Source organism: Amycolatopsis sp. NPDC048633 (genome assembly GCF_040650695.1).
Lineage (GTDB): Bacteria > Actinomycetota > Actinomycetes > Mycobacteriales > Pseudonocardiaceae > Amycolatopsis.
The window spans coordinates 112,899-157,880 of the sequence record NZ_JBEZHS010000023.1 but is presented as its reverse complement, the minus strand read 5'-3'; the positions used below and the strand labels follow the sequence as shown (position 1 = coordinate 157,880).

At 70.7% G+C, this 44,982-nt stretch carries 44 protein-coding genes and 1 pseudogene (1 of these 45 cut by a window edge); 26 read left to right on the top strand and 19 right to left on the bottom strand.

The window, feature by feature from the left end; genetic code table 11:
- Positions 1-130 precede the first annotated feature (130 nt).
- Positions 131-1,399, bottom strand: a complete 1,269-nt coding sequence (locus tag AB0C38_RS32975; RefSeq protein WP_360681074.1) for an aspartate aminotransferase family protein — start codon at positions 1,397-1,399, stop codon at positions 131-133.
- 195 nt (positions 1,400-1,594) lie between these two features.
- Here AB0C38_RS32975 and AB0C38_RS32970 point away from each other — a divergent pair, with 195 nt between their 5' ends.
- Entirely contained in the window at positions 1,595-1,729 is a 135-nt protein-coding gene (locus tag AB0C38_RS32970; RefSeq protein WP_360681072.1) for a hypothetical protein, read from the top strand.
- 76 nt (positions 1,730-1,805) lie between these two features.
- Here the strand turns inward: AB0C38_RS32970 and AB0C38_RS32965 are convergent, their stop codons facing one another.
- Positions 1,806-2,999: a CoA transferase gene (locus AB0C38_RS32965; protein WP_360681070.1), complete on the bottom strand. Its 1,194-nt coding sequence runs from the start codon at positions 2,997-2,999 to the stop codon at positions 1,806-1,808.
- Between the two features lie 137 nt (positions 3,000-3,136).
- Between AB0C38_RS32965 and AB0C38_RS32960 the strand changes: the two genes are divergently transcribed.
- Positions 3,137-5,095, top strand: a complete 1,959-nt coding sequence (locus AB0C38_RS32960; protein WP_360681068.1) for an NPCBM/NEW2 domain-containing protein — start codon at positions 3,137-3,139, stop codon at positions 5,093-5,095.
- Positions 5,096-5,207: 112 nt separating this feature from the next.
- On the top strand, positions 5,208-7,127 hold the full coding sequence (locus AB0C38_RS32955) for an NPCBM/NEW2 domain-containing protein (RefSeq protein WP_360681066.1): 1,920 nt from the start codon (positions 5,208-5,210) through the stop codon (positions 7,125-7,127).
- 4 nt (positions 7,128-7,131) lie between these two features.
- On the opposite strand, the gene AB0C38_RS32950 is transcribed toward AB0C38_RS32955, so the two are convergent.
- Positions 7,132-8,109: a helix-turn-helix domain-containing protein gene (locus tag AB0C38_RS32950; protein WP_360681065.1), complete on the bottom strand. Its 978-nt coding sequence runs from the start codon at positions 8,107-8,109 to the stop codon at positions 7,132-7,134.
- 86 nt (positions 8,110-8,195) lie between these two features.
- Here AB0C38_RS32950 and AB0C38_RS32945 point away from each other — a divergent pair, with 86 nt between their 5' ends.
- Positions 8,196-8,435, top strand: coding sequence for a hypothetical protein (locus AB0C38_RS32945; protein ID WP_360681064.1), 240 nt, complete (start codon positions 8,196-8,198; stop codon positions 8,433-8,435).
- On the opposite strand, the gene AB0C38_RS32940 is transcribed toward AB0C38_RS32945, so the two are convergent.
- Genes AB0C38_RS32940 through AB0C38_RS32915 form a run of 6 tightly spaced genes read right to left on the bottom strand, consistent with a single transcriptional unit; the run spans position 8,386 to position 16,424 of the window.
- Positions 8,386-9,102 (bottom strand): GntR family transcriptional regulator, encoded by a 717-nt coding sequence (locus AB0C38_RS32940; RefSeq protein ID WP_360681063.1) that lies wholly within the window; start codon positions 9,100-9,102, stop codon positions 8,386-8,388. The two genes, AB0C38_RS32945 and AB0C38_RS32940, sit on opposite strands and share 50 nt — an antisense overlap.
- Before the next feature lie 4 nt (positions 9,103-9,106).
- Positions 9,107-9,892, bottom strand: a complete 786-nt coding sequence (locus AB0C38_RS32935; protein WP_360681061.1) for an SDR family oxidoreductase — start codon at positions 9,890-9,892, stop codon at positions 9,107-9,109.
- A 1-nt stretch (position 9,893) separates the two neighbouring features.
- Entirely contained in the window at positions 9,894-11,594 is a 1,701-nt protein-coding gene (locus tag AB0C38_RS32930; RefSeq protein WP_360681059.1) for a hydantoinase B/oxoprolinase family protein, read from the bottom strand.
- Entirely contained in the window at positions 11,591-13,621 is a 2,031-nt protein-coding gene (locus AB0C38_RS32925) for a hydantoinase/oxoprolinase family protein (RefSeq protein WP_360681058.1), read from the bottom strand. Before AB0C38_RS32925 ends, AB0C38_RS32930 begins: the two co-directional genes overlap by 4 nt.
- Positions 13,618-15,240 (bottom strand): thiamine pyrophosphate-binding protein, encoded by a 1,623-nt coding sequence (locus AB0C38_RS32920; RefSeq protein ID WP_360681056.1) that lies wholly within the window; start codon positions 15,238-15,240, stop codon positions 13,618-13,620. The genes AB0C38_RS32925 and AB0C38_RS32920 overlap by 4 nt, the downstream gene beginning before the upstream one ends.
- A 44-nt stretch (positions 15,241-15,284) precedes the next feature.
- Complete coding sequence (locus AB0C38_RS32915; RefSeq protein WP_360681054.1) at positions 15,285-16,424, bottom strand: FAD-binding oxidoreductase; 1,140 nt, start codon at positions 16,422-16,424, stop codon at positions 15,285-15,287.
- Between the two features lie 119 nt (positions 16,425-16,543).
- Between AB0C38_RS32915 and AB0C38_RS32910 the strand changes: the two genes are divergently transcribed.
- The 8 genes from AB0C38_RS32910 to AB0C38_RS32875 all read left to right on the top strand — a co-directional run bounded on the left by AB0C38_RS32910 (position 16,544) and on the right by AB0C38_RS32875 (position 23,013).
- The gene (locus AB0C38_RS32910; RefSeq protein ID WP_360681052.1) at positions 16,544-17,908 is read left to right on the top strand and encodes a wax ester/triacylglycerol synthase family O-acyltransferase; all 1,365 of its coding nucleotides are present in this window, start codon (positions 16,544-16,546) and stop codon (positions 17,906-17,908) included.
- Between the two features lie 117 nt (positions 17,909-18,025).
- Complete coding sequence (pqqA, locus tag AB0C38_RS32905) at positions 18,026-18,121, top strand: pyrroloquinoline quinone precursor peptide PqqA (RefSeq protein ID WP_086670354.1); 96 nt, start codon at positions 18,026-18,028, stop codon at positions 18,119-18,121.
- 3 nt (positions 18,122-18,124) lie between these two features.
- On the top strand, positions 18,125-18,808 hold the full coding sequence (gene pqqC / locus AB0C38_RS32900) for a pyrroloquinoline-quinone synthase PqqC (protein ID WP_360681050.1): 684 nt from the start codon (positions 18,125-18,127) through the stop codon (positions 18,806-18,808).
- Entirely contained in the window at positions 18,805-19,071 is a 267-nt protein-coding gene (pqqD, locus tag AB0C38_RS32895) for a pyrroloquinoline quinone biosynthesis peptide chaperone PqqD (RefSeq protein WP_360681048.1), read from the top strand. Before pqqC ends, pqqD begins: the two co-directional genes overlap by 4 nt.
- On the top strand, positions 19,062-20,126 hold the full coding sequence (gene pqqE, locus AB0C38_RS32890; RefSeq protein WP_360681046.1) for a pyrroloquinoline quinone biosynthesis protein PqqE: 1,065 nt from the start codon (positions 19,062-19,064) through the stop codon (positions 20,124-20,126). The genes pqqD and pqqE overlap by 10 nt, the downstream gene beginning before the upstream one ends.
- Positions 20,123-20,950, top strand: a complete 828-nt coding sequence (gene pqqB / locus AB0C38_RS32885) for a pyrroloquinoline quinone biosynthesis protein PqqB (protein WP_360681044.1) — start codon at positions 20,123-20,125, stop codon at positions 20,948-20,950. Before pqqE ends, pqqB begins: the two co-directional genes overlap by 4 nt.
- A 128-nt stretch (positions 20,951-21,078) precedes the next feature.
- Positions 21,079-21,603, top strand: coding sequence for a helix-turn-helix domain-containing protein (locus AB0C38_RS32880; RefSeq protein ID WP_360681042.1), 525 nt, complete (start codon positions 21,079-21,081; stop codon positions 21,601-21,603).
- Between the two features lie 177 nt (positions 21,604-21,780).
- On the top strand, positions 21,781-23,013 hold the full coding sequence (locus AB0C38_RS32875; protein ID WP_360681040.1) for an MFS transporter: 1,233 nt from the start codon (positions 21,781-21,783) through the stop codon (positions 23,011-23,013).
- Here the strand turns inward: AB0C38_RS32875 and AB0C38_RS32870 are convergent.
- Positions 22,991-23,443, bottom strand: coding sequence for a MaoC family dehydratase (locus tag AB0C38_RS32870; RefSeq protein ID WP_360681038.1), 453 nt, complete (start codon positions 23,441-23,443; stop codon positions 22,991-22,993). The two genes, AB0C38_RS32875 and AB0C38_RS32870, sit on opposite strands and share 23 nt — an antisense overlap.
- Before the next feature lie 56 nt (positions 23,444-23,499).
- Between AB0C38_RS32870 and AB0C38_RS32865 the strand changes: the two genes are divergently transcribed.
- Positions 23,500-24,177 carry a helix-turn-helix transcriptional regulator gene (locus tag AB0C38_RS32865; RefSeq protein WP_360681036.1) on the top strand — a complete coding sequence of 226 codons (678 nt, stop codon included), beginning with the start codon at positions 23,500-23,502 and terminating at the stop codon, positions 24,175-24,177.
- 9 nt (positions 24,178-24,186) lie between these two features.
- Here the strand turns inward: AB0C38_RS32865 and AB0C38_RS32860 are convergent, their stop codons facing one another.
- Genes AB0C38_RS32860 through AB0C38_RS32850 form a run of 3 tightly spaced genes read right to left on the bottom strand, consistent with a single transcriptional unit; the run spans position 24,187 to position 26,879 of the window.
- On the bottom strand, positions 24,187-24,444 hold the full coding sequence (locus AB0C38_RS32860; protein ID WP_360681034.1) for a hypothetical protein: 258 nt from the start codon (positions 24,442-24,444) through the stop codon (positions 24,187-24,189).
- 57 nt (positions 24,445-24,501) lie between these two features.
- Positions 24,502-25,884 carry an amidase gene (locus tag AB0C38_RS32855; RefSeq protein WP_360681033.1) on the bottom strand — a complete coding sequence of 461 codons (1,383 nt, stop codon included), beginning with the start codon at positions 25,882-25,884 and terminating at the stop codon, positions 24,502-24,504.
- Complete coding sequence (locus AB0C38_RS32850; protein WP_360681031.1) at positions 25,881-26,879, bottom strand: D-2-hydroxyacid dehydrogenase; 999 nt, start codon at positions 26,877-26,879, stop codon at positions 25,881-25,883. Before AB0C38_RS32850 ends, AB0C38_RS32855 begins: the two co-directional genes overlap by 4 nt.
- Before the next feature lie 104 nt (positions 26,880-26,983).
- Between AB0C38_RS32850 and AB0C38_RS32845 the strand changes: the two genes are divergently transcribed.
- From AB0C38_RS32845 to AB0C38_RS32835, 3 genes are read left to right on the top strand one after another with little or no spacing between them, the layout of a single operon-like run.
- Complete coding sequence (locus AB0C38_RS32845) at positions 26,984-27,724, top strand: Asp/Glu/hydantoin racemase (RefSeq protein ID WP_360681029.1); 741 nt, start codon at positions 26,984-26,986, stop codon at positions 27,722-27,724.
- Positions 27,725-27,783: 59 nt separating this feature from the next.
- Positions 27,784-28,530 carry a maleate cis-trans isomerase gene (locus AB0C38_RS32840; protein WP_360681028.1) on the top strand — a complete coding sequence of 249 codons (747 nt, stop codon included), beginning with the start codon at positions 27,784-27,786 and terminating at the stop codon, positions 28,528-28,530.
- 1 nt (position 28,531) lies between these two features.
- Positions 28,532-29,251 (top strand): GntR family transcriptional regulator, encoded by a 720-nt coding sequence (locus tag AB0C38_RS32835; protein ID WP_360681026.1) that lies wholly within the window; start codon positions 28,532-28,534, stop codon positions 29,249-29,251.
- Positions 29,252-29,432: 181 nt separating this feature from the next.
- On the opposite strand, the gene AB0C38_RS32830 is transcribed toward AB0C38_RS32835, so the two are convergent.
- The 3 genes from AB0C38_RS32830 to AB0C38_RS32820 are packed head-to-tail and all read right to left on the bottom strand — an operon-like array spanning position 29,433 to position 32,476.
- Entirely contained in the window at positions 29,433-29,897 is a 465-nt protein-coding gene (locus AB0C38_RS32830; RefSeq protein WP_360681024.1) for a DUF4262 domain-containing protein, read from the bottom strand.
- Between the two features lie 60 nt (positions 29,898-29,957).
- On the bottom strand, positions 29,958-31,016 hold the full coding sequence (locus tag AB0C38_RS32825; protein WP_360681022.1) for a tartrate dehydrogenase: 1,059 nt from the start codon (positions 31,014-31,016) through the stop codon (positions 29,958-29,960).
- Complete coding sequence (locus AB0C38_RS32820; protein ID WP_360681020.1) at positions 31,013-32,476, bottom strand: NAD-dependent succinate-semialdehyde dehydrogenase; 1,464 nt, start codon at positions 32,474-32,476, stop codon at positions 31,013-31,015. Before AB0C38_RS32820 ends, AB0C38_RS32825 begins: the two co-directional genes overlap by 4 nt.
- Before the next feature lie 92 nt (positions 32,477-32,568).
- Here AB0C38_RS32820 and AB0C38_RS32815 point away from each other — a divergent pair, with 92 nt between their 5' ends.
- Entirely contained in the window at positions 32,569-33,825 is a 1,257-nt protein-coding gene (locus AB0C38_RS32815; RefSeq protein WP_360681018.1) for an aminotransferase class III-fold pyridoxal phosphate-dependent enzyme, read from the top strand.
- A gap of 2 nt (positions 33,826-33,827) precedes the next feature.
- Positions 33,828-34,325: a DUF3830 family protein gene (locus AB0C38_RS32810; RefSeq protein ID WP_360681016.1), complete on the top strand. Its 498-nt coding sequence runs from the start codon at positions 33,828-33,830 to the stop codon at positions 34,323-34,325.
- A 483-nt stretch (positions 34,326-34,808) separates the two neighbouring features.
- Here the strand turns inward: AB0C38_RS32810 and AB0C38_RS32805 are convergent, their stop codons facing one another.
- Positions 34,809-35,690 (bottom strand): aldo/keto reductase, encoded by an 882-nt coding sequence (locus AB0C38_RS32805; protein ID WP_360681014.1) that lies wholly within the window; start codon positions 35,688-35,690, stop codon positions 34,809-34,811.
- A 155-nt stretch (positions 35,691-35,845) separates the two neighbouring features.
- Between AB0C38_RS32805 and AB0C38_RS32800 the strand changes: the two genes are divergently transcribed.
- The 7 genes and pseudogenes from AB0C38_RS32800 to AB0C38_RS32770 all read left to right on the top strand — a co-directional run bounded on the left by AB0C38_RS32800 (position 35,846) and on the right by AB0C38_RS32770 (position 42,457).
- The gene (locus AB0C38_RS32800) at positions 35,846-36,604 is read left to right on the top strand and encodes a PE-PPE domain-containing protein (RefSeq protein WP_360681012.1); all 759 of its coding nucleotides are present in this window, start codon (positions 35,846-35,848) and stop codon (positions 36,602-36,604) included.
- A 71-nt stretch (positions 36,605-36,675) separates the two neighbouring features.
- Positions 36,676-36,897 (top strand): annotated as a pseudogene (locus AB0C38_RS32795) (multicopper oxidase domain-containing protein); the annotation flags it as partial.
- Positions 36,898-36,988: 91 nt separating this feature from the next.
- Positions 36,989-38,374: an FAD-binding oxidoreductase gene (locus AB0C38_RS32790; RefSeq protein ID WP_360681011.1), complete on the top strand. Its 1,386-nt coding sequence runs from the start codon at positions 36,989-36,991 to the stop codon at positions 38,372-38,374.
- Complete coding sequence (locus AB0C38_RS32785; protein ID WP_360681009.1) at positions 38,371-39,936, top strand: acetolactate synthase large subunit; 1,566 nt, start codon at positions 38,371-38,373, stop codon at positions 39,934-39,936. The genes AB0C38_RS32790 and AB0C38_RS32785 overlap by 4 nt, the downstream gene beginning before the upstream one ends.
- A 43-nt stretch (positions 39,937-39,979) precedes the next feature.
- Positions 39,980-40,780, top strand: coding sequence for an SAM-dependent methyltransferase (locus AB0C38_RS32780; RefSeq protein WP_360681007.1), 801 nt, complete (start codon positions 39,980-39,982; stop codon positions 40,778-40,780).
- Between the two features lie 5 nt (positions 40,781-40,785).
- Entirely contained in the window at positions 40,786-41,589 is an 804-nt protein-coding gene (locus AB0C38_RS32775; RefSeq protein WP_360681005.1) for an SAM-dependent methyltransferase, read from the top strand.
- Positions 41,590-41,656: 67 nt separating this feature from the next.
- Entirely contained in the window at positions 41,657-42,457 is an 801-nt protein-coding gene (locus AB0C38_RS32770) for an SAM-dependent methyltransferase (protein WP_360681003.1), read from the top strand.
- On the opposite strand, the gene AB0C38_RS32765 is transcribed toward AB0C38_RS32770, so the two are convergent.
- Together AB0C38_RS32765 and AB0C38_RS32760 are read right to left on the bottom strand one after the other, a co-directional pair.
- On the bottom strand, positions 42,454-43,869 hold the full coding sequence (locus AB0C38_RS32765; protein WP_360681001.1) for an MFS transporter: 1,416 nt from the start codon (positions 43,867-43,869) through the stop codon (positions 42,454-42,456). The genes AB0C38_RS32770 and AB0C38_RS32765 overlap by 4 nt on opposite strands.
- Positions 43,870-43,954: 85 nt before the next feature.
- On the bottom strand, positions 43,955-44,425 hold the full coding sequence (locus AB0C38_RS32760; RefSeq protein ID WP_360680999.1) for a DUF3761 domain-containing protein: 471 nt from the start codon (positions 44,423-44,425) through the stop codon (positions 43,955-43,957).
- Positions 44,426-44,621: 196 nt separating this feature from the next.
- Here AB0C38_RS32760 and AB0C38_RS32755 point away from each other — a divergent pair, with 196 nt between their 5' ends.
- Positions 44,622-44,982 carry the start of a sensor histidine kinase gene (locus AB0C38_RS32755; RefSeq protein ID WP_360680997.1) on the top strand. It continues 704 nt past the right edge of the window, so the window shows 361 of its 1,065 coding nt (coding positions 1-361); its start codon is at positions 44,622-44,624; its stop codon lies off the right edge, out of view.

The following is a 44,982-nucleotide window of genomic DNA, read 5'->3' as shown; positions in this document are numbered from 1 at the left end:
CTCTTCCCCTCGTCGCCCACCGTGTGGGCCCCCCACCCGCACCGTCGATAATGACTCATTCGGGGCTTCGGAGGTCCCGAATGAGTCATTCGCGACCTCGGCGTGAGCCGGCCGACTCGCGCCCGGACCCTCAGCTCTGCGCCGCCAGGCGGTCCAGGGCCTTCGGCAGCGCCGAGGCCAGCAAGTCCAGCTCCGCCTCCCCCGCGATCAGCGGCGGCGACACCGCGACACCCCGCCCGAGGTTTCGCACGATCACCCCCTCGTCCCGGCACGCGCGTTGCAGCTTCACCGGCGCGCCCGGGTCGGCGTCCATGACCTCCGCCGTCAGCTCCACCGCGGCCAGGAACCCCAGCCCCGCCCGGACTTCCGCGACCAGCGGGTGCCCGATCACCGCCGATACCGCGTCGGCCAAGGGTTTCTCCAGCTCGCGGCCGCGGGGAATCAGCCCGTCGCGCTCGTAGATGTCCAGCGTCGCCAGGCCCGCCGCGCACGCCACCGGGTGACCCGCGTACGTCGCGCCGTGGCGGAAGATCGGTGCGCCCGGTGCTCCCGTGAAGAACGGCTCCGCGACCCGCGGGGCCACCACCAGCGCGCCCAGCGGGATCGTGCCACCGGTGATGCCCTTCGCCGTCGTGATCATGTCCGGCCGCACCGCCCAGCGGTCGATGCCGAACCACGTTCCGAGCCGGCCCCACGCCGCGATCACGCAGTCCGCGACGAACAGCACGTCGTAGCGGCGGCAGATCGCCGCCACCTCCTCGAGGTAGCCGTCCGGGGGCAGCAGCACGCCGCCTGCGCCGATCACCGGTTCGCAGAAGAACGCCGCCACCCGCGAAGCGCCCACCCGCTCGATCTCGGCTTCCAGCGCCGGAGCGCTGTCGAACGGGACGTGCGAGAACTCCGGTGGCTGCGGCCCGACGCCGGCCGCGTTGGCCGGGATACCGCCGACGGCCGTGCCGAAGCCGTGAGTGCCGTGGTAACCCTGCGCCCGGCCGATGACGTGCGCCTTCTCCGGCCGCCCGGTCTGCGCGAAGTACGCCCGCGCGAGCTTCACGGCGGTGTCGATGACGTCCCCGCCGCCCGAGCCGAAGAAGACCTTCGACCCCGGCGTCGGCGCCAGCTCGGCGACGCGGTCGGCCAGCTCGATCGCCGGCTCGTTCGCGTTGTAGCCGAACAGGTTGTACGAGTCGAGCTTCCCGAGCTGTTTGGTGACGGCCTCGGTGATCTCGGGGCGCCCGTGGCCGAAGTTCGCGTACCAGAGCGACGCGGTGGCGTCGAAGTACCGGCGGCCGGCGTCGTCCCAGACGTAGGAGCCCTCACCGCGGGTGATGACCATCCGGTCGCCGTCGACCGCGCCCATGTCGGCGAACGGGTGCCAAAGGGCGTGCTGTGCTGACATCGGTCCTCCTCAGTCCTTCCCCCATCCCTACCAGGGCGAAGCCGGGAGCGCGAACACTCCATCGTGCACACCTCGCGGCGCCGGACTGGCCTGAACGGCACCGCAACCTGCAACAGCGACGCCGCCCGGCCGACCTCGTGGGGGTGCGCGTCCCACGCCGCTGGCGAACCGACGACCACCACTTCGGCGGGGCGGATGTCGTTGCTGCTGATCATCCCGTTCGGCAGCAACACCCTCGCCGCGCGATGGGTCCTGTGCCAGCGGCTCGTCGAGCGGGTCTCGCTGTACATCCGGACGGAGCTCGACCCGCACGTATCGGCGTCGTGCTGACCGGCTTCAGCCTGCGGCTGATCCGGCTGGCCGCGAAACGACGGACGGTCGCCGACTACCTCCACTCCCGCCGAGATCACCGGAACTCCGCGATCTCCTCCACCGAGTACCCCAGCTCCGCCAGCACCTCCGAAGTGTGCTGCCCCAACGTCGGCGGCGCGGACGTCGGCCGCGCCGGGGTGTCCGACGCCTTCACCGGGAAACCCGTCCCCACGTACGTCCCCACCGTCGGGTGCGGGAGCCGGACCACCTGGTCGCGCGCGGCGGTCCACGGGTCCGCGTACACGTCGTCGATCTCGTTGATCGGGGCCGCCGGGATGCCCGCCGCGTCGAAGGACTTCATCCAGTCCGCCGCCGTGCGCGTCAGCAGAACCGGTTCGAGCAAAGCGTTCAGCTCATCGCGGTGGGCGGCCCGGAGGGCGTTCGAAGAGAACCGCGGGTCCGACGCGACGTCCAGGCCGAGCACGCCACAGAACGCGTGCCACAGCTTTTCGCTGCCCACCGCGATGATCAGCCAGCCGTCCGAAACGTGGTACGCCTGGTACGGGACGATGCTCGGGTGCGCCGACCCCATCCGGCGCGGGCGCGGCGCGTCGTAGAACACCGCGCCCGCCGCATAAACGTGCCAGGCCAGCTGACTGTCCAAAAGGGACACGTCGAGGTACTGGCCGCGGCCGGTCGTGTGCCGGGCCTGCAGCGCCATCAGCACGGCGATGATCGCCCACGTCCCCGCGTTCAGGTCCGCCACCGGCAGCCCGACCTTCGCCGGCGCGCCGTCGGGCTCACCGGTCAGCGACATCACGCCGCCGAGGGCCTGGGCCACCAGGTCGTAGCCCGCGCGGTCGCGGTACGGGCCCGTCTGCCCGAACCCGGTGATCGACACGTGGATCAGCCGCGGGTTCAGCTCCGACAAGGCCGCGAACCCGAGCCCCCACTTCTCCAGCGTCCCCGGGCGGAAGTTCTCGACGAGCACGTCCGCGTCGGCCACCAGACGTCGGAGGGCTTCCTGGCCGCGATCGCTCTTGAGGTCGAGCACGATCCCGCGCTTGTTCCGGTTCGCCGCGAGGTAGTACACGGCTTCGCCGCTCTCGCCGACGAACGGCGGTCCCCAGCCGCGGGTGTCGTCGCCGTGACCGGGCGGCTCGACCTTCACGACGTCCGCGCCCATCTCGCCGAGGTACTGCGTGCAGTACGGCCCGGCGAGGATGCGGGACAGGTCGACGACCTTGATCCCGTCCAGCGGGCGGAATCCGGCGTGGTCAGCAGGCATCGAAGTCACGGCCCTTTCTCTCCCACGGCCCGGATTTCCGCAAGGTGTTCCTCCTAACGGCCGTAGACATCCGACCTCTCGATGGTGTTTGTTGTTGAGTGAGTTTGTGCAGAGTTGCGCACTCCTGGAGGGATCTCATGCGTCTTCTTGTCGGGCTCGCGGTCGCCGTCGTGGCCGCCGCGATCGCTTCCCCCGCCCCGGCCCAAGCGGCCGAACCGCCCCCGCCACCGCAGCTGGGCGACCGCCCGCCGATGGGCTGGAACAGCTGGAACAAGTTCCACTGCGACATCAACGAAGAGCTCATCCGCGAGACGGCGGACGCGATGGTCAGCTCGGGCCTGAAGGCCGCCGGCTACCAGTACGTCAACATCGACGACTGCTGGGCCGAACAGAACCGCACCGCCGACGGCAAGCTCGAAGCCAGCCACGCGCGCTTCCCGAGCGGCATCAAGGCACTGGCCGACTACGTCCACAACCTCGGGCTCAAGCTCGGCATCTACACCAGCGCCGGCACGCTGACCTGCCAGAAGACCATGCCCGGCGGCCTCGACCACGAAGACGTCGACGCGCAGACGTTCGCCGACTGGGGTGTCGACTACCTCAAGTACGACAACTGCAACAACCAGAGCCGCCCGGCGATCGAGCGCTACACGAAGATGGGCGAAGCGATCAAGAAGACCGGCCGCCCGATCCTCTACGCGCTCTGCGAGTGGGGCGAGAACCAGCCGTGGCTGTGGGGCAAGGACGCCGGCGCGCAGGTGTGGCGCACGACCGGCGACATCAGCGACAGCTGGAGCAGCATGACCGGGATCCTCGACAAGCAGGTCCCGCTCGCCGGCTACTCCGGCCCGGGCGGCTGGAACGACCCGGACATGCTCGAGGTCGGCAACGGCAAGATGACGACCACCGAGTACCAGGCGCACTTCTCGTTGTGGGCCTTGATGAACGCGCCGCTGCTCGCCGGCAACGACCTGCGTTCGATGTCCGACACCACGAAGAAGATCCTGGAGAACAAGGACATCGTCGCACTCGACCAGGACTGGGCGGGCAAGCAGGGCTACAAGCTCCGCGATGACGGCGACACCGAGGTCTGGACCAAGCCGATGTCCGACGGCTCGGCGGCGGTCGTGCTCTTCAACCGCGGCCTGACCGCGGCGCCGATGTCCGCCACCACGACCGAGCTCGGCCTCGGCAAGGCGCGCGACTACCGCGTCCGCGACCTGTGGACCGGCGCCGAAACCGAGTCCACCGGCACGCTCCGGGCGTCGGTGCCGAGCCACGGCGCCGCCGTGTTCCGCGTCTGGCCCGCGAAGTTCCCGAACGCGGCCCCGCTGTCGACGCTCTCCGTGGAGGCGCCGGACTTCGCCGACGCGGCCAAGCCGTTCACCACGACGCTGAAGCTCACCAACGACGGCAGCACCCCGCTCGCCGCCGCGCAGGTGAAGCTCACCGCGCCGGCCGGCTGGCAGCTCGACGGCCGCGGTGACGCGCTCGTCCCGGCAGTGGCGCCAGGACGGTCCTGGCAGAAATCCTGGACCGTGCAGCCGAACGCCCCCACCGGCGACCGCGTCACCCTGACCGCCACCGCGAACTACTGGACGGCCTGGGGTAAACGCTCGTTAACAGCCGACGGCGGCTCCTCGATCGTGTCCGCGCCAGCGAACGGCGTGACGCAGCTTTCGAAGGCGACTTGGCTATCCGCGGAGAACGGCTACGGCCCGGTCGAACGCGGCACGAGCAACGGCGAGTCCAAGGCGGGCGACGGGCACCAGATCACCATCGGCGGCGTGACCTACGACGACGGACTCGGCGTGCACGCGCCGTCCCGCGTCCGGTTCTACCTCGGCGGCGGCTGCACGGCGTTCGGCGCGTCCGTCGGCCACGACGACGAAAAGCCCAAGGGCAGCGTCGCGTTCCAGGTCCTCGGCGACGGCAAGGAGCTCGCCAAGACCGGCGTCATGACACCCGGGCTGCCAGCGCAGCAGCTCGCCGCGAACCTGAGCGGCGTGCGGGTGCTCGACCTGGTCGTCACCGACGGCGGCGACACCACCGACTCCGACCACGCCGACTGGGCGGACGCCACGATCACCTGCTGAGCGCGGGAATTCACGCACCACGCGCCGCCCCCGGTCACTCGTCTGGGGGCGGCGTTTTTTCCGTTATGGCGGTTTACCCTGGGGATCTTGTCCGCGGCCCCGGGGAGGGACCATGCGCCGGTTCGGCGTTCTGCTGCTCACCTTGCTCGGTCTCACCACCGCAGTCATCGCTCCCGCGGCCGCTGACGAGCCGGTCATCGCCGCGACCCCGCCGATGGGGATCTCGTGGTCGCGCGGCTGGAACCAGTGCCCGCGGATCGACGACGCGAAGGTCCGCGCGGCCGTCGACATGCTGGTGAACACGGGCCTGCGGGACGCGGGTTACACGTACGTCAACATCAGCAGCTGCTGGGCGGTGAAGACGCGCGCCGCCGACGGGAAGCTGCAATCGGACACCGCGAAGTACCCGGACCTGCCCGGCCTGATCGCCTACGTGCACGCCAACGGGCTGAAGTTCGGGCTGCACAGCGGCACCGGCGCGCTGATCTGCGGCAGCTCGATGCCCGGCTCGCGAGACCGCGAAGAACTCGACGCGCAAACGTTCGCGTCCTGGGGCGTCGACTACCTCGAGTACGACACGTGCGGTGGTGCGAACGACGCCGCCGTGCGGGTGAAGAAGATGAGCGACGCACTCAAGGCGACCGGCCGGCCGATCGCGCTCGCGACGCTCGACATGCTGCCGTCCGGCAACCGCCAGTGGGAGTGGGCGCCCGGCGCGGGCGCGCACACGTGGCAGCTCAACGCCGCCCTCAGCGAACCGCTCGCGATCGTGATGACCGAGGTCGACAAGCAGCCCGCGCTGGCCGGCCGCACCGGCCCGGGCGGCTGGAGCGACCCCGGGCAGCTGAACTTCAGCTTCCTCGACCTGGCACCCCGGCGCGCGGAGTTCTCGCTGTGGGCGCTGATGAACGCGCCGCTCATGCCGAACGAGTCGTTCCCGCTGGACACGATCGCCAACCGGGACGTCATCGCGGTCGACCAGGACTGGTCCGGGACGCCGGGACGCAAAGTCCGTGACCTGAGCGACGGCGAGATCTGGGCGAAGCCGATGTCCGACGGCTCGGTCGCCGTGCTGCTGCTCAACCGCGGCGCGTACGCGCGCACGATCCCCTTCGACCTCGCCGAGTCCGGCATCGCGGCGGCGCCGGCGTACCGCGTCCGCAACCTCTGGACCGCCGCCGAGCTGACCAGCACCGGGACGCTGCGCGCGTCCGTGCCCGCGCTGTCCGGGGTCTTCCTGCGCGTGTGGCCCGGGCAGCCTGCCCCCGCCGAACCGCTGGTGACGCTGGGCGTGCAGCTGCCGGAGGGCTTCCTCGCGGGCCAGCCGGTCGACGGGACGGTGACGCTGACCAACGACGGCGACACCCCGATCACCGACGCCCAGTACACGATCACCGTGCCGGCCGGCTGGCACCTGGACAGCCCGGCGCAGGTCACCATCCCGCGCGTCTCGCCGGGCAGCACGGTGACGCGGGACATCACGCTCCGGCCGCCAGCGGCACCGGCGGCGAAGACGCTGGTCGCGGCGAACGGCACGTACACCACCGAGCTCGGCCCCCGCACCGCCGCGGGTTCGGCCGAGGTGCCGCTGGTGGCCGCGCCGTCGACCGGCACGACCTTCGTGTCCACGCGGCCGTGGCTGTATTCGGAGAACGGGCTCGGCGTGGTCGAGCGCGGCAGCGTGAACAACGGGCGCGCGATGTCGGTCGGCGGTGTCGGGTACCAGCCGAACAGCGGGATCGGGGTGCACGCGCCGTCGGTGATCCGGCTGTACCTCGGCGGGAAGTGCAAGACGTTCACCACGCAGTACGGCGTCGACGACGCGGCGAGCCCGCAGGCCACGGTGATCTTCCGGGTTCTGGGCGACGGGCGGGAGCTGTTCGCGACGGGACTGTCCCGTCCCGGCGTCAAAGCGCAGAAGCTGACGGTTCCGGTCACCGGTGTCCAGCAGCTGGCGATCGCGGTGGACGACGGCGGTGACGGGGCGGCCGGCGAGTTCGCCGACTGGATCGCGCCGAACCTGAGCTGCTGACGGCTCAGGCCCCTTCCAGCAGGACGACGGCCTGCGGGGTCCGCCGGTACAGCACGTAGCGGCCGTCGCGGACCTTGCTGACGAGACCCGCGCGGTGCAGGGCGGCGAGGTGGTAGGAGACGGTGCCCGCGGCGTACCCGGTCCGGGTGGCGAGCTCGGCCGTCGACCGCGCGGCTTCGAGGTCCGTCAGCAGCGCCGCGCGGGCGGCGCCAACGACCGGCGCGATCCGGCCCGGCTCGTGCGCCCCGCCGGTACCGATCCCGTGCGCGGGGTAGCCGAGCACGACCTGACCGGGCACGTCGACCTGGATGCTGGTGCCGGGCCAGCTGAGCACGCCGGGGGCGAGCACCAGCTCCCGGCCGGCGACGTCGACCTCGCCGTCGAACGGCTTGGCGAGGGTGATCGCGTCGCCCGCCCAGCCGATCGAGGGGTGCAGGCTCCCCAGCACCGCTCCGACACCGTGGCCGGCGATGGCCCGCGCGCGGTGGGTGATTTCGCGGTCGAGGACCGATTGCAGTCCGACCCAGTCCTCGGCCAGCGCTTCGCGCCAGAACCGGGCGAGCCCGTTGGCGAGGCGCGCGGGCATCGACCCCGACTCCGCGACCCGGCGGGCCTTGACCGGCAGCGGCCGGCCCCAGTGGACCTGCGTGTGGGAAAGCACCTGCTCCTCGAGATCGTCCTGCGGGGTCGCCTCGATCCGCGCGAGCTGCTCGTCGAGCAGGTCGCGGTGCCGGGTGGCCGTGCCGGGCTGCGGGGTGAGCAGGTCGGGCGTGTAGACCTCGCCGGTGCGCGGCAGCAGGTCCAGCAGCAGGGCGACGTCCGGGTGGGTGAGGGACGCCCGGGCGAGCGGGCCGGGGTCCCCGAACACGGGGTGGCGCCCCGGACCGGCGGCGAGCTTCAGCCAGGCCAGGGACTCGGCCGCGAGCGACGGCGAAAACCGGGTCCTGGCCACTGTCTCCGCGTCGACGCGCAGCGTGAACACCCGACCGACGGTAACAGCAGCCGTGGTGGATTTGAACCGGCTCGAATCCTTTCCGGCCGGCGGCCGCCGCGGGGTTGACTGGTGCCGTGCCCCCAGGACGCGCGACCACCCTGGCCGCCGTGGCCGCCGTGCTCCTCGCCTCGGCACCGCCCGCCGCCGCCGAGTCCGCCCCCGCGTACGCCGAACTGTCCGTCGTCCGCACCATCGCCTGGCTCACCTGGTCGGCCGGCCCCGACGGGACGTACCGGGCCACCACCTACCACAAGCCGTACGCGATCAAGGTCGTGTTCCCGACGGTGTTGTCCCCTCCCTCGCGGGGCTACTGAGCGCCAGCAGGCGGGCTTCGGCGTCACGGAGGTAGCGGTCCAACGCGGCCTCCGCGACGTCGAACCGGCCGCACCGCAGGTCGCGCAGGATCTGCTCGTGGCAGTCCAGGAACGGCTCGTAGAACTCGCGCGTGTTCTCGTTGAGCACGAAGAACAACCGCGTCTCGGCGAGCACCTGGCGCATCGTCGCGGAGATGCGCTCGCTGCCGGCCAGGTCGGCCAGCGCCTGGTGGAAGTGGATGCTGGCGGTGCCGACCGCCGGCCAGTCCTCGGCCGCGGCCGCCGCGCGGCCGTCGCGCAGGGCCTGTCCGACCGGCGTCAAGTCCACAGTGGACAGTTCGGCCGCCCGCCGCAGGGCACCGCATTCGGTGGTGCGGCGGACGACGTAGAGGTCTTCGATGTCCTCTGTGGTCAGTTCGCGCACGAACACGCCGCGGTTCAGCTCGTGCACCGCCAGCCGCTCGTGGGCCAGCAGCTGGAACGACTCGCGCAGCGTGTTGCGCGAGACGCCGAGTGCCGAGCTGATCACCGGCTCGGACAGCCGCTCACCGGGGGCGAAGACGCCGTCGGTGATGTACTGGCGCAGGATCGTGGCAACCCGTTCGGCCGTGCCGCTGCGCTCGAGCAGGTGCCGCTCGCTCTCCAGCCCCGAGGGATCGACGGACACGGCGCTACCTGACGCCGAGTTCGAAGTCGAGGCTGTAGCGGTTGCCCGGCATCGCGCCCGCGGCCTTCGCGCCGTCGATCGGCAGCACGACACCGTTGATGAACCGCGACTCGTCGCTGGCCAGGAAGACCACGGCCTTCGCGACTTCCCACGCCTCACCGACGCGCGCCGCGGGCGTGCTCGCGACCAGCTGGTGCTGCTTGGTCTCGAACTCCTCGGGCGAGTTGAGCGTGCTGCGCAGCATGTCGGTGTCGATCGCGCCGGGGTTCACCGTGTTGGCGCGGATGCCCTGGTGCGCGTGCGCGACGGCGATCGACTTCGTCAGCCCGACCAGCGCGTGCTTGGTGGCGTTGTACACCGGGTCGCCGGGACGGCCCATCACGCCGCCGTTCGACGACGTCGTGATGATGCTGCCCGCCTTGCGTTCGATCATGTGCGGCAGCACGGCGCGGGTGCCGAGGAAGGCGGCGCGCACGTTGAGCGCGAAGATGTTGTCGAACTCGGCGAGCGTCGTGTCCGCGAGGGGCTTGCCGAGGTGGATGCCGACGTTGTTGACCAGCACGTCGACGTGGCCTGCTTCGGCGAGTACACCGTCGACGAACGCCGCCACGGCGTCCTCGTCGGTGGCGTCCACTATGGAGTGCTGGTATCCCTCGACGGATTCCGCGGGCTCGCGGATGTCGGAAGCGAACACCGTCGCGCCCTCGGTGAGGAACTCCTTCACCGTGGCGAGGCCGATGCCCCGCGCGCCGCCGAAGACGACCGCCACCTTGCCGGCCAACCGACCCATGTCACTTCCCCGCTCTCAGTCGTGCTGTCTGCTCTTCGTCCACCGCGTAGTCCCCGGGCAGCCGGACGAGCGCGGCCGGGTCGCCGAGGTACCGCACCTCGACGCCGTACACCGCGCGCGCCGCCGTCACCGAGACGTACCCCTCGACGACGTCGCCCAACACTGCTTCCACCGGCCGTTCGAACGGAGGTCCGTAGCCACCGCCGCCGGGCAGCGTGACGTCCACAACGGACTCAGGCACCAGCGTCACCCGGCTTTTCGCGGGCAGGTCTTCGCCTTCGTGGAGCCCGAAGCGGCCGGCCGCACCATCCCGGCCGCCGTCCACACCGGACGCCGCGGCGCGCACGCGGTCGACGTTCCCGTTGACACTCCAGGAGTCCTGGCCGCGCGCCGCCATCGTCGTCACCTGGCCGAGGCCGCCGCGCCACCGCCCGGCACCGCCGGAGTCCACGCGCAGCTCCCGCGTGTGCTGGACCAGCGGCGCCATGGTCTCGATCACCTCGGTCGGCGTCGAGCGCAGGCCGCTGGGGAACCCTGTAGTGGTCAGCCCGTCCTTGTCGGCCCGCGCGCCCATGCCGCCGGTCTGGAAGACGTTGAGCATGAACCCCGGGCCACGCCAGATGGTCATCCACAGCGCGTCCGCGCTCGGCGCGATCGCGACCCCGGGCAAGGCGCCGATCAGCAACGACGGCAGGAAGTGCCCGATCAGGTGCCGGGACGCGACCGGGGCGGGCGGCAGGCAGTTCAGCACCGAACCTTCCGGCGCGGTGACGTGCACCGGCCGGAACGACCCGGCGTTGTGCGGCACCTCCGGCGAGATTGCCGCCTTGACCGCGAACGACGCATACGCCCGCGTGTAGTTGAGCACGACGTTGATGCCTCGACGGCTCTGCGGCGACGAACCCGCGAAGTCGAGGTGGATCCCGTCACCGTCCACAGTGGCCGTCACGCGCAGGACGATCTCTTCGTCGTCGAAGCCGTCGGTGACGATCTCGTTGGTGTAGACCCCGTCCGGCAGCTCCCGCAGGGCGTCGCGCAGGGCCTTTTCGGAGCGGTTCATGATCTCGGCGGCGACGTCGTCGAGGGACTCGAGCCCGAACTCGTCCAGCAGCTTCAGCAGGCTGGCCGCGCCGACCTCGTTGCCGGTGACCTGCGCGTACAGGTCGCCGATGGTCTCCTCCGGCGTCCGCACGTTCGCGCGGATCAGCCGTTCCAGGTCGGTGTTGACCTCGCCCGCACGCAGGAACTTCAGGATCGGCAGGCGCAAGCCCTCTTCGAAGACCTCATGCGCCTCCGCCGAAACGAGCCGGCCGCCGATGTCCGGCGCGTGGCAGCAGGACGCGAACCACGCGACCAGCTTGCCGCGCAGGAACACCGGCGTCGCGACGGTGATGTCGTTGATCTGCCCGGCGGTCTGCCACGGGTCGTTGGTGAGCAGCACGTCACAGGGTTCGAGCTGCTCCGGCGGGTAAGCCGCGACGAAGTGGTGCATGCCGGTCGCCATCGCGTTGATGTGCCCCGGCGTGCCGCCGACGGACTGGCCGATCATCTCGCCGCGCGAGTCGAACACCGCGCAGGCCAGGTCGAGCGATTCACGCACTACCGCGGAGAAAGCCGTGTTGACCAAAGCGTTCTGCTGCTCGGCGAGGATCGAGTGCAGCCGGTTGCCGAACAGTCCGACCAGAATGGGGTCGACGCTCACACCGTCACCTCCAGTGCCGCGTCACCTCGGACGACGCAGTGCGCACCGGGCGGGACGACCACTGTGGACTCGCGTTCCTCCACGATGGCCGGTCCGTCCACCCGGGTGCCCGGCTGGAGGCGGTACCGGCCGAACACGGCCGTGTCGACAAATCCACCGGTCGAAGGGAAGTACGCCTCGCGGCTCCCCTTCCGTGCGTCGCCGCCGGTGACCTGCGCGTTCAGCCGCAATGTCACGTCCGGCGCGGGCCCGCTGGAGACGACCCGCCAGTTCAGCACCTCGACGCCGACCTCGGGCCCGCTGCGCCGGTACAACGCGCGGTAGGTGGCGGTGAACTCGTCGATCAGGGTCTCCGGCCAGCTGCCGCCGTGGACCGGGACGCGGATCTCGTAGCCCTGCCCGGCATAGCGCATCTCGGCGACACGGCGATTTGTCACGTCGTCCACACCGGACTTCGCGAGCAAGGCCGCACCCTCGGCTTCCATCTCGGCGAACAGCGCGTCGACCTGCTCCCACGCGAGGTCGTGCACGGCGGCGCGCGCCGACCGGACGAAGTCGAACGCCAGCGGCGCGGTGAGGAACCCGGCCGCACTGAGCACGCCGGCGGCGGGCGGCGCGACGACCGACGGCGCCCCGAGCGCGCGAGCGACACCGACACCGTGCACCGGGCCCGCCCCGCCGAACGTGTACATCGGCAGCTTCGCCGGATCCTGGCCACGCTCGACGGCGTGCACCCGGGCGGCGTTCGCCATGTCCTCGTTGACGCTCGTGTGGATGCCCCACGCGGCCTCTTCGACGCTCACGCCGAGCGGCCCGGCGATGCGGCCGATCGCTTCACGCGCCGCCGCGGCGTCGAGTTTCATGCCACCGCCGAGGAAGTAGGCCGGGTCGAGGTAGCCGAGGACCAGGTCGGCGTCGGTCACCGTCGGCTCGGTGCCACCGCGGCCGTAGCAGACCGGGCCGGGCTCGGAGCCGGCCGAGTCGGGCCCGACGGTCAGCAGGCCGAGCGCGTCGATCCGGGCGATCGAGCCGCCGCCGACGCCGATCTCGATCATGTCGGTGACCGGCACCTGCACGGGCAGCCCGGAACCGGGCAGCAGCCGGTACTTGCGGTCCACTTCGAACTGGTGCGTGACGAGCGGCGCGCCCCCGGCGATCAGGCACAGCTTCGCCGTGGTGCCGCCCATGTCGAAGGCCAGCAGGTCGTCCGGGCCCAGCGTGGCCGCCGCCAGCGCGCCGCCCGCCGGCCCGGACTCGAGGATCCGGATCGGGTGCCGGGCCGCGGTGTCCACAGTGGCCAGTCCGCCGTTGGACAGCATGATGTGCGGCGCCCCGGCGATCCCCAGCCGCCGCAGCCGGTGTTCGAGGTCGCGCAGGTAGCGCTCGGTCAGGTCCTGGACGTAGACGTTCGCGACCGTGGTCGACGCCCGCTCGAACTCGCGGATCTCGGGGACGACGTCCGAAGACAGCGCGACCCGCAGGCCGGGCGCCACCTCGGCCAGGATCGCGGCGACGCGCCGCTCGTGGGCGGGATTGGTGAACGCGTGCAGGAAGCAGACGGCGACCGCGTCGATCCCGCGTTCCGCCAGCTCACCGCCGAGCCGGGCGACGTACTCCTCGTCGAGTCCGATGTGGATGGACCCGTCAGCGAGGATCCGTTCCGGGACGTCGAACCGCAGGTGCCGCGGGACCAGCGGCGCGGGCAGCTCGAGGTGCAGGTCGTACAGCTCGTACCGGTGCTCGCGGCGCATCTCCAGGACGTCGCGGAAGCCCGCCGTGGCGAGCAGCGCCGTCGGCGAGCCCTTGCGCTCGATCAGCGCGTTCGTCACCAGCGTCGTCCCGTGCACGACCTGGTCGACGTCGGACGCGGCGATCCCCGACTCCGCGAGCAGCGCGGCCAGGCCTTCCTCGACCGCGCGCGCCGGCTCGTCGTGCGTGGTCAGCACCTTGCCGACGGCCGCGATCCCCGATCCGTCCACCGCGCAGAGGTCGGTGAAGGTGCCACCGATGTCGACGCCGATCCTCATGTGCGATACCACCGCGGCGAAGTGTTCAGCGGCGGCTTCAGCTTGGCCTTCACGACCAGCACGTTCGGTTCGTCCGACTCGACGAACTCGCCGAGCAGCCGCCGGAACGCGCGCCCGAACCCGGAGACGCGGTCCGCGTGCACCCCGAACGACCGGGCCAGGCCGACGAAGTCCGGGCTGTCCCAGTCGACCCCGCGGTGCGGCAGGCCCTCGCGGTCCTGGTCGTAGCGCAGCATTCCGTAGCCGCCGTCGTCGACCAGGACCACCGTGACCGGCAGCTGTTCCTGCGCAAGCGTCGCCAGATCACCGCAGGCGTAGAGGAAACCGCCGTCGCCGGTGATGCAGATGGCGCGGCCGACGCCCGCCGCGGCGGCGCCGAGCGACGCCGGGAAGCCGTAGCCGAGGGTGCCCCAGCCCATCGGGTAGGCGAGCTTGCGCGGCGCCCGCACCCGGTGGAAGCCGCCGACCCAGTAGCCGGCGACGCACATGTCGGACACGATCACGGCGTCCGACGGCAGCACCTCGTCCAAAGTGGACAGGAAGTCGTAGGCCTGCGGCTCTTCGTCGCGAATGCGCTGGCGCACCCGGCGGCCGATCCCGGCCAGCCGCAACGTGATGTCGTCCAGCCCCGGCCGTTCCTTCGGCAGCAACCGCTCGACGATCGCGCGCGCGTCGCCGACCAGCGTCAGGTCCGGCGGGTAGTTCTTGGCGGCGTCGTCGGCGTCGACGTTGATCGCGACCAGCTTGCGCGGCTTCGGCATCCGCCAGTTCTGCGTCATCAGGCCGTCGAAGTCGGTGCCGATGGCGAGCACGATGTCGGCCTCGTCCCACAGCTCGCCGACCTCCGGCGTGTGCACCGGGTTCGGCGCGAGGCACGGGTGGTCCAGCGGGAGCAGCCCGCGGGCGCCGAACGTCGTGATGACCGGCGCGGCGATCTTCTCGGCGAGCGCGCCGATGGCGTCCCCCGCCCCGGAACGCAGCGCGCCGCCGCCGGCCCAGATCAGCGGGTGCTCGGCGTCGGACAGCATCGCCTCGGCCCGCGCGAGGTCCGGGACGTCGCCGTCGGGCTTGCGGTGCGGCGCGGGCGGGCGCCGGTGCGGCACGGTCTCGCGCAGGTAGTCGGTGGGCACGCCGAGGTAGACCGGGCCGCTCTGCGGCTGCAGCGCGAGCCGGGCCGCGCGGTGCACGGTGGTCCCGATCTGGTCGGCCGCCCGCACGGTGAAGCCGCCCTTGGTGACCGGCGCGAACATCGCCTGCTGGTCGGACGTCTCGTGCAGCACGCCGCGGACGACGCCGGGGCGCCGCAGCGTCGAAGGGATGTCGGTGGCGATGACCAGCACCGGAGCCGCGGACGCCATCGCTTCGCCGACCGCGCCGAGGGTGTTCGCCGCACCCGGCCCGGTGGTGACGAGGGCGACGCCGAGCTTGCCGGTCGCCCGCGCGTAGCCGTCGGCCGCGTAGCCCGCGGTCTGCTCGTGGCGGACCCCGACGAGCTTGATGCGGGTCTCGGCGAGCGCCTCCCACAACGGCAGGTTGTGCACCCCCGGGAGGCCGAAAACGATCTCCGTCCCCAGCCCTTCGAGCGCGTCCACCAACTCCCGAGCACCACTCACAGCCACGGCGCGGATACTGCCAGATCGTTGAACGATCTGGCAATCAACCCCTAGACGATGTTGTGCTCGGCCGGTGCGGTACCGGCGCTCTCGAAGCGCCGGACGTCGAGCTCCGCGATGTCCACGGCCGTCGGCCGGCCCAGGTAGAGGTCCCGGACCAGCTCGCCGGTGGCTGGTCCCATCTGGAACCCGTGCCCGGAGAAGCCGGTCGCGTAGAAGAACCGCGACAGCAGGACGCTTTCCCCCACGATCTGGTTGCGGTCGGGCGTCACTTCGTACAACCCGGCCCAAGCCGTGCGGATGCCGGCGTCGAGGACGGCGGGGATCCGGCGGCCGGCCAGCTCGGCCAGCCGCGGCAGCCACTCGCCCGCTTCGTACTGCGTGAGGAAGCCCGGGAAGCCGTCGTCCTCGCAGAACGACATGGCCAGGCCGGGGCCCTCGCGGTGGAAGTAGAAGGCCGACGGCATCTCGATGGTCAGCGGCACCGATTCCGGCAATCCCGGCACCGGCCCGGTGAACACGACTTGGCGCCGGAACGGGCGCACCGGGAGATCGAGGCCGGCCAGTTCGCCGACCTGCCCCGACCAGGCGCCCGCCGCGCACACGACCGCGCCGGTCCGGACGAACCCGGCCGTCGTGTTAACGCCGGTTAACGTGTCGCCGTCGCGCTCGATCCTGGTGACCTCGACGCCGGTGCGCAGCTTCGCGCCGCAAGCCCGCGCTGCCCTCGCGTAGCCCTGCACGACCGCGTCCGGCGTCGCCTTCGCGTCGTCCGGCGACCACAGAGCGGCGATGATCCCGTCCGTCTCGAGCAGCGGGAGGACCCCCTTCGCCTCCGCGGGATCCAGCAGGTGACTGCGCACGCCGTACTCGCGCTGCAGCTCCGAACAATGTCCGATTGCGGACACGTCCGCCGGGTCGGTGAGCAGGTAGAGGTAGCCGTCGCGGCGGAAGTCGATCTCGACTCCGAAGTCGCGCGAGAAAGCGCTGTACGCGGCGAGCCCGCGCAGTCCCAGCTCAACGTTCACGCGGCTGGTGAACGACGACCGGATGCCGCCCGCGGCCTTCGCCGTCGAGCCCTCGCCGAGCCCGCCGCGCTCCAGCAGCAGGACGTCGACACCGGCTTCCGCCAAGCGGAACGCGCAGCTCACACCGATCACACCGCCGCCGATCACGACACACTCGGCCATCGGTGGCACCGACGTTTCCCGTGCGCCGCGGACGGTCATACTCGCCAGAGTAGAACGTGATCCACCCGCGGCAGCCGAGCGCGTAGAGTCGGCGTGCCGAGTGCGGAAGGTGATGTCCCATGCCGATGATGCCCGTGACCGACTCGATGTTCCTCCTGGTCGAAACGCGCGAGCATCCGATGCACGTGGGCGGTCTGCAGCTGTTCAAGAAACCCGACGGCGCCGGCCCGGACTACTTGCGCGACGTCCGCCGTTCGCTGCTCGAATCGGACAACATGCGGTCGGTGTTCCAGCGCCGGCCGGCCCGGCCGGTCAACACGATGGGACACGTGGCCTGGAAGGCCGAGACCGATCTCGAGCTGGACTACCACTTCCGGCACTCGGCGCTGCCCCAGCCGGGCCGCGTCCGCGAGCTGCTGGAGCTGACGTCGCGCTGGCACAGCACCCTGCTCGACCGGCACCGCCCACTGTGGGAGACGCACCTCATCGAGGGGCTCGCCGACGGCCGGTTCGCCGTCTACACCAAGGTCCACCACGCGCTGATGGACGGCGTCTCGGCGCTGCGTCAGCTGCAGGGCACGCTGTCGGACGATCCGACGGACCTGGATTGCCCGCCGTGGTGGGGCAGCCGGCGCAAACCGGGCGAAGGCCGCGTCAAGAGCCAGCGGTCGTTCCTGCAGACCGCGGGCAAGACCGCCAGTCAGCTCGCGGGGCTGGCGCCGGCCGCGATGAAGGTGGCGCGGGAGGCGTTCGGCGAGCACACAGTGACCCTGCCGGGGCAGGCGCCGCGGACGATGTTCAACGTGCCGATCGGCGGCGCGCGGCGGTTCGCGGCACAGTCTTGGTCGCTGGACCGCGTCCGGAAGGTCGCGACCGCGGGCGGGGTCTCGCGCAACGACGTCGTGCTCGCGATGTGCTCGGGCGCGCTGCGGGACTACCTCATCGAGCAGCGCGCGCTGCCGGACGCGCCGCTCGTCGCGATGGTGCCGGTGTCGCTGCGCCGCCAGAACGACCCGGGTGAGGCGGCGGGCAACAACATCGGCGCGCTGCTCTGCAACCTGGCCACCGACCTGCCGGACGCGGGCAAGCGGCTCGTCACGATCCACCAGTCCATGCGCAACGGCAAGCGGCTGTTCTCGGAGCTGACGCCGTTGCAGACGCTGTTGTTATCGGCCGTTAACGTCGCGCAGCTGGGCGTCTCGCCGATCCCGGGCATCGTGAACAACACGCGGCCGCCGTTCAACCTGGTGATCTCGAACGTGCCCGGGCCGCGCAAGCAGATGTACTGGAACGGGGCCCAGCTCGACGGCATCTACCCGGCGTCGGTGCTGCTCGACGGCCAGGCCGTGAACATCACGCTGACCAGCAACGGCGACAACCTCGACTTCGGCGTCACCGGCTGCCGCCGCAGCGTGCCGCACCTGCAGCGGATCCTGACGCACCTCGACACGGCGCTGGTGGAGCTGGAAGCCGCGGTCAAGTAAGCCCCGGTGATCGGCACTCCGCTGCGCCATCGGAAGGAAACTTTCCGAACTGCTCTGGCCAGCCCGCTCGTCCCGCTCTTACGGTGGCGGCGACCAGCCACGGGAGAGGAGCAGGAAATGACCGAATCCGTTGAGGTGTGGACGACCCCCGACTTCGTCGAGTACGAAACTCCCATGGAGGTGACCGCCTACGCGGCCCGCATGGCGGACTGACCGATGCCTGTCGAGCCGCTCGCGGAAAGCGCATTCATCGCGGCCCTGCGCGGTCTTTCGGACCGGTACTGGGGCACGCACCCGTTCCACCGCCGGCTGCACGCGGGCGAGCTCGACGAGCACGAACTGCGGATCTGGGCGGCCAACCGCTGGTACTACCAGTGTCAGCTGCCACAGAAGGACGCGGCGATCATCAGCAACTGCCCGCTGCCGGAGATCCGGCGCCAGTGGCTCGACCGGATCGTCTACCACGACGGCCCGCACGCCGGCACCGGCGGCATCGAGCGGTGGCTGCGGCTGTGCGAGGCCGTCGGCCTGGACCGGGACGAAGTTCTCGACGAGCGGCACGTCGCTCCCGGCGTCCGGTTCGCCGTCGACGCCTACGTGAACTTCGCCCGGACGAAGCCGTGGTGGGAGGCCGTCGCTTCGGGGCTCACCGAGATGTTCGCCGGGCACCTGATGCAGCAGCGCGTCGCGGACATGCTCGCGCACTACCCGTGGATCGCGCGCGAGGACCTCGGCTACTTCACCAACCGCATCGACAAGGTCTCCGGCGAGGGCAAGGACACGCTCGACATCGTGGTCCGTCACTGCGTCACGCGCGAACAGCAGGACCGCGCGATCGCCGCGCTGTCGTTCAAGTGCGACGTCCTGTGGTCGATGCTCGACGCGATCGAGCGCGCATGATCGCCGTCGACTCCGTTCCCGCGCTGCGCCGCGGCGTGCGGCTGTCCTTCGACCACGTCCGGGAGACGCACGTGCTGCTGTTCCCCGAGGGGGTGCTGGTGCCGAACACCACCGCGGCCGCGGTGCTCGAACTCTGCGACGGCGCCCGGACCGTCACCGACATCACCGCGGTGCTGGGAAAGCGCTTCACCGGCGTCCGGGAGCAAGACGTCCTCGACGTGCTGACGCGGCTGGGCGAACGGCGGGTCGTCGCATGGACGTGAGCCCGCCGCTCGGCCTGCTGGCCGAGCTGACCCACCGCTGTCCGCTGCACTGTCCTTATTGCTCGAACCCGGTTTCGCTGGTCTCACGGGACGCTGAACTGTCCACGGCGGACTGGATCTCGGTGCTCTCGCAAGCACGCGAGCTGGGCGTGCTGCAGGTACACATGTCCGGCGGCGAGCCGCTGGCCCGGCCGGACCTGGCTTTGCTGGTGGCGCACGCGAGTTCGCTCGGGTGCTACGTCAACCTCGTCACCTCCGGGCTCGGCCTGACTTCCGCGCGGCTCGACGACCTGGTCTCGCGCGGGCTCGCGCACGTCCAGCTGTCGGCGCAGGGCGCGACGCGGGAGCGTTCCGATCTGCTGGCCGGCGCGCGAGCGTTCGACCACAAGCTCGCCGCGGCCGCGCTGGTGAAGTCGTCCGGGCTGCCGTTGTCCTTGAACGTGGTGCTGCACCGGCGCAACCACGACCAGCTGGCCGGGATCATCGAGCTGGCCGAGCGGATGGGCGCGGACCGCCTGGAGCTGGCGAACACCCAGTACTACGGCTGGGCGCTGCGCAACCGCGAGGCGCTGATGCCGACTCCCGCGCAGCTCGCCGCCGCGGAGCCGGTGGTACGCGCGGCGGTCGAGCGGTTGCGCGGCACGATGGAGATCGTCTACGTCGTCGCCGACTACTACGAGCCGTATCCGAAGCCGTGCATGTACGGCTGGGGTGCGCGGCAGCTGACGGTGGCGCCGGACGGGACCGTGCTGCCGTGCCCGGCGGCGTCGGCGATTTCGACGCTTTCGCTTTCCAATGTCCGCGACACACCCCTCGCCGAGATCTGGTACGACTCGGAGTCGTTCAATGCCTACCGCGGCGAGGACTGGATGAGCGAGCCGTGCCGGACGTGCGACCGTCGCGGGCTCGACTTCGGCGGCTGCCGCTGCCAGGCGTTCCTGCTCACCGGCGACGCCGCGGCGACCGACCCGGTGTGTTCGCGGTCGCCGCAGCGCGAGGTCGTGGATCTCATCTTGGCCCGGCCTCCGGAGCCCGACCTGGTCATGCGCCGATGAAGGTGATCCTGCTCGGCACCGCGGCGGGTGGCGGATGTCCACAGTGGAACTGCGCGTGCCGCCTGTGCACGGCCGGGTTGCCCCCGCGCACCCAGGACTGCGTCGCGGTCAGCGCGGACGGTGCCGGCTGGTACCTGCTCAACTGCTCGCCGGACATCCGGGCCCAGATCCTTTCCACTCCGGCGTTGCGCGCGGGGCCGGGTCCGCGCGAGATCCCGTTGCGCGGAGTGCTGCTGACCGACGCGGAACTGGACCACTCGCTGGGCCTGCTCATGCTGCGCGAGGCCGGCGGGCTCCCGGTGTTCGCGTCGGACGCGGTGCTGAGCGCGCTGTCGCCCTTCCGCGGGATCATCGACGGCTACGGCGGCTGGACGTCTCTTGCGGACCTTCCCGGACTGCGAGTCGACGTGCTCCCGGTGAGCGACAAGAAGCCGAAGTACGTTTCGTCCACCGGGGATGGTCCGTGGGTGGTCGCCTATCGGATCTCGGACCTTTCGACCGGCGGCGTGCTCGTGTACGCGCCGTGCCTGAAGAGCTGGCCGTCCGGCTTCGATTCCTTTGTGGATGGCGCTTCGCTGGTGCTGCTGGACGGAACCTTCTACGCGCCGGACGAGATGGCCGGCGTCGGCGGGCCGGACCAGCTCGCGATGGGGCACCTGCCGATCACCGCGAGCCTGGCCCGGATCGCCGGGCGCCCCGGACGCTGGGCGTTCACGCACCTCAACAACACGAACCCGGTGCTGGACCCGGCATCGGCCGAGCACACCGCCGTGCTGTCCGCCGGCGCGCTGCTCCCAGCGGACGGCACCACGTACGTGCTCTAGGCGATCCCCTCCGGCGTAGCGCCGGCCTCGATGTGCTTCGGCCGCCGCGCGAGCGTCCAGGCGACGGCGAGCTGGCTGGCACAGCAGACCCCCAAATAACTCTTTGACGGTCGTGGCAGACTGGCGCCATGCCCCACGACAACCTGCGCGTCCTGGCGCACCCGCTCCGCATGCGCATCCTGTCGCTCCTGACGGGCACGGCGATGAGCGCGGCCGAGGCAGCGCGCGAGCTGGGCGACACGCAGGCGAACATCAGCTACCACCTGCGCCGCCTGCACGAGGCGGGCCTGCTGGAGGTGGCGGAGGAGGTGACGATCCGCGGCGGGAAGGCCAAGAGGTACCGCCACGACCCGGACTCAGGCCGCCGCTTGACGACCCGCAACCCGGCAGAGGACCAGCTCCTGACGAAGGCGATCGCAGGCGAACTCCTGCGACGGGCCTCCCAGCGAGCCCCGGGCCGCCGCGCCTCGTTGACGGACGCGGAGCTGTGGGTGGACCCCTCGATCTGGGCGCGCCTGCTCGAGCAAGCATCGGAGCTGAGCCAGCAGCTACACGCGGCGGCCCAGCCACCCCGGACGCCGGGGACGGTCCGGGTCAGCGCGAGCGTGGCGCTGTTCGAACTGGCCGAGGCAGGGTCGAAGGAAGTTCGGTGACCGCGCCACTGGGGGCCGGTTCGCGCTCGCCTGGTTGCACGAGCTTGCCTCCGCTGCCCCGCCGACCTTGCCGGGCCGCCAGCTAGCCCCACGAGACCAACTCGGCACCCGAACCGCGCCTGACCGCTGCCGCACCGCCCACTTTTCCCGCCATCCCGTCACCCCGCCGGAGCTGCCATGTCCACCCCGCTCCTCGCCCCGCTTCGCGAACCTCGCTTTCGCGCCCTCGTCACCGGGCGGACCTTCGCCGATTTCGCCAACGCCGTTGCTCCCTTCGCGCTGGCCTTCGCGGTCGTCGATCTGACCGGGTCAGCCGTGGACCTCGGGATCGTCGTCGGGGCGCGGTCGATCGCCAATGTGCTGCTCATCCTGTTCGGCGGGATGCTCGCCGACCGGTTGCCGCGGTCGGTGATCCTGCAGGGCACCGAGACCGCCGCCGCGCTCACGCAGGCCGCCATCGCCGCGAGCGTCCTCTGCGGGTTCGCCTCCATCCCGCTGCTGGTCGGGCTCAGCCTCGTCAACGGCGCCGTCTCGGCCATCTCGCTGCCCGCGGCCGCGTCGCTCACGCCGTTGACCGTGCCCGCGCCGCTGCTCGCCCAGGCGAACGCGCTGGTCCGGCTGCTGTCCAACGCCGGCCGCATCGCCGGCGCCGGCCTCGCCGGGATCCTCGTCGCGTTCGCCGGCTCCGGGTGGGCGCTCGCCGGGAACGCCGTCCTGTTCCTCGCCGCCGCACTTTCCTACCGCCGGGTCCGCCTCCCGCGTGGCGAACGGATCCCCGGCAGCCGCCCCCTCAGTGAGCTCGCGGAAGGCTGGCGGGAGTTCCGCGCCCGGTCGTGGGTGTGGCTGGTGGTGTTGCAGTTCATGATCGTCAACGCGGTGAACGCGGGCGCGCTTCGGGTGATCGGCCCGCTGGTCGCCGACGACACGTTCGGCCGCACCGGCTGGGGCCTCGCGCTGGCGGTGCAGACCGCCGGGGCGCTGCTCGGCGGCTTCGTCGCCGCGCGGTGGCAGCCTCGGCGGATGCTTCTGATCGGCGTCGCGCTGGTCGTGGTCGACGCGCTGCCGATGCTCGCGCTCGGTCAGACGCCGTACCTGCTGCCGCTGCTGCTCACGATGTTCCTCGCGGGCGTCGCGATCGAACAGTTCGGGGTGGCGTGGGATGTCTCGCTGCAGGAGAACGTGCCGCCCGAGAAACTCGCCCGCGTCTACTCCTACGACATGCTCGGCTCGTTCATCGCGATGCCGCTCGGCCAGATCGCCGCCGGTCCGCTGGCCGAGCACGCCGGCCGTTCGGCGACGCTCTTCGGCGGCGCGGCCCTGGTCGTCGGCGCGACGGCGATCGTGCTGCTCAACCCGCAGGTGCGCGGGCTGGTCCGCCACGCGCCGGTCAGCCCGGGCGCACCAGGATGAGGTTCAGCAGGCTCGCGCTGAAGACGATGTCGTCCCCGCCGTCGACGAACTCGACGCGCGTGCGCACCAGCCCCCGGTCCGGCTTCGAGCGCGAGAGCCGCGCCTCGGTGACGGTGGCCCGCAGCCGCAGTACCGAGCCCGGCCGCACCGGCCGCGGCCACCGCAGCTCGTCGACGCCCGGACTGCCCAGGCTGGACACAGTGGACAGGTAGTGGTCGGCGTAGAGCCGCATCATCAGGCTCGCGGTGTGCCAGCCGCTGGCGATCAGCCCGCCGAAGGGCCCGTCCGCCGCGGCGGCGGCGTCGACGTGAAAGCTCTGCGGGTCGTAGCGGCGGGCGAAGTCGAGGATGTCGGCCTCGGTCACCTCGACGCTGCCGCAGTCGTAGGTCGTGCCCAGCACGTAGTCCTCGAAGTAGCGATCACTGGTCATGGGCGCAGGGTGCCACAGAAACCCTTCGATCCGGAGCGAATGGTTAGGCTGGCGGGATGGTCGCCGAACCCGACATCGCCGCGGTCGCCCAGGCGATCGGCGAACCGGCCCGAGCGGCGATGCTCCTGCAGCTGATGGACGGCGACGCGCATTCCGCCCGCGCGTTGGCGACGGTCGCCGGGGTCGCGCCCTCCACGGCGAGCACGCACTTGCGCCGCCTGTGCGACGCGGGCTTGGTGGTCGTGACCGACGCGGGCCGCCAACGGCTGCACCGCCTCGCAGGAGCCGAGGTGGCCCAGCTCGTGGAAGCGCTGGCGGCGCTCGCCCCGCCCCGGCTGCCCGCACGGCTCCAGCCCGATCCGCCGTCGGGACCCTTGCTGCGGGCCCGCGCGTGTTACGGGCACCTGGCCGGACAGCTCGGGATCGACCTGGCCGTGCTGCTGCGGAAGGACGACGTGGTCGACGAGCTGGCCCCGGGCGAGACCGGCGTGGTGCGCACCTTCGACCACCCGCTGCTGGCGGCGCTCGGGATCACCGAGCTGCGCGGTACCGGGCCGGCTGTGCGCGCGTGCCTCGACTGGTCGCACGGCACCGCTCACATCGCGGGCGTCCTGGGGACCACGTTGCTGACGGCGTTGCTCGACGAAGGCTGGGTACGCCGCCGCCCGGGCGGACGCGCGTTGCGGGTGACGGAAGCGGGACGGCGAAGGCTTGGCGAACACGGCATCGGCTGACCGCGCGCGTCAGCGTCCCGCACGCGGTTCCGGGGTCAGGTCGCGGTGGCCGTCGATGCGCCACCAGCTCTCCAGCGTCTCCCTCAACGCCTTCAGCAGCTCCCCGCCCATTTCCAGGGGGACCAGGGCGGCCTTGCCGTCGTCCACCCGGAGCGCCGCGGTCAGGCGGTCGCCCTGCTCGACCAAGCCCACCACCACCAGGGTCGGCTTTCCGGCGACGTCCACGGTCGGAATGGCGCGCTCGTACCGCCAGCCTTCAGCGTTCACCGGCGAACAGTGGCACAGCTTTCCCCGCCCCGGCCCGGGTTTCACCCTCACGTGTGGTCAGGCCGTCGCCCAGGGCCGCACTTCCTCCAGGAGCTTCGCCACCGCGAGCACGAGGTCGTCCGAGTGCCGCGGCCCGACGATCTGCAGGCCCACCGGCAGCCCCGCCGACGTGCGGCCAGCCGGCACGCTGATCGCCGGCTGCTGGGTCATGTTGAACGGGTAGGTGAACGGCGTCCACTCCGGCCACTCGCTCAGCCCGCTGCCCGGCGGCACGTCGTGCCCCGCCTCGAACGCGGCGATCGGGACGGTCGGGGTGATCAGCACGTCGTAGCGCGTGTGGAACTCGCCCATGAGGATGCCCAGCGCGGCCCGCTCGGCGGTCGCGTCGAGGTAGTCGCTCGCCGACCACGTCTTGCCCAGCTCCCAGACCTTGCGCAGGCCCGGGTCGGTCCGGTCCGCGGAACCCGGCGGGAACGAGTCGAGCAGCTTCGCCGCCCCCGACGACCACAGGATGTCGAACGCCGGCTTGGGATCGGCGAACCCCGGGTCGGTCTCCTCGATGTGCAGGCCCGCGTCACCGAGCGCGCGCACCGCCGCCGCGACGATCTCGGCGATCTCCGGGTCGACATCGACGTACCCGAGCGTCGGCGAGAACGCCGCGATCAGGCCGCGCACGTCCCGGCGGACGGCTTCGCGGAACGACGCCACCGGCGGCGCGAGCGCGGCCGGGTCGCGGTAATCGGGCATCGACAGGACGTCCAGCAGCAGCGCGGTGTCGTCCACCGACCGCGCCATCGGGCCGGCGTGCGAGAGCGGCCCGAACGGGCTCGCCGGGAACAGCGGGATCCGGCCGTGGGTCGGCTTGAGCCCGACGATCCCGCAGAACGACGCCGGGATCCGCACCGAGCCGCCGCCGTCCGTGCCGACGGACAGCTCGCCCATCCCCGCCGCGACGGCAGCGGCGCTGCCGCCACTCGACCCGCCCGCCGTCTTCGACGGGTCGGCCGGGTTCCGCGTGATGCCCTGCAGCGGGCTGTCGGTGACGCCCTTCCACGCGATCTCGGGCGTGGTCGTCTTGCCCAGCACCACCAGGCCGGCTTCGCGCATCCGCGCGGCGACCGGGCTGTCGACGTCCCACGGCTGGTCCGGGTCGATGCTCTTCGAGCCCCGGACGGTCGGCCAGCCCTGGGTGAGGAACATGTCCTTGATCGAGGATGGCACGCCGTCGAGCCACCCGATCGGGTTGCCGTCCCGCCAGCGGACCTCCGACGCCTTGGCCTGCTCCAGCGCCCGGTCGGCGTCGACGAGGCAGTACGCGTTGAACTCCCCGTCGCGGTCTTCGATGGCTTGCAGCGCGTTCTGCGTCGCCTCGATCGGTGAGAGCTCACCGGTCGCGTAGGCGGCGACGAGCTCGCTGGCGGTCAGCATCCTGTCGTTCATCCGGCTCCCTGGTTCCCCGACGGCACGTAGCCGAGCGACTTGTCGACGACATTGCGCAGCGGCTCCCCAGCCTGCCAGCGGCGGAAGTTCTCGGTGAACACCTCGACGAGCGTGTTCCGCCAGCCGATGAAGTCCCCGGACATGTGCGGCGAGACCAGCACGTGCGGCATGGTCCAGAGCGGGCTGTCGGGCGGCAGCGGCTCGGTGTCGAACACGTCGAGCGCGGCGCCGGCGATGGTCCGCTTCTCGAGCGCGTCGACCAGGTCGGACGTGACCACCAGCTCGCCCCGGCCCACGTTGACGAACCGGGCCGACGGCTTCATCGCGGCGAACGCGCGCGCGTCGAACATGCCCTTGGTGTGTTCGGTCAGCGGCGCGACGGCGACGACGTAGTCGGCGTGCGGCAGGAACTCGTCGAGCTGCGAAGACTCGTGCACGACGCCGAAGTCGGGGTCGCCCGTGCGCTCCCGGCGGCCGGCCCCGCTCACCCGCATCCCGGCCGCGCGCAGCAGCCGCGCGATGGCCCGGCCGATCGGCCCGGTGCCGACGACCACCACTTCGCGCCCGGCGATCCGTTCGCTCTCGCGGTGCAGCCAGCGGCCCTCGCGCTGCAGGTCGTGCGACCGCGCGAAGTCCTTCGCGAAGGCGAGGACGACGCCCAGCACGTACTCCGCGATGGCGTCGTCGAAGACGCCCCGCGAGTTGGTCAGGACGACGTCGCTCTCCACCAGCCCGGGGAACAGCACCGGGTCGACGCCCGCGCTCGCGATGTGCAGCCAGCGCAGGCGATCGGCCGCGTGCCAGGCGCCCGGCACGGCCGTGGAGAGGAAGTCGTAGACGAAGAGCCCGTCGGCTCCGGACAGGGCTTCGGGCAGGCCCGCCGCGTCCGTGTAACGGACGACCGCCCCGGATTCGACAGCACGCATGTCCGGTGGACGGTGCTCGCCGCAGAGCACGGCCAGGACGGGAGTTTCCCGGTTTTCCGAGGCGATCACGTTGACACGGTAAAAGCGGCTCGTATGATTGTCAACAATCCGAGGAACGACCCCCGGAGCACCGGACGTGTCATCAAGTTCAGACGTATTCCGGAGGCTGAGCCTTGGATTTCGACTTCCTGGCGTTCGACGGCCCGCTGGCGCAACGCGGCATCGGGGTGATCGCGCCCTTCGACCTCGCGCTGGAGCGCGAGCTCTGGCGCTGGGTGCCGATGGAGGTGTCCCTCCATCTCGCCCGGACGCCGTACGAGCCGGTGCCGGTCAGCATGGAGATGGCCCGCCTCGTCAGCGACAGCCACCACCTGGCCAGCGCGACCCGCGACGTGCTGCACGTCGAGCCCGAGGTCGTCGCCTACCTCTGCACGTCGGGCAGCTTCGTCAACGGCGTCGACTACGAGCGCTCGCTGACCAAGGCGATCTGCGACGCCGGCGCGCCGGACGCCGTCACCACCTCGGGTGCCCTGGCCGAAGTGCTGCACCAGCTCGACCTGCACCGCGTCTCGGTGCTCACGCCGTACGACGCCGACCTCACCCGCGCTTTGCACGACTTCCTCGGCGAGCTGAACGTCGAGACCGTCGCCAGCGACCACCTCGGGCTGGGCGGCGGCATCTGGAAGGTCAGCTACCGCACCATCGCCGAACGCATCCTCGCCGCCGACCACGGCGACGCCGAAGCTATCTTCGTCAGTTGCACCAACCTGCCGACCTACGACCTGATCGAGCCCCTGGAGGCCGCGCTCGGCAAGCCGGTGCTCACCGCCAACCAGCTGACCATGTGGGCATGCCTGCGCCGCATGCACCTCCCCATCGTCGGACCCGGGAAGTGGCTTCGTGACGTGTCGTGAAGGTTTTCCTTGACCATCCCTCTAGGATTGTCGACAATTTGCGTCTCTCCGGAGGTTTCGTGACCACCATCGGCTTCATCTACCCCGACCACGCGGCCGAAGACGACTACCCGCTGGCCGAGCAGCTGCTCGGCGGCGCGGCCGCCGACGAGGGCGACATCCGCCTCGCGGTCGAGCACATCTACGGCACCGACAAGCACGCGGTCGCCGAGCTGCTGGACCTCGGCAGCGAGACTCGTCTCGCCGACGGTGCCGCCCTGCTCAAGAAGCACGAGCCGGACGCCGTCATCTGGGCCTGCACCAGCGGCAGCTTCGTCTACGGCTGGGACGGCGCCCGCGACCAGGCCGACCGCCTCGCCACCGTCGCCGGGGTCCCGGCCTCTAGCACCTCCTTCGCGTTCGTGCACGCCGCGCGTGCCCTGGACGTCAAGCGTGTCGCCGTCGCCGCCAGCTACCCGGACGACATCGCGCAGCTGTTCGTCGACTTCCTCAAGGCCGGCGGCATCGAGGTCGTCGCGATGGCCAGCGCTGACATCATCACGGCCGCCGAGGTCGGCGCGATGACGTCGGAGGCCGTCGTCGAGCTCGCCGTGCGCAACGACCACCCGGACGCCGACGCTGTGCTCGTGCCGGACACCGCGATGCGGACGCTCCAGGAGATCAACATCGTCGAAGCCGCGCTGAAGAAGCCCGTGCTGACCGCCAACCAGGTGACCGTCTGGGAAGGCCTGCGCCTGACCGGGCGGCACCGGCTCGTCCGCTCCCTCGGCGCGTTGTTCCGGCAACTGCCGGACGGGAGCGCTTGACATGGCCCTGCCACCGGGCATGCTGCCCGAGATCGAACCGGTCAGCCGCGAGTCGACGGCTGCGGTGATCGCGCGTCAGCTGCGCGACGCGATCATGACCGGCGCCCTCCCGCCCGGGACCCAGCTCGGCGAGACCGAGCTGGCCTCCCGGTTCCAGGTGTCACGGGGGCCACTCCGGGAAGCCATGCAGCATCTCGTGTCGGAAGGGCTCCTGCGCAGCGAACGGCACCGCGGGCTGTTCGTGATCGACCTCGAGCCCGGCGACGTCTACGACATCTATGCAGCTCGCTCGGCGATCGAACGCGCCGCGATGATCCGCGCCGTGCGCGGCGGGGAACGCGACCGGATCGCCGACGTGCTCGAACGGACTGTCGCCGAGATGGCGACGGCCGCGAGCGAGGACGACCCGAGCGCGCTCTCCACCGCGGACCTCAGGTTCCACGAGGCCCTCATCAACGCCTCCGGCAGCAAACGGCTCGTCCGGATGGCCCGGACCCTGCTCATCGAGACGCGGATGTGCCTGACCGCGCTGCAGAGCACCTATCAGCGGGTCGAGGAACGCGTCGAGGAACACACGAAGCTCATCCAGGCCCTGCGCGACGGCGACGAGGAAACGGCGCTGGCGCTGCTCGACTCCCACATGGAGGACGCGGTGCAGCGGCTCGCGCCGGGGACGAGCCTCATCGAGGGGCACGCCCCGCCGGTGCCGGGCAACGGGTGAGCGAAGCGCCTGCAGCCGCGACCTGAAGGCCGGCACGCGTGATCGGAAGATCGGCGCGCGCCACCGCCGGGTCGGCACGTGCACCCGGACGACCGGCTCGGGTTCCGGCGGAGCCGGCAGGCGTACGTGGACGGCCCGGACCGGCACCGGGAAGCAGTTGGCCGGCGGAGAGCACCCGCAACTAAGCGCCATCGCGCACCCCCAGGACCGGCTGGCCGCCACGGCCGTCGCGGAAGTCCGGCGACCACGGGAAGCGGCCCCGCGAGTCCGCGTGGACCAGTTGCAGCGCACGGATTTCCGGGCCGTACAACGCCACCGCGAACACCAGGTGCGCCGACGGTTCCGCCAGCGGGACGACTTCGATCAGGGGGCCGCTCCGCAACGGAATGCGTTCTCCCGGTGAGGGCGGAGAAGCGTGTACTGCGTGCGAAGCCAGGTCGTTGAGCAGCTCCGCGGCCTTCAAGACCGGCAAGCCCGTCACGACCAGCTCGGGCAGGCCGTACCCGCTGAGGCCGATCGTGTAGGCCCACGGCGGGTACAGCTCGCTGGCTTCGATCCCTTGCACGAGCCAGCCCTGGTCGGCCACGCCATCGCGAAGCCGTTCCAGGTACCCGGTTCTGTCCGAGTCGTCGCACTGCCGGCACATCGGTGTCTCCTCCCCCTCGGTGGACTTGCGACCACCGTGCCGGAGGGCACCGACAAAAAATCAGCCCAGCGCTTCGGCCACTGCCGTGCCGAGCCGTTCTGTGGTATCCGTACCGCCGAGGTCCGGGGTGCGCACGCGGCCCTCGTCGAGCACCCGGTCCACCGCGGTCCGGATCGCTTGCGCGGCAACGGTTTCACCCAAGTGTTCGACCAGCATCGCGGCCGCCAGGATCTGCGCCACGGGGTTCGCGATCCCCTGCCCGGCGATGTCCGGAGCGCTCCCGTGGACCGCCTCGAACATCGACGGATATTCACCCGATGGGTTGATGTTGCCGGACGGCGCCATGCCGAGACCGCCGGTGATCGCGGCCGCGAGGTCGCTCAGGATGTCGCCGAAGAGGTTCGACCCCACGATGACGTCGAGCCGGTCCGGCGCCTGAACCATGCGCGCGGCCAAGGCATCCACATGCATCTGTTCACTGTGGACATCGGGATATTCGGCCGCGACCTCGGCGAAGATCTCGTCCCAGAAGGGCATCGAGTGGATGAGCCCGTTGGACTTCGTCGCCGAGCACACACGCGAAGACCGCGTCCGCGCCAGTTCGAAGGCGTACCGGATGATCCGTTCGACGCCGACGCGCGTGAACACCGATTCCTGTAGCACGAACTCGTCCGGACGCCCCGCGTTGTGCCGCCCGCCGATCGCCGAGTACTCCCCTTCGGAGTTCTCCCGGACGATGACCAGCTCCAGCTCCTCGGCCTTACGCCCGGCCAGCACGGAAGTCGTGCCCGGCAGCAGCCGCACCGGGCGCAGGTTGACGTACTGCTGGAACGCGCGCCGCAGCGGGATCAGCAGGCCCCACAGCGAAACGTGATCCGGGACGCCGGGGAAGCCGACCGCGCCGAGCAGGATGCCGTCGAACGCCGAGAGCTGCGCGACGCCGTCGTCCGGCATCATCGCCCCGGCCTGCGTGTACCGCTCGCAGCTCCAGTCGAACTCCGTCCACTCCAGCGAGAAGCCGAAAAGAGCGGAAGCCCGGTCGAGGACCTTGCGGGCCTCGACCGTGACGTCCACGCCGATCCCGTCGCCGGGGATGCTCGCGATGCGGTAGGAGCTCACAGGGCCACCGCGATGTACTTGGTCTCGAGGAACTCGTCGATGCCGACCGAGCCGCCCTCGCGGCCGAGCCCGGACTGCTTGATCCCGCCGAACGGCGCCGCCGGGTTCGACACGATGCCCTGGTTGAGCCCGATCATGCCGGCCTCCAGGGCTTCCGAAACCCGCAGCGCGCGCTTGAGGTCGCTGGTGAAGACGTAGGAGACCAGGCCGAACTCGGTGTCGTTCGCCTTCGCCACCGCCTCTTCCTCGGTGTCGAACGGCGTGATCGGGGCGACCGGCCCGAAGATCTCCTCGTGCGTCAGCCGCGCTTCCTGCGGAACGTCGGTGAGCACGGTGGCCTGGTAGAAGTGCCCCGGACCGTCGACACCCGAGCCGCCGGTGAGCACCTTCGCGCCGCGGTCGGTGGCGTCCTTGACCAGCTCCTTCACCTTGTCGACGGCCTTGTCGTCGATCAGCGGGCCGACCACGACGTCCTTCTCGGTCCCGCGACCCATCGGCAATGCCTGCATCCGCTCGGTCAGCCGCCGCGAGAACTCCTCGACGACCCCGCGCTGCACGTAGAACCGGTTGGCCGCGGTGCACGCCTCGCCGATGTTGCGCATCTTCGCCTGCATCGCGCCGTCGATGGCCGCGTCCATGTCGGCGTCGTCGAAGACCAGGAACGGTGCGTTCCCGCCGAGCTCCATCGACGTCCGGAGGACCTTGTCGGCGCACTGTTCCAGGAGCTTGCGGCCGACGCCGGTCGAACCGGTGAAGGAGAGCTTGCGGGCCCGGCCGTCGCGGATCAGCGGCTCCATCACGCCGCCGGAGTCGCTGGTCGTGAGGACGTTGAGCACGCCCTCGGGCAGCCCCGCCTCGGCGAGGATGCCGGCCAGCGCCAGCATCGACAGCGGCGTCTGCGCGGCGGGCTTGATCACCATCGTGCAGCCGGCGGCGACCGCCGGGCCGATCTTGCGGGTGCCCATTGCCATCGGGAAGTTCCACGGCGTGATCAGGATCGTCGGCCCGACCGGCTGCTTCGTGATGAGGAACCGGCCCGCGCCGTTGGGGGCGGTCGCGAAGCCGCCGTCGATCCGGACGGCCTCCTCGGCGAACCAGCGGAAGAACTCGGCGGCGTAGGCGATCTCACCCTTCGACTCGGCCAGCGGCTTGCCCATCTCGAGGGTCATGAGCAGGGCGAGCTCGTCCTGGCGCTTCATCAGCAGGTCATACGCGCGGCGCAGGATCTCGCCACGTTCGCGGGGTGCCACCTTCGCGAAGTCCGCCTGCGCGGCGACGGCGGCGTCCAGCGCGGTGACGCCGTCCGCCGGCGAGGCGTCGGCGACCTGGCACAGCTCCTTGCCGGTCGCCGGATCCAGGACCGGGAAGGTCTTCCCGGCCTCGGCGGTGACCCACTTGCCACCGATGAACAGTTCCTTGCCGACCGCGTCGACGACGCCGGACTCGGTGCTCGCGCTCATCCCGACTGCTCCTCACGTGTTGTCCCGAGGGCCATGCTATGGATATTGTCAACAATCGACAACCCGCTCAACCGACCAAGGAGCACGCTGCCATGGCCCAGCTATCTCCGCTGCTCAAGCAGGCAACGCCCGTCGTGGTCGACCACGGTGAAGGGGTTTACCTCTACGACGTCGACGGCAAACGCCACCTCGACTTCACCGCCGGCATCGGCGTCACGAGCACCGGGCACTGCCACCCGCACGTCGTGCGAGCAGCGCAGGAGCAGATCGGAAAGCTCGTCCACGGGCAGTACACGACCGTGATGCACCAGCCGCTGCTCGATCTGACGAAGCGCCTCGGCGACGTCCTGCCAAGCGGCCTCGACTCACTGTTCTTCTCGAACTCGGGCAGCGAAGCCGTCGAAGCGGCGCTGCGGCTCGCGCGGCAGGCGACGAAGCGCCCGAACGTCATCGTCATGCAGGGCGGCTTCCACGGCCGGACCGTCGCCGCGGCGAGCATGACGACGTCCGGGACGCGGTTCAGCGCCGGCATCGGCCCGCTGATGGCCGGCGTGCACGTCGCGCCGTTCCCGTACGCCTACCACTACGGCTGGGACGAGCAGACCGCGACGAAGTTCGCGCTGCGCGAGCTGGACTTCCTGTTCCAGACGGTCAGCGCCCCGAACGAGACCGCCGCGATCTTCGTCGAACCGGTGCTCGGCGAGGGCGGCTACGTCCCGGCGAACACCGAGTTCATGGCGGGACTGCGCGAGCGTGCGGACCGGCACGGGATCCTCTTGGTGATCGACGAGATCCAGACCGGCTTCGGCCGCACCGGCAAGTTCTGGGGACACGACCACTTCGACGTCTCCCCCGACATCGTGCTCATCGCGAAGGGCCTGGCCAGCGGCTTCCCGCTGTCGGGCATCGCCGCTTCGCAGGAGCTGATGGCGAAGGCGCTCCCGGGGTCGCAGGGTGGCACGTATGGCGGCAACGCCGTTTCGTGTGCCGCGGCGATCGCGACGCTCGAGGTCATCCAGCAGGAGAACCTGGTGGAGAACGCCGCCGAACGCGGGCGTCAGCTGCTCGAAGGCGCGCGCGTGATCGCGGACAAGACGCCGGCGATCGGCGAGGTGCGCGGGCTCGGGCTGCTGGTCGGCTCGGAGTTCACCACCGCCGACGGCGAGCCGGACGCCGCGACCGCCGCGGCCGCCCAGCAGGCGGCAGCGAAGAGCGGCCTGCTGCTGCTCACCTGCGGGCCGTACATGAACGTCGTCCGCATGGTGCCGCCGCTGGTCGTCAACGCCGAGCAGGTCGATGATGCGCTGCGCACCTGGGGCGAGGTCGTCGCGTCCGTCACGGGGAGCTGAGCATGGCCCGGTACATCACGATCACCCTCGACAAGCGCGGGATCTCCTGCCGGGCCCGGCTGCTCGACGACGAGGCACCGCGCACCTGCAAGGCGGTGTGGGACGCGTTGCCGCAGAGCGGTTCCGCCTACCACGCGAAGTACGCGCGCAACGAGGTCTACACGCTCGTGCCGCCCTTCGCGGAGCCGAAGCCCGGGCGGGAGAACCCGACGATCACGCCGATCCCCGGCGACGTCGTGTACTTCGGCTTCGAAGCCTGGGAGATCGGCAACCCCGCGTACGGGTACGACGACGACAGCGAGGCGCACAGCGACCAGGGCGCGACCGACCTCGCGATCTTCTACGGGCGCAACAACCTGCTGATCAACGGCGACGCGGGCTGGGTGCCCGGCAACGTGTTCGCCACGATCGAGAAGGGCCTGGCCGAGATGGCGGCGGCCGCGCAGGACCTCTGGTTGCGAGGTGTCGAGGGCGAGACGCTCTCGTTCGCGCGAGCCTGAATCCCTTACCCGGCAAGGGGACGCTGGGTGCGATCACCGCACCCGGCGTCCCCTTTTTCGCGTCTCCCGCCACCCGAAAGGGTGATCATCGCGAGTTCACTTTTCGTGGCCGGTGATCACCGGATCGAGCTATGCGACTGCCCAGAATGCCGGATCAAGGTCGAAATTACCGACAGTGAGATTCGCCCTGGCTGTTACCCACAGTGGTTGACCGCCGAAGCGGGCACCCCGGCGTCGAACACGAAGGGATTACGTGTTTAGCATGGGAAGATTCCGCGGCGCCACGATCTCCCGGAAATGACTTTTTGACAGTTCGCCAGCGCGGTGAAAACCTGCTTTCGCTCCCCACCAGGGAGCACTCCAGGGAAGTCAATGAGTTATTCATCAAGGAGTCATTCCATGCAGATGTTCGCCCAGCACGCCCACTACTGCCACGACATCATCACCGGCGCGCTGGCGCACCTGGCGCACGTTCTCGGCTGGCTAGTCTGATCCAGGCGAAACACCGGAGCCTGGCCGCGGGAAACCGCGGCCAGGCCGTTTCACCCCCAGTTCCCCCAGCCTCGCGAAATCGTCGTCGGAAATAGCGAGTCCGGCCGCGCCGCAGTTTTCTTCGAGGTGCGCTAGCGACGACGTGCCGGGAATCGGGATGACCGCCGGCGACCGGCGCAGCAACCAGGCGAGGGACACCTGGGCGGGTGTCGCGCCGAGGCCGGCCGCGACCTTTCCGAGCACCCCGCCCGCCTTCGCGTGGTCACCGCGTGCGATCGGGAGCCACGGGACGAACGCGATTCCCTCGCGCTCGCAGTAGTCGAGGACGTCGTCGGACGCGCGGTCGGTCAGGTTGTACCGGTTCTGCACGCTCGCGATGGGTGCGACGGCCCGCGCTTCGGCCAGCTGCGCGACGCTGACCTCGGACAACCCGATCCGCGCGACCTTGCCCTCCTCGCGCAGCCGGACGAGCGCGCCGACCTGGTCGGCGAGCGGCACCTGCGGGTCGAGCCGGTGCAGCTGCAGCAGGTCGAGACGTTCGACGCGCAGGCGCCGCAACGAGAGTTCCGCCTGCTGCCGGAGGTATTCAGGCCGGCCGAGCGGCACCCATTCGCCCCGGCTCGGGCGCGCGTGGCCGCACTTCGTCGCGATGAACAGCCCCTCGTACGGGTGCAACGCGTCGGCGAGCAGTTCTTCGTTCAACCCCAGGTCGTAGGCGTCGGCGGTGTCGAAGAACGTCACACCGAGCTCAGCCGCGCGGCGGGCGACCGCGGCGGCGCCGTCGCGGACGTGGTCCCACTCGGTGAGGCGCATCGCGCCGAACCCCAGCCGCCGCACGGAAACGCCGTCTTCGAAGGTGTACGTCGATGTCATACCGGGAAGCTTCACCCGGCGCGGAGTCACCCACCAGAGATTTAGTCTGAGCTAAATCCTGCTCTGTAATCGCCTGATCACCGGTTTCATCCGGATTTCATCGACCCTCCCTAACGTCCCGGGAGCAGTGATCGACTGACGGAGGGGACTGCGAAGTGAAAAATCTGAAACGGCTTTCGCTGATCGGCGCGACGGTGGCGGCGCTCGTCACCGGATTCGTCACCACACCGGCCGCGCACGCCGAAGGCGCGCACTACTACATCCTGATCGGCGGGACCTGCAACGGGAACGCCGACCAGTACCAGGAAGGGTGGCTGCGCGGCGGGATCCGCAAGGTCGTGAACTACCCGGCCGGCGCGTCCGGGCTCCCGGGCCCCTGCGGCCAGACGCCGATGGACCAGAGCGTCGCCATCGGCCGCGAAGAGGCGAAGCGCGTCGCGCAGGATTCGTTCAACGAAGACCCGGGCGGCGAGTTCACCGTCGTCGGGTACTCGCAGGGCGCGATCGTCGCGAACTTCCTGCTGAACGACATCGCGGACGGCGTCGTGAACGTCGACAGGAGTCACTTCAACGCGAAGCTGTACGCCGACCCGATGCAGCCGGTCGGGCCGCCGGGACGCGGGATCAGCGCGGTGATCCCGGCGGGTGCGGGCGCACCGTCGCCGTTCGGCGGGTACGTCTCGTTCGGCCCGGGCCGGACGGACTTCGGCGGCATCCCGTACATCCGCTACTGCATCCAGAGCGACGGGGTGTGCCACTTCGACACCCTCGAGGCGCCGGGCGGCTACTTCGCCCAGCACTGGTGCTACGTCGAACGCCCGATCATGGACAACACCCTGGCGGACGGCGTGTACACGAACTCGTCGATCGAGCTGCCGCGGCAGGACTGCCGGCCGCCGTGGCCGATCGGCTGACCTGCCGGGGGCGGGCGCTCCGGCGCCCGCCCTACAGCCGGCTGAAGTAGTCGGCCGCGAAGTCGGACAGCCATCCGATCCACCTGCACCTGGTCAGCTTCCGGGTGCTCTCCCGCGGCGGCGGCGAGCCGGGACCGTTCGACGGCGGGCTCAAGGACACGGTCGACCTGCGTCCCGGTGAAGCGGTGGAGGTGATCGCCCAGTTCGACGGCTATCGGGGCCGGTACATGTTCCACTGCCACAACGCGGAACACGAGGACATGGGCATGATGGCCACCTTCGAAACGACGTGACGCGCTAACGTGAAAATCCTTCATAGCGGCGTACCGGCGGTACGTACTACGCTGCGGTAACCACAGCAACGGCGCGGAGGAGAGACTGTCGATGGGCGACGTGGCAGCACAGCTGGCCGAGATCGTCGGGGACAAGAACCTGCTGACCGGCGACGCGATCTCCGAGGACTACGCGCACGACGAAGCACTGACGGCGGAGCCGCAGAAGCCCGCGTACGTCGCGAAGCCGGCAACCGCCGAAGAAGTCTCGGAGCTGTTGAAGGCGGCGACAGAACACAACGTGCCTGTGACGGCGCGAGGCTCCGGAAGCGGACTCTCCGGCGCCGCCCGGCCGCGCGAAGACGGGCTGCTGATCTCCTTCGAGCGGATGAACCAGGTCCTGGAAGTCGACACCGGCAACCACGTCGCCGTCGTCCAGCCCGGCGTCACGCTCGCCGAGCTCGACGCCAAGACCGCCGAAGCCGGACTCACCTACACCGTCTATCCCGGCGAACTGAGCGCGAGCGTCGGCGGGAACGTCGGGACCAACGCCGGCGGGATGCGGGCAGTCAAGTACGGCGTCACCCGCAACAACGTCCTCGGCCTGCAGGCCGTGCTGCCGACCGGCGAGATCCTCCGCACCGGCGGTAAGACGTCGAAGATCTCCACGGGCTACGACCTCACGCAGCTGATCATCGGCTCCGAAGGCACCCTCGCGCTGGCCACCGAGATCACCGTCAAGCTGCACCCGCGGCTCACCCACGGCGCCACGGTGCTCGCCCCGTTCGGCGACTTCGACCAGGTGATGGCCGCGGTGCCGGCGATCCTTTCCAGCGGGCTCGCGCCGCACATCCTCGAATACATCGACAACATGACGATGGCGGCCATCGTCTACAACGAGAAGCTCGAGCTCGGCGTCCCGGACAAGATCCGCGAGACGTGCGACGCGTACCTCGTGGTGGCGCTGGAAAACCGCGAGGGCGGACGTCTCGACGAGGACGTCGAAACCGTCGGTGAGCTGCTCAGCGAACTGGGCGCGGTCGACGTCTACGTCCTCGACGGCGGCGCCGCGCGCAAGCTCATCGAAGCCCGCGAGAAGGCCTTCTGGACCGCGAAGGCGGTCGGCGCCGACGACGTGATCGACGTCGTCGTGCCGCGCACCGCGATGCCGCAGTTCATCACCAAGGCGCGCGAGCTCGCGATGGCCGCGGGCGGCGGCGCGCTCGGCTGCGGGCACGCCGGCGACGGCAACGTCCACCTCGGGATCTTCTGCAAGGACGCGGACAAGCGGAAGCAGCTGCTCACCGACATCTTCGCCTTCGCGATGGAACTCGGCGGCGCGATCTCCGGCGAGCACGGCCTCGGCCGCACCAAGGCGCACTACCACCAGGAACTCGAAGACCCGGCGAAGATCGAGCTGATGCGCCGGATCAAGCAGAGCTTCGACCCCGCCGGGATCCTCAACCCCGGCGTTCTCTTCCCCGAAGGAACCGCATGAGTGAGCTGAACGGCGCCCAGTCCCTGATCCGCACGCTGGTCGACGCCGACGTCGAGGTGTGCTTCGCCAACCCCGGCACGTCGGAGATGCACTTCGTCGCCGCGCTCGACACCGTCCCGGAGATGCGGGGCGTGCTCGCGCTGTTCGAGGGCGTCGTCACCGGTGCCGCCGACGGGTACGCGCGGATCGCCGGCAAGCCCGCCGCGACGCTGCTGCACCTCGGCCCCGGCCTGGGCAACGGGCTGGCGAACCTGCACAACGCACGGCGCGCGCACACGCCGATCGTCAACGTCGTCGGCGACCACGCGACCTACCACAAGCAGTACGACGCGCCGCTGGAGTCGGACATCGAGGCCATCGCGGGCTCGCTGGAAGGCTGGGTGCGCCGCTCGGAGCACACCAAGGATGTCGGGGCGGACGCCGCCGCCGCGGTCGCCGCCGCGCAGGACGCGCCCGGCCGCGTCGCGACGCTGATCCTGCCCGCCGACGCTTCGTGGGGCGAAGGCGGCGAGACGTGCGCACCGGTCCCGCCGCGCGTGCCGCAGGCCGTCGACGCGACCACCGTTAAGCACGTCGCCGATGTGTTCGGCGCCGGCGAGTCGGTGGCGCTGCTCATCGGCGGCAGCGCGTGCCGTGAGGAAGGTCTGCGCGCGGCGAGCCGGATCGGCGCTGCGACCGGCGCGAAGGTTTTCGTCGAGACGTTCCCGTCCCGTCTCGAGCGCGGTGCGGGCCTGCCGACGATCGAACGGCTCGGGTACCTCGCCGAGCAGGTCACCTACCAGCTCGACGGGGTCAAGCACCTCGTCATCGCGGGTACGAAGGCGCCGGTGTCGTTCTTCGCGTACCCGGGCAAGCCGAGCGACCTGGTGCCGGAAGGCGCGCAGGTGCACAACCTCGCGGCAGTCGGCCAGGATGTCACGCGCGCGCTGAACGAGCTCGCCGACCTCGTCGCCGCGGACACCGAACCCGTGCTGGCGCAGGCGGCCCGGCCCGCGCTGCCCAGCGGTCCGCTGACCCCGCAGAACTGGGTCGACGTCATCGGCGCGCTGCTGCCGGAGAACGCGATCATCGCCGACGAGGCCAACACGTCCGGCCTACTGCTGCCGACGGCGACGGCCGGCGCGCCGCGCCACGACGTCCTGACGCTGACCGGCGGCGCGATCGGCTACGGCATGCCGGTGGCGACCGGCGCAGCAGTGGCGGCGGGACGGGACCGTCCCGTCCTGAACCTGCAATCGGACGGCAGCGCGTTGTACACGATCTCGGCGCTCTGGACGCAGGCGCGGGAGAACCTGAACGTCACGACGGTGCTGCTCAACAACCGCGCGTACGCGATCCTGCGGATGGAGCTGCAGCGCGTCGGCGCGGCGTCGGGCGGCCCGAAGGCGAACGACCTGCTGGACCTCTCGCGGCCGGACATGGACTTCGTGAAGATCGCGGAAGGCATGGGCGTGCCGGCGACGCGCGCGACGACCGCCGAAGAGCTCGCCGAGCAGCTTCAGCGGGCTTTCGCGGAACCGGGTCCGCACCTCATCGACGCCGTGGTGCCGCCGCTGCTCTGATCCGGCTATCCTCGCCGTCACACCTGAGCCCCGGGAGCGGCGGATGAGCGAAGACGAACACGCGAGGCGGGGCATCGACCTCGACAGACCGAACGCGGCGCGCGTGTACGACTACATGATCGGCGGCAAGCTCAACTACGCCGTCGACCGGATGTTCGCCGACCAGATCCTGGGCGTGCTGCCGAACGCGCGGCACATGGCGGTGGTCAACCGGGCGTGGCTGCGCCGCGCGGCGCGGTTCGCGGCGGAGCAGGGCGTCCGGCAGTTCCTCGACATCGGCTCGGGGATGCCGACGGTCGGGCACGTGCACGAGGTCGTCCAGGCGATCGACCCGGACTCCCAGGTCGTGTACGTCGACAACGAGCCGATCGCGGTCGCGCACAGCGAGATCGTGCTGGAGGACAACGACAACGCGGCGATGGTCCACGTCGACGCCGAGAACCCGGACGACGTGCTGGAGCACCCGACCGTCGAGGCGATGATCGACTTCGACAAGCCGGTGATGGTGATCATGGCGGCGTTCGTGCACTTCATCCCGGACTCGCGGGACCCGGCCGGGCTGATCGGCGCCTACCGCGACGTCCTCGCGCCGGGCAGCTACCTCGCGCTGTCGTCGGGCACGTGGCAGGGGCAAGGTGAGGAGTCCCAGCGCTCGGTTTCGCTGTACGAGAAGAGCGGGACACCCCTGACGCTGCGGTCGCCCGACGAGCTGCGGGCGCTGGTGAAGGGCTTCGAGATCCTCCCGCCGGGAGTGGTGTTCACGCCCGAGTGGCGGCCGGACGGGCCGCTCGAGGACCCGCCGGAGCAGTCGGGCGGGCTGGCGCTCGTAGCCCGCAAGGACTGACGCCGGTGACCGACGAACACGCGAAGCGCGGGATCGACTTCGACAAGCCGAACGCGGCGCGCGTGTACGACTACCTGATCGGCGGCAAGCTCAACTACGCCATCGACCGGATGTTCGCCGAGAAGATCCTGGCAGTGCGGCCGGAGTCCAAGGAGCTGGCCCTGCTGAACCGGCGCTGGCTGCGCCGGGCGGTCCGCTTCGGCGCCGAGCAGGGGATCCGCCAGTTCCTGGACATCGGGTCGGGCATGCCGACGGTGGGGCACGTGCACGAGGTCGTCCAGGCGATCGATCCCCGGGCGCGGGTGGTGTACGTCGACAACGAGCCGGTCGCCGTCGCGCACAGCGAGATCGTGCTGAAGGACAACGAGAACGCGGAGATGGTGCAGGCGGACGCCGAGGTCCCGGCGGACGTCCTCGAGCACGAGACCACCGAGATGCTGCTGGACTTCGACCAGCCGGTCATGCTGATCATGGCCGCGTTCGTGCACTTCATCCCGGACGAGCGCGACCCGGCGGGGCTGATCGCCGCCTACCGCGACGCGCTCGCGCCGGGCAGCTACTTCGCGCTGTCGTCGGGCACGTTCGAGGGGCAGGGCGAAGAGGTCCGCCGCGCGGCGGAGATGTACCAGAAGAGCGGCACGAACGTCGTGGCCCGTTCGAAGGACGAGCTGCGCGTGCTGCTGGACGGCTTCGAGATCCTGCCGCCGGGGATCGTGTTCACGCCGGAGTGGCGGCCGGACGATCCCGCGGACGTCGGTGAGCACCCGGAGCTGGCGAGCCAGCTCGCGCTGGTGGCGCGCAAGGCATAGCCGGTGAGGGCCCGGCTGCTCTGCGTGTCCGGCTATTCTCGCCGTCACAACGGATCTTGGAGTGGCCATGAGTGAAGACGAATACGCGCGACGCGGCATCGACCTCGACAAGCCGAACCCCGCGCGCGTGTACGACTACATCCTCGGTGGCCGGCTCAACTACGCCGTCGACCGGATGTTCGCCGACCAGGTGCTGGCCGCCCAGCCGAACGCGCGCGAGCGCGCCCAGCTGAACCGGCAGTGGCTGCGCCGGGCGATCCGGTTCGGGATGGACCAGGGCATCCGGCAGTTCCTCGACATCGGCTCGGGCATGCCGACCGTCGGGCACGTCCACGAGGTCGCTCACGCGATCGACCCGACCGCGCGCGTCGTCTACGTCGACAACGAGCCCGTCGCCGTGGCGCACAGCGAGATCGTGCTGGAGGACAACGAGAACGCGGTGATGGTGCACGCCGACGCCGAGGTCCCGGACGACGTCCTCGAGCACGAGACCACCGAGATGATGCTCGACCTCGACCAGCCGGTGATGGTCGTGATGGCGCTGTTCGTGCACTTCATCCCGGACGAGCGCGACCCGGCCCGGCTGATCGCCGCCTACCGCGACGCGCTCGCGCCCGGCAGCTATCTCGCGATGTCGTCGGCCACTCCCGAGCAGCAGACCGACGGCACCGCCCGCGCGGTCGCGATGTACCAGAAGAGCGCGAACCCGGTGACGCCCCGCACCGCCGACGAGCTGCGCGCGCTCGTGGACGGCTTCGAGATCCTCGATCCGGGCATCGTCTTCATCCCGGAGTGGCGGCCCGAAGACGGGGTGCCGGAGAACCCGGCCGAGTGCGGCGGGCTGGCCCTGGTCGCGCGCAAGAACTAGGCAACGCCGACCAGCTCCGGCGCCACCCGCGTCTTCGGCACCAGCGCCGCCAGCAGCATGCCCGCAAGCGCGGCGAACGCCGCCACGGCGAACGTCGCCCGGAACCCGAACAGGGACGGCACGTTCAGGCCGCCGACGGTGATCGTCAGCTGGGCGAGCATCGCCGCCATCACCGCGCTGGAAATCGCCGTGCCGACCGAGCGCATCAGGGAGTTCAGGCCGTTCGCGGACGCCGTTTCGGTGACCGGCACCGCGCCCATGATCAGCGCCGGCATCGCCGCGTACGCGATCCCGACGCCGGCGCCGATGATCACCGACGCCGTGATCAGCTCGAGCGCGTTGTCCATCAGCACGATCGCGAACAGGTACCCGACAGCGATCACCAGCGCGCCGCTCATCAGCGTCGGGCGCGGGCCGAACCGGGCGATGAGCCGCGCCGAAACCGGCGAGAGCAGCATCATCACCAGGCCGTTCGGGGCCAGCGTGAGGCCGGATTCGACCATCGTCTGGCCCAGCCCGTAGCCGGTCGACGACGGCGCCTGCAGCAGTTGCGGGAACGACAACGCCATGGCGTACAGCGCGAAGCCGACCATGATCGACGCCAGGTTCGTGAACAGCACCGGCCGGCGGGCGGACACGCGAAGGTCGACCAGCGGGTCGCGCCGGCGCAGCTGATAGGCACCCCAGCCGACCAGGATGACCACCGCCCCCGCGGCCAGCCCGAGCGTCGGCGCGCTCGTCCAGCCCCAGGTGGCGCCCTTGACGACCGGCAGCAACAGGCAGAGCAGACCGGCCGCCAGCCCGAACGCGCCGAAGAAGTCGAACGGCGCGGGCGTGCGCAGCGGCGACTCCGGCACGACGGTCACGATCAGGAGCGCGCAGGCGAACCCGAGCGCGGCGGCCATCCAGAAGAGCACGTGCCAGTCGGCGTTCTCGGCGACGACCGCCGCGACCGGCAGCCCGATCGCGGCGCCCACCCCGAGCGTCGCGCTCATCAGCGAGATCGCGCCGCCGACGCGTTCGGGCGGGAGCTCGTCGCGCATAATGCTGATGCCGAGCGGGATGACGCCCATCGCGCAGCCCTGCAGCCCGCGGCCGAGGATCTGGAACGCGAGCGCGCTCGTCGTCGCGGACACGATCGAGCCGGCGATGAGCAGCGCGAGGCTGACGAGGATCATCCGCCGCTTGCCGTAGAGGTCGCCGAGCCGCCCGCTGACCGGGGTGATGACGGATGCCGCCAGCAGCGTCACGGTGACGACCCAGGACGCGTCGGCCGCCGAGGCGTTCAGCAGCCGCGGGAACACCGGGATTAGCGGCACGACCAGCGTCTGCATGAACGACGCGACCAGCCCGCACGAAGCGAGCACGACGATGATCGCGCGGCCGGACCGCCCGGGACGGGACACCAGCACACCCCCGGTGTGTAATTAGTACGCATCATGCAACTTCATGCACTGTACCGACCGGATGGCTGGTTTCGGACCGTTTGGTGATTCGTCACAGCCAGGTGCGGACCCCGCCGTGGCCGGAGCAGGTGCCGGAGCGGTGCTGGCTGTAGCTGTAGGTGCCGTCCTTGCAGAGCGCCGTCGCGCCGGCGGGGTTGTCGCTCGGGCGGTGGACGCAGTTGCCGTCCGAGTTCCGGTAATAGTCGGCGCCGCACTCGGCCGGCTTCGGCGCGGCTTGCGTGGTGGCCCGCGGCGCCTTGGGCTTCGGCGCGGTCGTCTTCGGCGCGGTCGTCTTCACCGCGGTCGTCTTCGCCGCTGCCGGAGCCGTGGTCACCACCGGCGCCGCGGAAGTGGTCACGGGTGCTTCGGTCGTGACCGGAACGGAATACGCCGGCGTCGAATAAGTCGAAGTCGGCGTCTCGATGACGCCCACGTTCCCGACATTCTTCGGCGGCACCGTACCGACGCCACAGCCCGCGACCAGCAAGCCTGCGAGCAGGATCGACCCCAGTTTCTTGTTCACCAAGACTCCTTAGCAGCACGAATCAATGCCGACTGGTCGGTGCGCGGAAACCGTTTGTTACAACGGAAAATCCTGTTCCCGGACGACGATTACGCTGTGAGCAAATCCCGTCCCGCATATCCGCCGCCGTCCCTCTGGCAGGACGACGATGGTCGACGCCGGGAAGAACCTGCGCGCCGCCGCCTAGACTCGGCCGATGTCCTGGTTACGGCGTTACGCGGCCGAACTGGTGGTCACCGCCGCGGTGCTCGCCGGCACGCTCTTCGCCGTGCTGAGCGACCGCGCCGATCCGCCGCACCACGCCGTCCTCGGCTGGGTCCTCACCGTTCTCTGCTGCGCCGCGGTCTTCTTCCGCCGGCAGTACCCACTGAGCGTCGCCGGGTTCGCGCTCGTCTGCTGCGCCCTCTACTACCCGCTCACCGATCCCGACGGCCTCGTCCTGCTGGCCTTCGCCTACACCCTCTACAACGCCGCCGCGACCGGGCGGATCCGCGGGGCCGCGCTGCTCGTCGTGGCCGCGATGGCGGGGGTGGCCGCCGGCGAGATCAGCTCGCGGA

Coding starts and splice junctions, on each gene's coding strand:
- AB0C38_RS32975 (WP_360681074.1), bottom strand. CDS start 1,399: ATGTCAGCACAGCACGCCCTTTGGCACCCGTTCGCCGACATGGGCGCG.
- AB0C38_RS32970 (WP_360681072.1), top strand. CDS start 1,595: ATGTCGTTGCTGCTGATCATCCCGTTCGGCAGCAACACCCTCGCCGCG.
- AB0C38_RS32965 (WP_360681070.1), bottom strand. CDS start 2,999: ATGCCTGCTGACCACGCCGGATTCCGCCCGCTGGACGGGATCAAGGTC.
- AB0C38_RS32960 (WP_360681068.1), top strand. CDS start 3,137: ATGCGTCTTCTTGTCGGGCTCGCGGTCGCCGTCGTGGCCGCCGCGATC.
- AB0C38_RS32955 (WP_360681066.1), top strand. CDS start 5,208: ATGCGCCGGTTCGGCGTTCTGCTGCTCACCTTGCTCGGTCTCACCACC.
- AB0C38_RS32935 (WP_360681061.1), bottom strand. CDS start 9,892: ATGGGTCGGTTGGCCGGCAAGGTGGCGGTCGTCTTCGGCGGCGCGCGG.
- AB0C38_RS32925 (WP_360681058.1), bottom strand. CDS start 13,621: ATGAGGATCGGCGTCGACATCGGTGGCACCTTCACCGACCTCTGCGCG.
- AB0C38_RS32915 (WP_360681054.1), bottom strand. CDS start 16,424: ATGGCCGAGTGTGTCGTGATCGGCGGCGGTGTGATCGGTGTGAGCTGC.
- AB0C38_RS32910 (WP_360681052.1), top strand. CDS start 16,544: ATGCCGATGATGCCCGTGACCGACTCGATGTTCCTCCTGGTCGAAACG.
- pqqA (WP_086670354.1), top strand. CDS start 18,026: ATGACCGAATCCGTTGAGGTGTGGACGACCCCCGACTTCGTCGAGTAC.
- pqqC (WP_360681050.1), top strand. CDS start 18,125: ATGCCTGTCGAGCCGCTCGCGGAAAGCGCATTCATCGCGGCCCTGCGC.
- pqqD (WP_360681048.1), top strand. CDS start 18,805: ATGATCGCCGTCGACTCCGTTCCCGCGCTGCGCCGCGGCGTGCGGCTG.
- pqqE (WP_360681046.1), top strand. CDS start 19,062: ATGGACGTGAGCCCGCCGCTCGGCCTGCTGGCCGAGCTGACCCACCGC.
- pqqB (WP_360681044.1), top strand. CDS start 20,123: ATGAAGGTGATCCTGCTCGGCACCGCGGCGGGTGGCGGATGTCCACAG.
- AB0C38_RS32880 (WP_360681042.1), top strand. CDS start 21,079: ATGCCCCACGACAACCTGCGCGTCCTGGCGCACCCGCTCCGCATGCGC.
- AB0C38_RS32875 (WP_360681040.1), top strand. CDS start 21,781: ATGTCCACCCCGCTCCTCGCCCCGCTTCGCGAACCTCGCTTTCGCGCC.
- AB0C38_RS32870 (WP_360681038.1), bottom strand. CDS start 23,443: ATGACCAGTGATCGCTACTTCGAGGACTACGTGCTGGGCACGACCTAC.
- AB0C38_RS32865 (WP_360681036.1), top strand. CDS start 23,500: ATGGTCGCCGAACCCGACATCGCCGCGGTCGCCCAGGCGATCGGCGAA.
- AB0C38_RS32855 (WP_360681033.1), bottom strand. CDS start 25,884: ATGAACGACAGGATGCTGACCGCCAGCGAGCTCGTCGCCGCCTACGCG.
- AB0C38_RS32835 (WP_360681026.1), top strand. CDS start 28,532: ATGGCCCTGCCACCGGGCATGCTGCCCGAGATCGAACCGGTCAGCCGC.
- AB0C38_RS32830 (WP_360681024.1), bottom strand. CDS start 29,897: ATGTGCCGGCAGTGCGACGACTCGGACAGAACCGGGTACCTGGAACGG.
- AB0C38_RS32820 (WP_360681020.1), bottom strand. CDS start 32,476: ATGAGCGCGAGCACCGAGTCCGGCGTCGTCGACGCGGTCGGCAAGGAA.
- AB0C38_RS32815 (WP_360681018.1), top strand. CDS start 32,569: ATGGCCCAGCTATCTCCGCTGCTCAAGCAGGCAACGCCCGTCGTGGTC.
- AB0C38_RS32810 (WP_360681016.1), top strand. CDS start 33,828: ATGGCCCGGTACATCACGATCACCCTCGACAAGCGCGGGATCTCCTGC.
- AB0C38_RS32805 (WP_360681014.1), bottom strand. CDS start 35,690: ATGACATCGACGTACACCTTCGAAGACGGCGTTTCCGTGCGGCGGCTG.
- AB0C38_RS32790 (WP_360681011.1), top strand. CDS start 36,989: ATGGGCGACGTGGCAGCACAGCTGGCCGAGATCGTCGGGGACAAGAAC.
- AB0C38_RS32785 (WP_360681009.1), top strand. CDS start 38,371: ATGAGTGAGCTGAACGGCGCCCAGTCCCTGATCCGCACGCTGGTCGAC.
- AB0C38_RS32780 (WP_360681007.1), top strand. CDS start 39,980: ATGAGCGAAGACGAACACGCGAGGCGGGGCATCGACCTCGACAGACCG.
- AB0C38_RS32770 (WP_360681003.1), top strand. CDS start 41,657: ATGAGTGAAGACGAATACGCGCGACGCGGCATCGACCTCGACAAGCCG.